Below are 55,721 nucleotides of genomic sequence, written 5' to 3' on the forward strand. Positions count from 1 at the left end.
AATAAAATAACCAGCCCGCACCCAACCCCAAAATAAACCCAAATCAGACCGCCCAACCTGAATACAGGCTACCTGAAAAGTTTCAGGTAGCCTGTTTGGCATCAGTAATATGGACGTACTGCCAGATGATTAAGCTTCGGCTTCAGGCATGGGAAGCAGTGCCTTAATGGACAAACGCACCCGGCCGCGGTCATCCACTTCCAAAGCTTTCACATTCACGGTTTGGCCGACTTTCAAATAGTCGTTTACATCTTTCACCCGTTCGTGGGCGATTTGGCTGATGTGCACCAAGCCGTCTTTACCCGGCATCACAGAAACGATGGCACCGACATTGTTGTCCAAAATTTTCAGCACGGTACCTTCATACACTTTGCCCACTTCCACTTCCGCCGTGATCTGCTCGATGCGTTGGCGGGCCGCTTCGCCGGCTTCGGTGCTGGTGGCGGCAATGGTGATGGTGCCGTCTTCGGCAATATTGATTTCGGTGCCGGTTTCCGAAGTAATGGCACGAATGGTTTCGCCGCCTTTGCCGATCACATCGCGGATTTTGTCTTGGTTAATCTTCATGGTAAACAGACGCGGCGCGTGGGCAGACAGCTCTTGCGGGCCGTCAACGGCCTCTTTCATCTGCGCCAGAATGTGCAGACGCGCTTCTTTGGCCTGCTCCAAAGCAATCTGCATGATTTCTTTGGTGATGCCTTGGATTTTGATGTCCATTTGCAGCGCAGTGACGCCTTCGGTGGTGCCGGCCACTTTGAAGTCCATATCGCCCAAGTGGTCTTCGTCGCCCAAGATGTCGGTCAGTACGGCGAATTTATTGTTTTCCAAAATCAAACCCATGGCGATGCCGGCCACATGGGCTTTCAGCGGCACACCGGCAGACAGCAGGCTCAAACAGCCGCCGCACACGGAAGCCATGGAAGACGAACCGTTCGACTCAGTGATTTCGGAAACCACGCGCATGGTGTAGCTGAACTCCTCAGGAGACGGCAACACGGCAATCAGCGCGCGTTTGGCCAAGCGGCCGTGGCCGATTTCGCGGCGCTTTGGTGCGCCCATGCGGCCTACTTCGCCGGTGGAGTACGGCGGGAAATTGTAGTGCAACATGAAGCGGTCGGTGTACTCGCCGCTCAAGGCATCAATAATCTGTTCGTCGCGCTGGGTGCCCAAAGTGGCCACCGCCAAGGCTTGGGTTTCACCGCGGGTAAACAGGGCGGAACCGTGGGTGCGCGGCAGCACGCCGGTTTGGATGTTGATGGGGCGCACGGTGCGGGTGTCGCGGCCGTCGATACGCGGTTGGCCGTCCAAAATCTGACCGCGCACCACATCGGCTTCCAGCTGTTTGAAAATGCCTTTGATTTGGTTGGCGACCAGAGTGTCGGTTTCTTCGGTAATCAGCGCCTCTTTTACCGCCGCCCAAGCTTCATCCAGCTTAGCAGAACGGGCTTGTTTTTGGCGGATGTTGAATGCTTCACCGATGGTGGCGCCGGCAATCTCGCGGATTTTCTCCACCAAGGCATTGTCGGTTTCGGCAGGCTGCCAATCCCACACTTCGGGGTTGACTTCGTCGGCCAGCTCGTTAATGGCCCGAATCACGGCCTGCATTTGCTCGTGGCCGTACACCACCGCGCCCAACATCACGCTTTCGGGCAGTTCTTGCGCTTCGGACTCCACCATCAACACGGCTTTTTGCGTACCGGCCACCACCAAATCCAACTGCGACTGCTGCAATTGGGTTTTACTCGGATTCAGCACATATTCGCCGTTCAGGTAGCCTACCCGCGCCGCGCCGATGGGGCCGGCAAAGGGCACGCCGCTCAACACCAAAGCGGCAGACGCACCAATCATGGCCGGAATGTCGGAATCGATTTCGGGATCAACCGATACCACAGTCGCCACGATTTGGATGTCGTGGTAAAAGCCGGCGGGGAACAGCGGACGGATCGGGCGGTCGATCAAGCGGCTGGTGAGGATTTCTTTTTCGCTCTGTTTGCCTTCTCGCTTGAAGAAGCCACCGGGGATTTTACCCGCCGCATAAGTGCGCTCCAGATAATCCACGGTCAGCGGGAAGAAATCCTGGCCGGGCTTGACGTCTTTATTGGCAGTGACCGCCACCAACACCACGGTGTCGCCCATAGACACTTTCACCGCGCCGGCGGCTTGGCGGGCAATTTCACCCGTTTCGATGCTGACGGTTTGGTTGCCGTATTGGAATGTTTTCGTGTGTTTCGCAAACATCGTGTTTCCTTTATATGAAAGGCCGCTGCCGCTAAAACACTAACCATACACACGCCCTACCCCGGACAGGCGCATGGTTAGGGTTTCAGACAAGCAGGGCCGGTTAAACAAAATAAAAAAGCCCGTTGCAGGACGGCGCGTATTCTAACATGCGCCCCCGCAGATTGCATCCGCGCCCGACCGGCGAAAAAAAACCGCCGATACCAAAGGGAGGACAATATCGGCGGCCAACTTACGGGAAAACGTCTATGACTTCCGACACCCCACATCGTGAAGCACCGAAAGTGCTGGCTATTATAGGGACAAATCCGAAATTGCAAAGCGGGCAGCCAAAATTTTACCTGGCCGCCCGCACCCGAGAACCATTTACTGATTCAAAAATAAGCAGATACACATAATTCGCCCAAGCAAGCTCCCGATTGACTAACGCTTTTTAACCGCCCTCAACAGGCCGCAATTTTTGCTCCACAGAGAGCGGCGCCGTTCAAGACGCAGCAGCGCAGCGAATGTGAACGCCCAAAACCCGCCGGGACAAACACATGAGACAGATCAGCAGCCCCCAACGCAGCCATGCGACACAGATGGGCTTTGACACAGGTCTCAGGCTACCTGAACAGCCATCCGATCAACCACCACAACACTTGCGGATGAACAAACAACACCGCCTGCATCAGCAAACTAATCAGAAACACGCCCTGCAGCTGTAAAGCGCTAAACAGGAAAACCGGCTGCCGGCCAATGCGCCGGTGCAGCCACATCAACAGCATCAACATTGCCTGACAGGCCATCCAATGCAGCGGCAGCAGCGCGTAATTCAACAATGCCGAGGGCAGCAGAATCGGCGCCTGCCAGTAAAATAAAGTCAGCAACAACGCAAAAGACAGATGCTGCACCCAACCGGATACCGCCAGCAGGGCCAAAAATCCGCCGCAACCGTTCAGCAGATACCCCCTGCCCTGCGGATCGGCTTGCCAATTGGCCGCCAAAGGAAACAGCGCCGCCAGAGTGATGTAGCCATATACAGGATAAGCATTGGCCAAATGGGTGATGCCCAACACGCCCGGCAACAGATGCGAAGACAACACCCCGAAGCCCAGCCACAAAACAATGCTGCCCCACAGCCAATTAAACTGCTGCTTGCGGAAACTCAATACCGCAAACACCGCAATATAAGCAGACAACAGCCAAAGGGTCGGATCCAGCCAAGCCATTATTTCCACCCGCCCGTGCGAGCCAATGCCGCTGCCGTGCAAGCCGCCAGCTCACCCACCAAATCCACCGGCATCCCCGCCACAAAACGGCCTTCGTCGGCATCGCCCGCCACCACCGCGGCAATATTGCGTCCGCCCACCGCCACCGGCAGCAGTAAAAAGCTTTCCAAGCCGCGGCCTTGCTCGGGCAGCAAAGCCATCAGCGGGCGGGCGATGCGCTGACCGCACACCGGCGCGGTTAAAGCCTGCAAAGCCTCCCGCGCGGCACCTTCCGCCAGCAAACCGTCCTCCGGCAACACCGCTTTTTTCTTCGGTTCTTCCAACAGCAGCAAACGGTGGTGGGGCAAAGCAAAATCTTCGCTCAGGCTACCTGAAACCGCACGGCACACCTGCAAAAGCGTAGTGGCGGCCAACAAACGGCGGGCAAAAGCCATCAGGCGGGCGGTGGTTTGGAAATTGGCATCGGCTTCCTGCATCATCTGCACCAACTGTCCGGCCATTTTGGCGGTTTTCTGCTGTTGCGCCTGCCATTGCGCCTGCGCAAACGACTGCACCTTGCCCTCCTGCGGGCGGATGCCGAGCGCCTCCGCATGGTTGAGCAGGAATTCGGGATGTGCCTGCAGATAAGCCAATATCGTTTCTTCTTTCATCAGTAAGTTACCGTTCCTTCAAATACCGTTTCCGCCGGCCCCGTCATCAGCACATGACCGTTGTCCGCCCACTCTATCTGCAAATCGCCGCCCGGCAGGCTCACCCTGACCGCCGCCTCCCGCCGCAACACGCCCAAACGGATGCCGGCCACCGCCGCCGCACAGGCGCCGGTGCCGCAGGCAAGGGTTTCGCCCACACCGCGCTCAAACACACGCAGGCGGATATGGCTCTGGTCCACCACCTGCATAAATCCCACATTCACCCGTTCGGGAAACCGCTCATGCCGCTCCAAACGCGCACCCCAATCGGCCACCGGCGCGGTTTCCACATTCTCCACCATCAATACCGCATGCGGATTGCCCATATTCACACACGAAAAAACCGCTGGTCCGTCAGCCAATGGCAGGCGGTAGCTCAGCGCGTCTTGCGCCTCCCCTGCCGCCGGCAGAAACGGAATCTCCGCCGCGGCAAAACGCGGCCGGCCCATGTCCACCGTTACCCCGCCGTCTGCCGCCAACTTCAGCACAATGCGTCCTTTGGCCGTTTCCACCTGCAAAACCGGTTTATCGCTCAAACCCTTATCGTGCACAAAACGGGCGAAGCAGCGCGCACCGTTGCCGCACTGCTCCACTTCGCTGCCGTCGGCATTAAAAATGCGGTAGCGGAAATCCGCATCCGCTGCCGCCGGCCGCTCCACCAGCAAGAGCTGGTCGAAACCGATGCCCGTATGGCGGTCGGCCCACGCGGCAATCGGCGCCTTGGCCGGATCAAAGACTTGGGCGGTGGCATCCACCACCATAAAGTCGTTGCCCAAACCGTGCATCTTGGTAAAGTTTAGAATCTGCATGCTAATAAAGTTCCGACAAGCGCCAAATAGGGCGTTATGATACCCAAATCAAACCCCGAATCAAAGGAGAAACCATGCGCATTGAAAACCAAATGACCCGCCAGCTGGCCGCCCTGCAAAACCTGCCCGAAGAGCAGCGCATCATTGCTCAAAGCGAAGCCATGGCCAAATACGTGCCCTTTCTCGCTACTTCCGCCATCCGCTTCGACGAACTCACGCAAGAGCGCGTGCGCGTGAGCGTACGCAACCAAACCCCAGTGCAAAACCACATTCAAGGCGTGCATGCCTGCGTGATGGCGCTGCTGGCCGAAACCGCTTCCGGCTTCGTCACCATTATGAACGCGCCCGACGACAAACTGATTCTGCTCAAATCCATGACCGCCCGCTACACCCGACGCAGCGTGGGCGATATGTACGCAGTGGCCGAGTTGTCCGCCGCCCGCGCCGCATTGATCCAAACGGAAGAGCGCGGCAATCTGGTCATCCCCTGCCGCATTTTCGACGAAAGCGGCGAACAACCCTTGGAAGTCGAAATGACTTGGGCTTGGCTGCCGAGAAACTGACCGCCGTGCACACAGCAAACAGGCTACCTGAAACGCTTTCAGGTAGCCTGAGACCTTTGCAAAATATCTCCCAATCCCCTAAATTTCCTCCCAGGACATTTAGGGGATTTTTCATGAGCACCTTCTTTCAGCAAACCGCCCAAGCCATGATTGCCAAACACATCGACCGCTTTCCCCTATTGAAACTCGAGCAGGTGATTGATTGGCAGCCGATCGAGCATTACCTCAATCGTCAAAGAACCCGCTACCTTAGAGACCACCGTGGTCGTCCAGCTTATCCCCTGTTATCCATGTTCAAAGCCGTTCTACTCGGCCAATGGCACAGCCTTTCCGATCCCGAACTTGAACACAGCCTCATCACCCGCATTGATTTCCACCTGTTTTGCCGTTTTGATGAACTGAGCATCCCCGATCACAGCACCTTATGCCGCTACCGCAACTGGCTGGCGCAAGACAACACCCTGGCCGAACTACTGGATCTGATTAACCGCCAACTGACTGATCGGGGCTTAAAAGTAGAGAAAGCATCCGCCGCCATCGTTGACGCCACCATTATTCAGACGGCCGGCGGCAAACAACGTCAGGCCATAGAAGTGGATGACGAAGGGCGGGTCAACAGCCAAACCACACCGAGTAAAGACAAAGATGCCCGTTGGATAAAGAAAGACGGCCGCTTCCATCTGGGCTATAAACAACACACCCGTACTGATGCGGAAGGCTATATCGAGAAACTGCACATCACCCCGGCCAACGCCCATGAGGGCAAACACCTGCTGCCTTTGTTGGCAGGTTTAGCCCAAGAGACGACTGTCTATGCCGATAAAGGCTATGACAGTATGGAAAACCGGCAACATCTGGAAGAACATCAGCTGCGGGACGGCATCATGCAAAAAGCACACCGTGGCCAACCGTTAAGCCGGGAACAAAAAGTCCGCAACGGCCGGCTGGCGAAAGTGCGCTATGTGGTGGAGCAAAGCTTCGGTACGTTGCACCGCAAATTCCGCTATGCCCGTGCAGCCTATTTTGGTTTGAGCAAAGTGAGTGCACAAAGCCACCTGAAGGCGATGTGTGTGAACCTGTTGAAGGCAGCCAACAGGCTCAGTGTGCCTGTTGCTGCCTAAAGGGCAGCGGATTGCCTGAAAAACAGGCAATCCGTAGAGGAGAACAGGGAAGTTTGGCCAAAAAGCGATGAAAATATCCGAAACCATAGGCTACGGTTTCGGATGCTGGGTGAGAACGAATTTTGCAAAGGTCTCAGCCTGTTTGGTCTGGCGGAACATGAAAACAAACTGTCCGTCAATATCGCCACCATTCTCAACCTCGCCACGCCTCATGCAACAGCGCCAACTGGTACAGCACCGTTGCCGTTGCGCCCCAAATCCGGTGTTCGCCATACTGCAAAGCCGGCATCAGCAAGGCGCGGCCGTGGTAGCGGTAGTCTTCCAACACATAGCGCTGCGGATCCAAAGCCCAATCCTGCGGCAGGGTGAACACCGCCGCCACCTCCTGCGGATTCGGCCGGTAGCTCGGCGGCTGCTCGGCCGTGGCCAACACCGGTGTCACCTGATAACCGCTGGGCACATAGCAGTTGGGGAAATGGCCGTGTATCCGCCACATGCCCGCCGCCACGCCCAGCTCCTCCTCGGTTTCGCGCAACGCCGTGGCCGCCGCATCGGCATCGCCTTCGTCGCAGCGGCCGCCGGGGAAGGCAATCTGGCTGCCGTGGCTGCGCAGATGACTGCTGCGCACCGTGAGCACCACGCTGCTGCCCTGCGCCGTTTCCGGCACAAAACCCACCAACACCGCCGCTTCGGCAAACGCCGTGCCGCCGCTTTGCAGCAGCTCGCGCCGTTGGCGGAAAGCCTCCGCTTCAGGTGCGGCGGCGGCATACTCCAAAAATCGGGCCAAATCGCTCATCGAAAATGTGTCTTTCTCGTCTAAAAACCTGTTCAAAGTCTGCTTGTGAAGCGGTCTTGGGCGGCAAAAATCACGCATACCAGCCGCACCTGAAGAGGGCGGTTTGACACGCCACGCCAGTCAAACCCGCCAGCGCAGCAAGATGGAACATCTTGCGAACATGTTTAACGCCGCAGATGCGGGTTTTCACCCAAAATACCGCCGCAAGGCTTTGCGACGACGTACCCTCAGCAAAACAGGCTACCTGAAACACTTTCAGGTAGCCCCATTATTTAAAAGCGCACCTGCGGTGCCTGGCCCAAAGCCGCCGCATCGTCAAACTCCAGCAGCGGCGCGTCTTGGCGGTGGCCGAACGCAGCCGCCAGCAGATTGTTCGGAAACACTTGCCGCAGCGTGTTGTACTCCATCACCGCATCGTTGTACGCCTGCCGCGCAAAGGTGATGCGGTTTTCCGTGCTCGCCATTTCTTCAGCAAACTGCTGCATGGTTTCGGCCGCCTTCAATTCTGGATAAGCCTCTATCTGCACCTGCAAACCGCGCAAAGCCCCGCTCAAGCGGTTTTCCGCCGCCGCCAACTGCTGCAAAGCGGCCGGGCTGGCCGGATCCGCTGCCGGCAGACTGGCGGCGGCCTGATTGCGCGCCTGTGCGACCTGCTCCAGCGTTTCGCTTTCGTGTTTCAGGTAGCCCTTTACCGCCGCCAACAGATTGGGAATCAGATCATGCCGCCGTTTGAGCTGCACGCCGATTTGGGCAAACGCATTCCGATAACGGTTTTGCGCCTGTACCAAGCGGTTGTACACCATCACCGGCAAACCCGCCGCCACCGCCAGCAGCAGCAACCACACCAGCCAAGCCATCAGCTTCTCCTTAATGCTAAAATCGCGCTCTTTATCTTAACAGAGACCCCCAGCAATGACGATACTCGCCGTAGAAAACGCCTGCTTTGCCGTCGGCCACGTGCCGCTGTTGGACCACGCCGCCTTCCAGCTCGATGCCGGCGAAAAAATCGGCCTCATCGGCCGCAACGGCGCCGGCAAATCGTCGTTTCTGAAAATCCTCGCCGGCGTGCAAAAGCTCGACGACGGCCACATCGTCATGCAAAACGGCCTCAAAACCGTGTATGTGCCGCAGGAAAGCTTTTTCGACAACGAAGCCAGCGTGTTCGACACCGTTTCCGAAGGCCTGGGCAGCGTGCGCGAGCTGCTGCGCCGCTACCACCACATCAGCCAAGAGCTGGCCGGCGGCAGCGACGAGGCGCTGATTAAAGAACTCAACGAGTTGCAAAACCGAATCGAAGCCGAAAACGGCTGGCAGTTCGACGCCGCCATCCGCCAAACCATCGGCGAATTGGGCCTGCCCGAACACGCCCGCATCGGCGATTTGAGCGGCGGCCAGAAAAAGCGCGTAGCCCTGGCCCAAGCCTGGGTGCAGAAACCCGACCTGCTGCTGCTCGACGAACCCACCAACCACCTCGACATCGACGCCATCATCTGGCTGGAAAACCTGCTGCAGCAGTTTTCAGGTAGCCTGGTGGTGATCACCCACGACCGCCGTTTTCTCGACAACATCGCCAAGCGCATCGTCGAACTCGACCGCGGCACCCTGCGCTCCTACCCCGGCAGCTTCGCCAAATACAGCGAAAAAAAAGCGCAAGAGCTGGCGGTGGAAGCCGAACACAACCGCCTGTTCGACAAATTCCACGCCCAAGAAGAAGCCTGGATCCGCAAAGGCATCGAAGCGCGGCGCACCCGCAACGAAGGCCGCGTGCGCCGCTTGGAAGAACTGCGCCGCCAGCGCGCCGAACGGCGCGAACGCCAAGGCCAGGTGAATTTCAAACTCAATGCCGGCGAAAAAAGCGGCAAAATCATCGCCGAGCTGGAGCACGCCGGCTTTGCCTACGGCGACCACGTCATCATGCGCGACTTCTCCGCCGTGATTCAGCGCGGCGACAAAATCGGCCTCATCGGCCCCAACGGCATCGGTAAAACCACCTTCCTCAAACTGATTCTGGGCGAACTTTCCCCCACCTCCGGCCGCATCCGCCTCGGCAGCAAACAGGAAGTGGCCTATTTCGACCAATTCCGCAGCGCGCTCAACGAAAACGACACCGTGTTCTACACCCTCGGCCAAGGCAACGACTATGTGGACATCGGCGGCAAACGCAAACACGTGATGAGCTATCTGGAAGACTTCCTCTTCCACCCCGCCCGCGCCCACAGCCCCGTCTCCTCCCTTTCCGGCGGCGAACGCAACCGCCTGCTATTGGCGAAACTGTTTACCCGCCCGGCCAATATTCTGGTGCTCGACGAACCCACCAACGATTTGGACATCGACACCCAAGAGCTGCTGGAAGAACTGCTGCGCGATTACAGCGGCACCGTGTTTCTGGTCAGCCACGACCGCATGTTTCTCGACAACGTCATCACCCAAAGCATTGTTTTCGAGGGCAACGGCTACCTGAAAGAATACATCGGCGGCTACCAAGACTATTTGGACGCCAAACAGCGCGAACAGCACATCGCCACCTCCGCCGCCCCCAAAACCGCCGCCCCGGCGCTTGAAGGCGGAAAAAGCCGCCCCAAAGCCAAGCGCAGCATCAAACTTTCCTACAAAGAACAACGCGAACTCAACTCCCTGCCCGACGAAATCGCCGCCCTCGAAACCGAACAGGCGGCAGTAAACGCCCAACTGACCGAACCCGACATTTTCAAAGACTACACCCGCGCCGCCGAACTGCAACAACGCCACGACACCCTCGAAGCCCTGCTGCTGGAAAAACTGGAACGCTGGGAAATATTGGAAGCCAAGCAAAACGGGCAGATGCTGTAGCCCTGCCCGCCTCATTACATGAGACCTGAATTTCAATCTCATCAGTCGGTTTGAAACCCTTAATTAATAAATCAAATAGAATTGAAGGGGCTGTCCTAGACAAATAGGGCATATTAACTTTAGCTTAGAATATTCCCTATGATGAGAAAAAGCCGTCTGGGCCAGCGCAAGCAAAACAAACTGATGGAACTGTTTGTTGCAGAAGTCACTGCACGCGTTGCAGCAAAGTTGGCTGGTGTTAATAAAATACAGTAGCCACTCCCATCATCTTCGCTTACCCATCTACCTTGGAAATGTTTGACGGCGAAATTGAGGCGCTGAAAGCTATTTTGACGGCCAACGCAAAGGCAAACGTGGTCGCGGTGCAACCGGAAAAGTAGCCGTATTCGGGCTTTTGAAGCATAACGGTAAAGTTTATACTGTTGCCGTACCCAATACCGGAAGTCACTTTGCTGCCGATTATCCGCAAGCAAGTACAGCCGAGACCTTAGACTTTTGCAAAACCCCCAGATGTGGATGCAGTTCAAGGCGTAGCAGCACAGCGAGCGTGAACGCCAGGAATCCCCGTGGGACAGGCATATCACACGATAGGCAAGCGAGCGAGCAGTACCCTTAGGGCATAAACGCACAACGCAGAAATGAGCCGCAGATGGGGGTTTTGCAAAGGTCTCAGCCGGACAGCATTGTCTATACGGATGGTTACCGCAGTGATGACGTTTTGGATGTAAGCGAGTTTGCCCATTTCCCCATTAACCACAATACCCATTTTGCCCGGAAGTAAAATCACATTAATGGAATTGAGAAATTTTGGAACCAGGCCAAACCCCATTTGCGTTAAGTTTAACGACATCCCTAAAAACATTTTGAGTTGTATTTGAAGGAAGGCGTGCGAATGGCGGTTTAACAACAGTGAAATAAAAGCTCAGATTTCCATCTGAAAACAATTAGTAGAATATAATTTGCCCCAGTTATCTGGGACAGCCCCTAAATATATTATCAAAGATAATCTTAATGCTTCTTTTCATCGACAACTACGACAGCTTCACTTACAACATCGTGCAATACTTCGCCGAACTGGGCCAAGAAGTATTGGTACGGCGTAACGACGATATTTCTTTATCAGAAATCGAAGCACTCCACCCCCGATATTTGGTCATCGGCCCCGGGCCCTGTTCGCCCAAGGAAGCCGGTATTTCGGTGGCCGCCATGCAGCATTTTGCCGGCAAGCTGCCGATTATGGGGGTTTGCCTAGGGCATCAAACCATAGGCGAAGCTTTCGGCGGGCAGATTGTGCGGGCCAAAACGCTGATGCACGGCAAAGTGTCTCCGGTGCATCATCACGGCAGCGGCATGTTTGCGGGCTTGCCCAACCCTGTCACCTGCACCCGCTATCACAGCTTGGTCATCGACCGTGCTAGCCTGCCGGAATGCTTGGAAATTACAGCGTGGACGGATGACGGCGAAATCATGGGGGTGCGCCACAAGCAGTTCCCCATTGAAGGCGTTCAATTCCACCCCGAAGCCCTGCTCACCGAACACGGCCACGATATGCTGCGCAACTTCTTGCAACAGCATGTTTGATGGAACCAAATGCTGCCCAAAGCAGCTTGAGACCTTTGCAAACCCCCATCTGCGGCGCATTTCTGCGTTGTGCGTTTATGCCCTAAGGGTACTGCTCACTCACTTGCCTATCTGTATGATATGTCTGCGTTCGCTGCGCTGCTACGCCTTGAACTGCATCCACATCTGGGGGTTTTGCAAAGGTCTCAGCTTGCCCACCCTCTCCCACCGCAGCCATTTGTCTGCCGCAGCGGTTTTCAGGTAAGCTATGCGCCGATTTTTCTGTTTTGGAGCCGCCATGTTTGCCTCACGCTTACTGACTGGTTTCACACTGGCCATCTTGGGCAGCTCAACGCTTAGCGGTTGCGCTTTCGGCACGCACGAGCATGTCAGCCGTGCCAGCCGCGAAGCTGTGCCGCCTGCGCTGGATGCCCAGACTACAAACGTGCCGTTCGACACCCCGCACTATTTTGTGCATCGCGGACGATACTATGTGTTGCAGATACAGTCCGACAGCAGCGGCCGGCAAGCCCTGTTGGCCGAGGTCGGCAGCCGCCTGATTTCCTCGGAGCTGGCCGCCTGGCAGAGCAATCCGGAAACCAAAATCCTGTATCGGGGCGCTTACCGCAATCCGCTGCCGGTTCACCTGCCCGGCGGCGTGGCTTATCTGCAGATTGAAAACGATGAGCGCGTGTGGCTGCTGAACCGCCGGCAACAACCGCTTTCCTGCCACCCCTACCGCTCTTGCCGTCGGAATCTGTTTTCCGTTCCGCGCCGATAAACGCCGCTCCAACCGATATGCCCACTTCCCAACGATACCGCTTGGAACCAGGCGCCGGCATGCTGACCCTGTCTCTGCCGCCGGTGAAGCACTGGCAAAACATACTCTTCTGTGCTGCGGAATTGCTGATCTGCCTGATCTCCTCCGTCAAGGTTCTGCCCTATTATCTGCACACCGTCCAAACATTCAGCGCCAACAACGGGCTGTTCAACCTGATCTGGCTGCTGATATGGTGCTTGATTTGCTTTGCCGCCCTGCGTCGCGCGGCCTGGCTGTTTTTCGGCGCCCAAGTCTTGCAAGTCAGGCCGGGCGAGCTTGGCTTTCAGCGCCAACTGTTCGGTTTGCCGATCAGCCCTTGGCGCCGCTATACCGGTGCCGACATCAAACGTTGGCATCATGACACCGAAACACCGCCAGACGATAGCCGAACGCCGCCGTTTATGGTCGAATGGCTCACGCCCATACACACCTGGCTGCGCTTTGACTACCAAGGCAAGCTGATTACCTTGTGCCAATGCCTCAATGAAGAAGAAGCCATCGACATCAGCCGCACCTTGCAACCCTATCTGCCGCAAGCCCGCGCCGTTGCCGAGGCTACCTGAAACGGTCTGCACACACTTTATTCAAGGAATCCGAAATGTCCTTAAAAACCCGTCTCAACGACGACATGAAAACCGCCCTCAAAGCCAAAGACCAAACCGCTTTGTCCACCATCCGCCTGGCCAATGCCGAAATCAAACGCTTTGAAGTGGACGAACGCAGCGAAGCCGACGATGCCAAAATCGTCGCCATTCTGGGCAAAATGATCAAACAGCGTAAAGACAGCGCCGCCATATACAGCCAGGCAGGGCGTCAGGAAATGGCCGCTCAAGAATTGGCCGAAATCGACATTCTGCAGCGCTATCTGCCCGAGATGCTGTCTGCCGAGGCAATCGAAGCCGCCGTTGCCGCCGCCATCGCCGAAACCGGCGCCGCCGGCATGGCCGATATGGGCAAAGTGATGGGGGTGCTGAAAACCCGTTTGGCCGGCCAAGCCGACATGGCCGAAGTCAGCCGCCTGTTGAAAGCCGCCTTAAGCCGCTGATGTGCCATCCATCAACACACCGCATCCTCCTAATCGGGCTACCTGAGAACCGCCCTAAACAGAAAGACCCTATGATTACCCCGCAACAAGCGCTCAACCGATTAATCGACCAAAACGAACTCTTCCAAGACGAAATGGCCGGCCTGATGCGCCAAATCATGCGCGGCGAAGTCCAACCCGAGCTGATTGCCGCCTTGCTGGTGGGCCTGCGCATCAAAGTGGAAACCGTTTCCGAAATCGCCGCCGCCGCCGCCGTGATGCGCGAGTTCGCCGCCAAAGTGCCCGTGCGCCAAGCCGAGCATCTGGTGGATGTAGTAGGCACCGGCGGCGACAACGCCCACACCTTCAACATCTCCAGCACCGCCATGTTTGTGGCCGCCGCCTCCGGCGCTAAAGTGGCCAAACACGGCGGCCGCAGCGTGTCTTCTTCCAGCGGCTCGGCCGACGTGATGGAGCTGGCCGGCATTTCGCTGGCCCTGTCGCCGGAACAAGTGGGCGCCTGCATCGACCAAGTTGGCGCCGGCTTCATGTTCGCCCCCAACCACCACAGCAGCATGAAATACGTCGCCCCCGTACGCCGCGCCTTGGGCGTACGCACCATGTTCAATATTCTCGGCCCGCTCACCAACCCCGCCGGCGCACCCAACCAAGTGCTCGGCGTGTTCCACATCGACTTGGTGGGCATTCTCTCCCGCGTGCTGCAACAACTCGGCAGCCGCCACGTGCTGGTGGTGCACGGCCACGACGGCTTGGACGAAATCACCCTGACTGGCCCCACCCGCGTGGCCGAACTCAAAGACGGCATCATTGCCGAATACGACATCCATCCCGAACAATTCGGCCTGCCGCTGCAACGCGATTTGTCCGACATTCAGGTAGCCTCCGCCGCCGAATCGCTGGCCATGATGAACAGCGTGCTGCAAGGCGATGCCGGCGCCCACCGCGACATCGTGCTGCTCAACGCCGCCGCCACCCTGTATGCCGGCCAAGTGGCCGCCACCTTGGAAGACGGCGTGGCCTTGGCGCAAGAAGCCATAGACAGCGGCAAAGCTTTGGCCAAACGCGCCGAGCTGGCGGCCTTCACCCACACCTTCCACCACTGAACCGGCCCGATCCAGCCGCAAAACCGCCGCCCCGCCAGAGCAAAGGCTACCTGAAAACCGACAACGCAAATTTCAGCCAAGCCAAACCCCACAACACAGGAACACAGCATGAGCAACACCACCGGCCACGAAGTCAGCCGCGCCGAATATTGGCAGCAGCGCTACGAACAAGGCTACACCGGCTGGGACATGCGCGGCATCTCCCCGCCCCTCAAAGCCTATTTCGACCAGCTTAAGTGCCGCGACCTGCGCATACTGATTCCCGGCGCCGGCAACGCCTATGAAGCCGCCTATCTGCATCAAGCCGGCTTTTCCGAAGTATATGTGCTCGATTTCGCCGAAATACCGCTGCGCCGCTTTGCCGAACAGCAAGCCGACTTCCCGGCCGAGCATCTTGTTTGTGCCGACTTTTTCACCTGGCAGGCCGAACCCTTCGACCTCGTGGTGGAACAAACCTTTTTCTGCGCCATCGATCCCGCCCGGCGCACCGAATATGCCCAAAAAACCCACCGCCTGCTCAAAGCAGGCGGGCGCTTGGTCGGCCTGCTGTTCGACTGCGAATTCAAAAACGGCCCGCCGTTTTCCGGCAGCCGCGCCGAATACGAAACCCTGTTTGCACCTTATTTCGACTTCGCCACCTTCGAAACCTGCCACAACTCCGTCGGCCCGCGGGCCGGGCGCGAGCTGTTCATCAACCTGATTAAAAAATAAGTCTCGGAGACACCATGCCCGACATCGCCCCCGATATTTTCAAAGCCTACGACATCCGCGGCATCGTCGGCCGCAACCTCACCGAAGAGGCCGCCTATCTCATCGGCCGCGCGATAGCCGCCCGCGCCGCGGCGCAAGGCATCTGCGAAATCGCCCTCGGCCGCGACGGCCGCCTCAGCGGCCCCGCCCTGATGGCCGCGCTGGCCCGCGGCCTCACCGACAGCAGCCTCAAGGTGCTCAACGTGGGCATGGTGGCCACCCCCATGCTCTATTTTGCTGCCGTGCAGCATTGCGGCGGCAGCGGCGTGATGATCACCGGCAGCCACAACCCGCCCGACTACAACGGCTTCAAAATGATGCTCGGCGGGCAAACCCTGGCCGGCGACAACATCCAGGCCCTGCGCCACCGCATCGAAACGGAAGATTTTGTTTCAGGTAGCCCGCACGGCCATGTGCGCCAACACGACATCGCCGCCGAATACCAAAACCACATCAGCGGCCACATCCGCCTGGCCCGCCCGCTGAAAATCGTCATCGACGCCGGCAACGGCGTGGCCGGCGCTTTTGCCGGCAAGCTGTACCGAGCCTTGGGCTGCGACGTTACCGAACTCTTCTGCGAGGTGGACGGCCACTTCCCCAACCACCATCCCGATCCGGCCAAACCGGAAAATCTGCAAGACCTGATGCGCGCCCTGCGCGAGAGCGACGCCGAAATCGGCCTGGCCTTCGACGGCGACGGCGACCGCTTGGGCGTGGTCACCAAAGCCGGCCACATCATCTACCCCGACCGCCAGCTGATGCTGTTCGCCCAAGACGTGCTTTCACGCCACCCCGGCGCCAAGATTATTTTCGACGTCAAATCCAGCCGCCTGCTCACGCCATGGATCACCGAACACGGCGGCGAAGCCATCATGGGCAAAACCGGCCACAGCTTTATGAAAGCGGCGATGAAACAGCACGGCGCGCTGCTGGCGGGCGAAATGAGCGGCCATGTGTTTTTCAAAGAACGCTGGTTCGGCTTTGACGACGGCCTCTACGCCGGTGCCCGCCTGCTGGAAATCCTTTCAGCTAGCCCCGACCCCAGCGCCGTGCTCGACGCCCTGCCCGAAGGCGTGTCCACCCCCGAAATCAATATTGACGTGCCCGCCGGCGAAAACGGCCACGCCCTCATCGCCGAATTGGCCGCGCAAGCCCGCTTTGCAGGCGAGCAGCAACGCATCACCCTCGACGGCCTGCGGGTGGAGTTTGCCGACGGCTTCGGCCTGATGCGCGCCTCCAACACCACGCCGGTGCTGGTGCTGCGCTTCGAGGCCGACAACGCAGCAGCGCTGGCGCGCATTCAGGCGCAATTCCGCACCGTCATCGACCGCCGCCCCGGCTTGATTTGGCCGCAAGCCTAAAAACCTGTTCCCAACCGCCACCCACCATGACCGCCGCCCTGATTTGGCACCGCCTGCCCGATGCCGATACCGCAGCCGCCGCCTGCCAAGCCCATCCGCAGGCAGCGTGGGTGGTTTTGTGCGACGAGCCTGCCGCCGCCACAGGCTACCTGAAAACCGATCATCCGGGTTTTCACTTCATCCAAAGCTGTGCCGCCGGCGCCGCCAACTATCTGCCTGCCACCGACAACCCCTACCGCCGCGACTTGTGGCTGCTGCCCGCGCAAGAGGCCGCCCGGCTGTCCGCCTACGGTTTCCATCCCCTGCATTGGCAGGATGGTTCGCAGCAGGAACAGCACATCGAGCCGCGCCCACCCTGGCTGCAAGCCGCCCCGCTGCTGCCGGCGGAGCACATCGTGGTGGTCGGTGCCGGCATCGCCGGCGCCGCCACCGCCTATGCGCTGGCGCGGCGCGGCGTTCAGGTAACCGTGCTCGAACAGGCCGCCCCCGCCCAAGCCGCCTCCGGCAACCATCAGGGCCTGCTCTACGCCAAAATCTCTCCCCACCCCACCGCGCAAACCCGCCTGCTACTCGCCGCTTACGGCTTCAGCCTGCGCCTGTTGGCCGCTACGCTGGATCCCGCACATTGGCAGGCCTGCGGCGTGCTGCACCTCAACCACAACGCTGCCGAAGGCAAACGCAACGCCGCGCTGGCCGCCCAAACCGCCAACCGCCACCTCTATTACCCCGTTTCCGCCGAACAAGCCGCCGCCCTAGCCGGCACCGATCTGAACGGGCTCGACGGCCTGTTGTGGCCGCAAGGCGCTTGGATCCATCCGCCCGCTTGGGTAGCCGCCCTGCTGGCCCACCCCAATATCCGCCTGCTGCCCGCCCACCGCCTCGAAAGCGTGCACCACAACGGCCGCCTCTGGCAGCTGGCCTGCGCCACCGCCAACGGCCGCCACAACTTGGAGGCCGGCCACCTTGTCTTCTGCACCGGCGCCGACGCCCTGCCCCAAGGCATCGCCCCTTTCCCGCTGCACGCCATCCGCGGCCAAACCTCGCTGGCCGCCGTTGGCGAACACAGCCCGCCGCTGCGTTGCGCCCTCAGCGGCGACAGCTACGTCGCTCCCGCCTACCGCGGCCGCCACTGCTTCGGCGCCAGCTTTGTGCCGCACGACCGAAATCAAACCTGGCGGCCGCAAGAAGACCAAACCAACCGGCAGGCTCTGGCCGCCCTCGCCCCCGAGCTGCACCGCAGCCTGGGCGACACCCTGCCCGGCCACACCGCCCTGCGCGCCGACTGCCACGACCACCTGCCCGCCGTCGGCCCGCTCGGCGACTACGCCGCCATGCAGACGTGTTACGCCAAGCTGGCCGCCGACCGCCGCTATCCCTTCCGCACGCCCTGCCCTTATCTGCCCGGCGTGTTCCTCAACACCGCCCACGGCAGCCGTGGGCTGGCCACCGCCCCCTTGTGCGGCGAGCTGATTGCCGCGCAAATCCTCGGCCTTCCCCTGCCGCTGCCGCCCGATTTGGCCGCCGCCCTCGCCCCCAACCGCGTGCTCGCCCGCCGCATCTCCCTGTCCAAAAGCACGTCTTGAAACCTTTGCAAAAGGCTCTGCCCATTAAAAAACCCCCTCAATTCGCTTGCCAGGAATTTAGGGGGTTCGGTTTTTTAAACCGCTTCTCTTACCGCATACCTCAAAATGGTTTTCAGCTTGTCTTCGGCTGTTCTGCCGGCATTGTTCAGATATATCTCCCGGTGGGTATCGCCGTTTCTTGCCAGCCCCATTTCCCGAACGAACCGATCCATTTTTTCAAAAGAGGCAGGCTCGTCGTCATAGCTGCCTATATGCAGAATCTGCACGGATTTTCCGTCTGTCATCCGCTCAAAATCGATTTCGTCGTATAAATCATTCGGTTTTTTCTTACGCACATTTTCCAGCGCCTGTGCAAATATTTCCCGCGTAACGCCATCCGGCTGCTTGATCATCAGCGTATATTGCAAGCAGCTTTTATCCAATGCCTCCCCTTCCGCCGCCGCCCGCTCCCAAATGCCTTCCAAAGGATAGACCGCAAAATCGGTGATCTTGTCCTCAGGCTCTGTTTTCATCATCGCCTTAAACAGCATTTTGATTGCATAGGCCAAGGAGTACAAAGCGGATACCCTGGCCGAAAAATCCGCCTCATTGGGATTGCCCGCGCCTTTGATCATGATGAATGTTTGGGCGGGCACATCCACCAACTCAGGCTTTTGCTTAACGCCATACCCGCTTTTTTCGCTCTTTTTCCATTCGTATTTCATTTTACTTTTCCTTTTGACAATCAATCAGAAACACTATACGCGCACCCATTTCGCTGCCAAGCCTTGGCCGAAACCTTGGCAAAATCCCAGATGCAGATGCCTCTCAAGGCGCAACGGGTGCAGACCTGTTCTGTACAAGGCCAAGCGGGCGGGCAGCACAAGGCAGAAATGCGCCGCCAATGGGAGCACAGGCCTCAGGCTACCTGAAAACCGCCGCTTACGGTAAACTCCGCACCTTTCGGTTTTACGGCAAACAACACGATGAATCTCCTCGGCGCGCTGGCCAAACTCGGCAGTCTGACCATGGTTTCGCGGGTGCTCGGCTTTGTGCGCGACGCCATTTTGGCGCGGGTGTTCGGCGCGGGCGACGCGATGGACGCCTTCGTGGTGGCCTTCCGCCTGCCCAACCTTCTGCGGCGCATTTTTGCCGAAGGCGCGTTTGCCCAGGCCTTTGTGCCGATTCTGGCCGAATACAAGCAGAACCGCTCCCCCGCCGCCACTCAGGCTTTTGTGCAGCATGTGGGCGGCATGCTTCTATTTGCGCTGATGATGGTGACTGCCATCGGCGTGATTGCCGCGCCTTGGGTGGTGTTGGCCACCGCCAGCGGCTGGCGCGACGGCGACGACCGCTTTGCGCTGGCCACCCTGATGATGCCGGTGATTTTTCCCTATATCCTGCTGATTTCGCTGTCGTCTTTTGTCGGCAGCATTCTGAATACCTACGGCAAATTTTCCATTCCGGCTTTTACGCCGGTGCTGCTGAATGTGTCGTTCATCGTGTTTTCGCTGTGGCTTTTGCCGTATTTCGACCCGCCGGTGATGGCGCTGGCGTGGGCGGTGTTTGCCGGCGGCGTGCTGCAATTGGTGTTCCAGCTGCCGTGGCTGTGGCAGATCGGCCTGTTGAAACGGCCGAAGCTGAAATTCCGCGATGCGGCGGTCAACCGCGTGTTGAAACAGATGGTGCCGGCCATCATGGGCACTTCCGTGGCGCAGATTTCGCTCTTGATCAACACCAACTTCGCTTCCTATCTGCAAAGCGGCAGCGTGTCGTGGATGTATTTTGCCGACCGCCTGATGGAGCTGCCCACCGGCGTGCTGGGCGTGGCTTTGGGCACCATTCTGCTGCCCGGCCTCTCCAAACACGCCGCCAACCAAAATCCGCACGAATACTCCGCCCTGCTCGATTGGGGCCTGCGCCTGTGCCTGCTCTTGGCCGCCCCTGCCGCCGTGGGGCTGGCGGTGCTGTCTTTCCCGCTGGTGGCCACCCTGTTTATGTACGGCAGCATCGGCGTGTTCGACGCGCAAATGACCCAACAGGCGCTGATCGCCTACGCCGCCGGCCTGCTCGGCCTGATTTTAATCAAGGTGTTGGCGCCCGGCTTCTACGCCCGCAAAGACATCAAAACGCCGGTAAAAGTGGCGGTGTTCACCCTGATCTGCACCCAGCTGATGAACTTACTGTTCGTCTGGAAACTGCAACACGCCGGCCTGGCGCTGGCCATCGGCTTGGGTGCCTGCCTCAACGCCGCCATGCTCTATGTGCTGCTGCGCCGCAAAGGCTTTTACCAGCCCAAACCGGGCTGGACGGCCTTTCTGCTCAAGCTCGCCGCCGCCCTGTTGGTGATGGGCGTCGGCCTGTGGGGGCTGGAGGGCTGGTGGCAGCCCGAATGGGTGGCCGCCGGCGGCCTGCAGCGCGCCGCCCAACTGGCCGCCCTGATTGCGGCCGGCATGCTGCTGTATTTCGCCAGCCTCGCCCTGCTCGGCTTCCGCCCCCGCCATTTCAAACGCAGCGAAATGGCTTAAATAACGGTTGCCGCCGAACAGGCTACCTGAAACCTTCCTCTTTCCCGCCATGCCGATTGCTTTTCTGCCCGATACCGCGCCCGACGCCCTAATTGCCGACCATTGGCCGGCCGACGCCTTCCGCCGCGCCACCGCCGCCCTGGCCGCCGAGTTGCAGGCGCGGCAAATCGCCGCCGTCGCCTTATGGTTTGACGACGCCGCCCGCTTCACCTCCGCCCTGCTGGCCGCCTGGCAGGCCGGCGCCGACGTGTATCTGCCGCCCAATCTGGCCGCAGACAACCGCCGCTGGGCCGAGCAACACGCCGCGCTCTGGCTTACCGACCAGGCCGATTTCCCCGCCCCCCATCTGCGCCATCACGACGCCCTGGAGCAGGCAGCCGAACCCGCCGGCGGTTCAGGTAGCCTCTCGGTGCCGGCCGGCGCCGCGCTGTATCTGAAAACTTCGGGTTCTTCCGGCGAAGCCAAAGTGATCCGCAAAACCGCCGCCCAAATGCAGCGGGAAGCCCAAGCGCTGGCCGCCTGTCTGCCGCCGGCATGGCGGGGCGTACGCGCCGTCGGCAGCGTCAGCCCGCAGCACCTCTACGGCCTCACCTTCCGCATCTTCACCGCGCTGGCCGCCGGCTGGCGCATCGGCCGCCACGCCTGCCCCTACCCCGAAGACCTGCTCGCCGCCTCGGACGAACCCTGTATCTGGATTACCAGCCCCGCCCTGCTCAACCGCTTGGGCGAAGGCCGCAACTGGCACACACTGCGCGGGCGGGTGCGCGGCATCCTCAGCGCCGGCGGCGCCCTGCCCGAGGCCACCGCCGAACTGCTGCACCGCGAGCTGGGCTTTTACCCCACCGATATTTACGGCAGCACCGAAACCGGCGTCATCGCCCGCCGCCAAGGCAGCGGCGCTTGGACGCTGCTGCCCGCAACCCGTGCCGGCCTCAACGAAGATGGCGCCTTGTGGGCCGAATCCCCGTGGTCGGACGGCCGCCAGCAAACCGCCGATGCCGCCGTGCTGGCCGAAGACGGCCTGCATCTGGCCGGCCGCTGCGACCGCATCATCAAATTCGAAGACAAACGGGTGTCGCTGCTGCACATCGAACACCGCCTGCTGGCGCACGAATGGGTGGCCGACGCCCATTGCGGCCGCCATCCGCAACACCGCCACCTGGCCGCTTGGACGGCGCTCACCCCCGCCGGCATCCAAGCCCTGCGCGAACAGGGGCGGGCCGCCGTGCAGCAGGCATTAAAAAACTGTGTGGCCGCCGAAATCGACACCGTGGCCGTGCCGCGCTACTGGCGTTTCGCCGCCGAACTGCCGCGCAACGCCCAAGCCAAAATCCGCGAGCAGGATTTTCAGGCAGCCTTCGGCACACCGCAAACCGCTCCCGAATGGCGGCTGCTGCACAGCGACGAAGCCGCCTGCGAATACCGCTTCGGCGGCCGCGTGCCGCTGGATTTGGTGTATTTCGGCGGCCACTTCGCCACCTTCCCGCTGGTGCCCGGCGTGGTGGAAGTGCAATGGGCCATGGATTTGGCCGCCCGCTTCGCGTGGGGCCGCGGCGCCGTAACCCAGATCGAAAACCTGAAATACCAGCAGTTTGTGCGCCCGCATGATGAAATCGTGTTGCAGCTGCGCTGGGACGCGGCCAAACGCAAAATCCATTTTTCCCTGCACCAGGGCGAGCGCCCCTGCGCCTCCGGCCGCGTGGCGTTGGCGCCCGAAACCGATGCACAGGCTACCTGAAACCGCTGCTTATCTTTCAGGTAGCCCCAAATCGGCCCAACCCATTTGTTAACCATCCGACCACAGGCTGAGACCTTTTCCCGCCATGAAACCCCTTTCCCTGCTTTACAGCCTGTTCTGTCTGTGCCTGCTGGCCGTGCTCGGCTGGCAGCTGCCGCAGGGCGGGCGCATCCAAACCGACCTTTCCGCCCTGCTGCCGGCCGAGGCGGGGGCCGATGCCGTGTGGCAGGCCGCCGATGCCGCCAACCGCCGCCTGCTCAACGGGCAGATTGTGCTGCTGGTGGGCGCGGAAGAGGCCGACACCGCTTTCCGCGCGGCTGAAGAAACGGCGCAGCGCTGGCGGCGAAGCGGCCTGTTCAGCCGCATCGACGCCGCCGTCACACCCGATTTGGCCGCCCTGCGCCAATCGGCGCAAACCCTGGGTTTGGCCACCCTGCCGCCGGAACAGGTACGGCAGCTGTATCACGCGCCGCAGCAGTATTTCCAACAGCGTGCCGAAGCGGCGGCCAATCCGTTTTCAGGTAGCCTGTTGCCGCTGGAAGACGACTGGCTGGGCTTCGGCCGTTATCTGCACGAAAAACAAGGCGCGGCCAAGCTGCAATGGCAGCCGGAAAACGGCTGGCTCTACACCGAGCACGAGGGCAAAACCTGGGTGTGGCTGCGGGCGAAACTGCCCGAACAGCAGGCCGCCGCCGGCCTGCCCGGCCTGCTGCCGCTGTTGGCCGACAGCCGCCGCGCCGCCGCCGCGCAGCAAGCCGAGCTCATCGCCGCCGGCGGCGCCCTGTTTGCCGCCGAAGCCAAAGCAAAGGCCGAGCGCGAAAGCAGCCTGATGTCGGCCTTCGGCCTCACGCTCACCTTCGCGCTGCTGTGGTGGGTGTTCCGCAGCGGCCGCATCCTGCTGCTGTTTCTGCCCCTGGCCGCCGGCCTGCTCACGGGCTTGGCCGCCGCGCTGGCCGTATTCGGCCAAGTGCACATCCTCACCTTGGTCATCGGCACCAGCCTGGTGGGCGTGTTGGTGGATTTCCCCCTGCATTGGCTGGCACCTTCCCTGTTCCGCCGGCCGTGGCAGCCTGCTGCAGCCATGCGCCATGTGCTGCCCACCTTCCTCATCGGGCTCGCCATCACGGTATCCGGCTATGTGCTGCTGTGGTTTACCCCGCTGCCGGTGTTGCGCCAAACCGCCGTGTTCTCCGCCGCCGCCCTGTTGGGCGCCTTCGCCGCCACCGTGCTGTGGCTGCCCGCGCTGTTCGGCCGCTACACGCCCCGCCCCGGCGCCTTCGCCCGTATCATCCGTGCGCTGGCCGAGCGTCTGCCCAATGTTTCAGGTAGCCTCAAACTGCCCGCCGTGCTGTTGCTGCTTGCCCTGGCCGCCGGCATCGCCCGCAGCAATTGGGCCGACGACATCCGCCATTGGACCGCCACCCCGCCCGAGCTGCTCGCAGACACCCGCCGCGTGGCCGAACTGAGCGGCATAGAAAGCAGCGGCCAGTTTGTGCTGCTTCAGGCCGACTCGCCCGACCGCCTGCTCGAAGCCGACCGCGCCCTGTTGGCCGAATGGGCGCGCCAAGGCGTGTTTGCGCGCGGCGACGTGGCCTCCGTGCAGTCGCTCAGCCAATGGCTGCTGCCCGAAAACGAGCAGCGCGCGCTCAAACAGCGCCTGCGCGAGCTGGCCGGGCTACCTGAAAGCCACGCCCCGTTGCAAGCGCTGGGCGTACCGGAAGCCCTCATCCGCCAGGCTCTGCTGCAAGCCGCCGAGCAGCCAACCGTCAGCCTGGCCGACAGCCTGCAAGACGACAGCGCCGAAGCCTGGCGCACCCTCTATCTGGGGCAGGTCGGCAATCAATACGCCGCCGTCATGCGGCTCAACGGCATCCGCCATCCCGACGCCCTGCGCGCCGCGCTCGACACCGACTGCCGCGGCAAGACCGTCTGCCGCCGTTGGGCCGACCAACGCCAACAGCTCAACCGGCAATTCCACGCCACCCGCAATCAGGCCGCCTGGCTCAAACTGGCCTCTTTTGTGCTGGCCTGGCTCATGCTGTGGCGGCTGTTCGGCCTCAGGCGCGGCAGCCTGATATTGGCCGTGCCCTCGGCCGCCGCCGCCGCCTGCGTGGGCCTGCTCGGCTGGCTCGGCGTCCCTGTCAGCCTGTTTGCCATGTTCGGCTTGCTGCTCACCGCCGCCATCGGTGTGGATTATGCCGTATATGCCCTCACCGCCCGCGAACCGCGCGCCGCCCGCATCGGCGGCATCGTGCTCGCCGCCTTCACCACCGGCCTTTCCTTCACCCTGCTCGCCTTCAGTAGCACCCCCGCCGTGGCCGCCTTCGGCCTCACCGTGGCCGCCGGCTGTGCCTTCAACTGCCTGGCGGCCGTGTGGCTGACACGCCATCCGGCCCAGCATCTCGAACCATAGGTCGGACACCCATATCCGACCTGCTTTGCAATATTTTTCAACCTTCCCAAACCCGGTCCACCGCCAAAGCAATATGGAGGCTGAGACCTGGACAAAATCTTCACATATAGAGGTATGTCCAAGGCGTAGCAGCGCAGCGAGTGGGAACGCAAGGAATCTGCATGGAACAGACACATCCGATCAATAGGCAAGCGAGCAAGCAGCGCTCCACGCAGAAATGCGCTGCAGATGGATGAAGGTCTGGAAAGTCTCCGCCTTGGCCAACAGCAAACAGCCCGCCATGCTTGCCAAGCCTGCCGAATCGTGATTTGATAGGGCTTCTCTGCCGCAGACGGCATCTTCAGGAGCCCGTGATGACGGAACAATTCGATGTGGTTGTAATCGGTGCCGGCCCCGCCGGCTCGGTGGCCGCCGCCCTGCTCAACAAACAGGGCTTTTCTGTTTGCGTGTTGGAAAAACAGCATTTTCCGCGCTTCGTGATCGGCGAAAGCCTGCTGCCGCACTGCATGGAGTTTCTGCAAGAAGCCGGTTTTCTGCCCGCCATCGAGGCCGAACCCGGCTTTCAGTTTAAAAACGGCGCCGCTTTCAGCTGGGGCAGCCGCTACACCCATTTTGACTTCACCGACAAATTCAGCCCCGGCCCCGGCACCACGTTTCAGGTGCGCCGCGCAGTGTTCGACAAAATCCTGATCGACGAAGCCGCCAAGCAGGGCGTGGACGTGCGTTTCGGCGAAGCCCTCACCGCTTTCGACAACCACGGCGACAACGCCCTGCTTTCCGTGCAGCGCGAGAACGGCAGCGCCTATCTTCTGGCGGCACGCTTTGTGCTGGATGCCAGCGGCTACGGCCGCGTGCTGCCGCGCCTGCTGGACTTGGACACCCCCTCCCATCTGCCGGTGCGCGAAGCGCATTTCACCCACATTGACGACCGCATTACCGCGCCCGATTTCGACCGCAACAAAATCCTGATTTCCACCCATCCTGTGCACCGCGATGTGTGGCTGTGGCTGATTCCCTTCGGCGACGGCCGCAGCTCCATCGGCGTGGTCGGCCTGCCCGAACGCTTTGCCGGCCTCGGCGATTCGGAAGCGGTGCTGAAAAAATTTGCGGCGGAAGTGCCCATGCTTTCGCGTATTTTGGCCGATGCCGAGTGGGACAATGAATTTCCCTTCCGCCACATCCAAGGCTATTCGGCCAATGTGAAGGCCCTGCACGGCAGGCATTTCGCTCTCTTGGGCAACGCCGCCGAGTTTCTCGACCCCGTGTTTTCCTCGGGCGTTACCATTGCCATGCATTCGGCCAAATTGGCCGCCGATCTGCTGGGCAGGCAGCTCAAAGGCGGCAAAGTGGATTGGCAGGCGGAGTTTGCCGAGCCGCTGATGGTGGGCGTCAACGCTTTCCGCACTTATGTGGAAGGCTGGTATGACGGCAGTTTCCAAGACGTGATCTACGCCGACAACCGCAGCCCCGAGATCAGCCGCATGATCAGCTCGATTCTGGCGGGCTATGCTTGGGACACCGCCAACCCGTATGTGGAAAAATCGCGCCGCCGCCTGGCCGCGCTGGCCGAAACGGTAGGCCCGGCCGCCATTCGGCAATAGACATAGGAACGCGCATTCGCCGCTTGTCGGCCTGCTGCGGTTTTAAAAAAGCGGCCGGCATCGAACAAGGTTTTGCCTTAACGCAAAACCGGGATATCTGAAAAGGATTATCCTCATTCCCCCACAACCCATTTCCCTATTCCTGACCTCAGGAGCCTTTATGCACCACAGCTACGATGTCGCCGTGATCGGTGCCGGCCCCTCCGGGGCGGTGGCTGCCGCCCTACTCAATAAACAGGGTTTCAGCGTTTGCGTGTTGGAGAAACAGCATTTTCCGCGTTTCGTGATCGGCGAGAGCTTGCTGCCGCACTGCCTGGAAATCATCGAAGAAGCCGGTTTCCTGCCCGCCGTGCAGGCCGGCCTCGGCTTCCAATACAAAAACGGTGCCGTCTTTACCTTCGGCGAACAGTGCAGCCGTTTCGAATTTACCGACAAATCCAGCCCCGGCCCCAATACCGCCTTCAATGTGCAGCGCGAACGCTTCGACCAGATTCTGATTGAAGAAGCGGCCAAGCAGGGCGTAACCGTGTGCTTCGGCGAAGAAGTGACCGCTTTCGACAACAGCGGCAGCCACGCGCAACTGAGCGTACGGCGTGAAGACGGCAGCAGCTACACGCTGGAAGCGGCATTTGTGCTGGACGCCAGCGGCTACCACCGCGTGCTGCCCCGCCTCTTGGGCTGGGACATCCCCTCCGACCTACCCACCCGCCAGGTGCATTTCACCCACATCGACGACCACATCACCGACCCTGCTTTCGACCGCAACAAAACCTGGGTGGCGGTCCACCCCGAGCACCGCGACGTGTGGTTGTGGCTGATTCCCTTCAGCAACGGCCGCAGCTCCATCGGCGTGGTCGGCCTGCCCGAGCATTTTGCCCGATTCGGCAGCTCGGCCTCGATTCTGAAAGCCTTTGCCGGCGAAGTACCGATGTTCGCGCGCTTTCTGGCCGACGCCCGCTGGGACAACGGCTTCCCCTTCCTTTATCTGCCGGGCTATTCCGCCAGCGTGAAAGCGCTGTACGGCAAACATTTCGCCCTCTTGGGCAATGCCGCCGAATTCCTCGACCCCGTGTTTTCCTCCGGCGTCACCACCGCCGTCCATTCCGCCAAGCTGGCGGCCGACCTTTTGGGCAAACAGCTGCTCGGCGGCAATGCAAACTGGCAGACCGAATTTGCCGAACCGCTGGCGGTGGGCGTGAACGCTTTCCGCACTTTGGTGGAAGGCTGGTACGACGGCCGCTTCCAAGACGTGGTGTTTTCCGGCCGCAGCCAGCCCAAAGTGCGCCGCCTGATCAACTCGATTCTGGCCGGTTACGCCTGGGACGGCGACAATCCTTTTGTGGCCCAACCCGAACGCGGCTTGGCCGCCCTGCACAAAGTCGCCGGCAAAAAAGCGGCAGCCGCAACCGAAGCGGCCGAACCGCCGCCGGCAGCGGAAACCGAAACCAATCAATTCCCCGGCACCGCACCGTTTTCCTTTCCTTGCTTTTAGGGCGTATCGTCAGACAAACCGCAAAGAGACACGGCATTAGACGGCCGCGCCGTTTTCAGGTAGCCTTTCGCCCCATTCCCCCAAAGGCTACCTGAAATGCAGTTTTCCCGTTTCTCCGTTCTATCTGCCCTGCTGCTGGCCGCCTGCGCCGCGCCTTTCCCTGCGCAATCGCTGCCGCAGTTGGCCGCGGGCGACAGCCGCTGGTTCAAATTGGAGCGGCTCAACCCGCAGGGCGAAGTGGAACAAACCTCGCTCTTGGCGGTGCAGGGCGAAGGCGGCGGCCGCAGCCGCTGGATCCAAACCGATGCCTTCGGCGCCCCGCAGGCCCGCCTGCTCGCCACACCCGAAGGCTGGCAGCGCGACGGCTTTATCTGGCCCAACCGCGAAGCCGGTGAATTATTCCAAAACCTGTTCCCCTACATCAACGAACCGCACAGGCTACCTGAAACCCTGCCGGCCCGCCCCGACGGCCGCTGGCGCATCACCCCGATTACCCCACCATGAATACAGCCGTCTATCTGGGCGAACCGGCGCTGGTTTCCGCGCTAGGCAGCGGTTTGCCCCAACACCTGCAACAATTATTCCGCAACGACGCCCGCCCGCCGCTCACTTTCAGCAGCGAATGGATTGCCGGCAAAAGCCGCGCCTTCGGCGCAGTGAACGAGGCGCTGCGCGATTTTCCCGCCTCGCTGCCCGAAGCGCACCGCAGCCGCAACAACCAGCTGCTGTGGCATGCGCTGGCGCAAATCGAGCCGCAAATCGAAGCGGCACGCGCACGCTACGGCGCCGAACGCATCGGCGTGGTGATGGGCACCTCCACCAGCGGCGTGGATGAAAACCTGCCCCTGTTCCGACATGTGGCCGCAGGCGGCGCCTGGCACGAAGTGCCCTTCAAACAGCAGCAGCAAATCCATTCCGCCCCCGCCGACTTCACCGCCGCCGTTTACGGCCTCGCCGGCTCCTGCTACGGCGTTTCCACCGCCTGCACTTCCGGCGCCCGCGCCCTGATCAGCGCCGCCCGCCTGCTGCGGCTGGGCGTGTGCGACGCCGTGGTGTGCGGCGGCGTGGACACCCTCTCCCCGCTCACCATCAACGGTTTCGACGCTCTAGACGTCCTCTCCGACGGCATCGCCAACCCCTTTTCCCGCCACCGCAACGGCATCAACATCGGCGAAGCGGCCACCGCCTTCGTGATGACCTGCGAAGCCGGCAGCGGCCTGCCGCTCATGGGCTACGGCGCCAGCAGCGATGCCTACCATATGTCTTCCCCCCGCCCCGACGGCTTGGGCGCGGTACAGGCCTTCCACGCCGCCCTGCGCCACGCCGGCCTCACGCCCGACGCCGTGGGCTGGATCAATCTGCACGGCACCGCCACCCGCCACAACGACAGCATGGAAAGCCGCGCCGTGGCCGAAGTATTCGGCCCGCACACCGCCGCCACCTCCACCAAGCCCTTTACCGGCCACACCTTAGGCGCGGCCGGCGCGCTGGAAGCCGCCCTGCTGTGGGGCATAGTCAGCCCCGTTCATAATCCCGAAGGCCGCCTGCCCGCCCAATATTGGGACGGCGAGGCCGACCCCGAGCTGCCCGCCATCGCCCTCACCACGGCCAACAGCCGCTGGCCGGCCGGCCGCCGCATCGGCGCCAGCTCCTCCTTCGCCTTCGGCGGCAACAACAGCGTGTTGATCATCGGAGCCGAGCATGCCTGAGTGCCCCATCACCCGCCCCGCCGACCTGCTGCCGCACAGCGGCCGCATGGTGCTGCTCGACCAAGTATTGTCTTACGACGACCACAACCTGCACGCCACCGCCACCCTGCGCCCCGACTGCCTGCTGCTCCCGCCCGGCAGCAAAAGCCTGCCCGCCTGGATGGGCATGGAAATCATGGCGCAGGGCATCGGCGCCTGGGCCGGCGCCCGCGCCTTAGACCAAGGCCAGCCCGTGCGTCTGGGCTTTCTGCTCGGCACCCGCAAACTGCAGTTCGGCGTGCCCGACATTCCGGTCGGCACCGTGCTCGACGTGCGCACCGCCCTCTCCTGGCAAGACAGCGGCGGCATGGGCGTGTTCGACTGCAGCCTCAGCTGCCGCCAAGCCGCCCCCGGCAGCACGCTCGCCGCGGACACCCTGCTGCTGGCCGCCGCTCTCAATGTGTTCAGCCCCGCCAGCGACGAAATCCTGCAGCAAACCCTGGCCGGTTGATGCAGCCCAAGCGCGTGCTTGGCGGCTTCAAATAATCATCAGGCTACCTGAACGCTCTTTTCAGGTAGCCCATATCGTTGCCCAGCTATTTTTATGCCGGTTCCGACTCAAGCAAACGGTTTCCAAACCGGCCTACTCCTTCATTGATTTTAGACAAACATGATGCGCGACCCTGAATTCTTCCTGTATCGCTATGCTCCCACCACCAATATCATGGCTTTTTTGGAAGTTCGCTATGACAAGCTGGTTGACTCTATCGCTCAGTGGGAGCGTAAGCGGGATAAATATTGCGAAGTGCCCACGCAAAAAATCGATATTGACGGTACATGGGAGCAGAGATTGAACAGCCTGCTGCCGCTTGATCGTTCGAAAGTGATGATTTCCGAAACACAATCCCAATGGTGTGTTTATGTTGATAACAGTAGACAAGGTACCGATCTCAACTCCGATCCATATTTTTTGTATAAGGAATTAGGTGTCCGTGAAATATCAGTCGTTATGGTACGGGATATCCCTAAGGTCAAGCCTGGTTCAACTCAATTTATGTATGGCGATGGTACTCAAGCTACAAAAATAGTTTCTGAAACAGGCTGGCACTATGAGGCTCCAGGTCGCTATATTGCAGCCCATCGCGAAAGCCGTTGGGAATTCGAAGAATGGGGCGAACCGTTTCCGTTCGAAGAAGTAGAGCAATACCAGGCCCGGCGCATCAAAGACCGCCTGACGCCTGAAATGGTGGAGCGCTATTGCAGCCATTTCGGCATCGATTTGTTCAACCCGGATTTCTACAGCGGCCGCGCCTGTATTTTTAAAACCCAAATGCACCCGGACAGCCCGAAGTTACTGCAATTTCCCAATCAGCAAACATAGTCCGAAACCTTTGCAAAACCTCCAGATGTGGGTGCAGTTCAAGGCGTAGCAGCGCAGCGAGCGTGAACGTCAGAAATCCCTGTGGGACAGACATATCATATAAATAAATAGGCTAAATAAATAGGCTAAATAAATAGGCTAAATAAATAGGCTAAATAAATAGGCAAGCGAGCGAGCAGCGCACAACGCGGAAATGCTCCGCAGATGAGAGTTCTGCAAAGGTCTCACGCTGTCAAACAGTCATTTCCAACACACTCAAACCGGGCAGGTCGGCAAAGCCGCGGTCGCGCACGATTTGGCAGAAATTGTCGAGGTAGATTTTGTCGGCATCGTCGCTGCGCATGGCCGCGTACAGCTCGCTGGTGAGCGGCGTACTGCCGATGGGGCGGGCCACGATATAGCCTTTTTCCAGATAGGGCATCACCGTCCAATACGGCAGCGCCGCAATGCCTCGCCGGCTGGCCACCAACTGCACGATGGCAATCGTCAGTTCGCTGTGGCGGCGCGGCGGGTTGATGCCGGCGGGCAGCAGCACTTTGCGCAAAAGGTCGAGCATATCGTCGGGCACGGGGTAGGTGATCAGGGTTTCGTCGGCAAAGTCTTCCGCCTGCCACACCGTTTTATCGGCCAACGGATGGTCTTTGGCGCAAATGCCTACCATTTCGTAGGCAAACAGCGCCTGATAGCTGATGCCGGCCTGCGGCAGCGCTTCGGACACAATTGCCAAGTCGGCGCGGTGCTGCAGCAGCAGGCCCACGGGGTCGGCCTGAAAACCCGACACAATGTCCAGCTCCACCTGCGGCCACAGCGGACGGAAATCGCTCATCGCCGGCATCAGCCAGTCGAAACAAGTGTGGCACTCCACCGCCAAACGCAGCTCGCCCGCGCCGCCTTCCACAATCTGCACCAGCTCGCGCTCGGCGGCGGCCACCTGCGGCAGAATCTCGCGCGCCAGCTGCAGCAGCCGCTCGCCGGCCGGCGTGAAGCGCACCGGGTTCGATTTGCGCTCGAACAGCGGGGTGGCGTAATAGTTTTCCAGCGCACGGATCTGGTGCGACAAGGCCGACTGGGTGAGAAACACCCGCTTGGCCGCCAGCGACACGCTGCCGGTTTCTTCCAAAGCCAGCAGGGTTTTCAGATGGCGCAGTTCGATGATGGATTCCATAAGCAGAAAAAAGCGGTGGCACGGAATGCCCATTATCCCTTAAATCCGGCGTGTCTCGCACACGGTTTTTTACATCGCTGACGAGGGGTTTTAGGTAGCCGCTGCGCCGCGCCCTCCGCTATACTGCCGCCTTTTTCGCACACACCACATCCGCATCAATCAAACATGTTGAAAAAAGCCGTCTATTTTTTTACCGCACTGGCGACCGCAGCCTTAGCGGCCTTTGCCTTGCTGCTGTTTCTGCCCAAAGACACCCAATCGCAACGGATTAAAATCGAGCGCGGCAGCGGCATCGCCGGCGTTTCGCGCAGCTTGGCCGCACAAGACGCCGTTTACAGCCGCTACGTCTTCCTGCTCGGCGCCTACCTCAACGGCGCCCACAAACACCTCACTCCGGGCAACTACCGCCTACAGCCGCGCGCTTCCAGCTGGCAGATTCTGCAACACCTGAAAAACGGCAAACCCGACACCGTAACCGTACGCATCATCGAAGGCATGACCTTCGCCCACATGCGCCGCATCATCAACCGAACCGCCGACATCCGCCACGACACCGCCGGCTGGAGCGACCAGAAACTGCTGGCCGAAATCGCCCCCGACGCCGCATCCAAGTTGCCCGAAGGCCTGTTTTTCCCCGACACCTACGAAATCGACAGCGACAGCAGCGACCTGCAAATCTACCGCAGCGCCTACGCCAAAATGCAGAGCGAGCTCGACCGCGCCTGGAACCGCCGTGCTGAGAAACTGCCCTACGAAACCCCCTACGAGCTGCTGACCATGGCCAGCATCATCGAAAAAGAAACCGCCCACCCCGAAGACCGCGCCGACGTGTCCGCCGTATTCGTCAACCGCCTCAACATCGGCATGCGCCTGCAAACCGACCCCACCGTGATTTACGGCATGGGCAACGCCTATCAGGGCCGCATCCGCCGGGCCGACCTGCGGCGCGACACCCCCTACAACACCTACACCCGCCACGGTCTGCCGCCCACCCCCATCGCCCTGCCCGGCCGCGCCGCGCTCGAAGCCGCCGCCCAACCCAGCCAGGCGCGCTACCTGTATTTCGTTTCCCGCATGGACAACACCGGCAAAAGCCAATTCAGCCACACCCTGGCCGAACACAATGCCGCCGTGCGCCGCTACATCCTGAAGAAAGAATAAGATGACCGCCCTGCTCGACCTTTTGCCCCTGATTGCCTTTTTCTTCGCCTCGAAAAAATTCGGCCTGATTGCCGGCGCCGCCGCCGTTCTCGTCAGCACGCTGGCCGTGTACGGCGTCCACCTAGCTCGCCAGAAAGGCAAACTCACCAAACAGCAATGGACGGTGCTGCTGCTCACCATCGTGTTTTGCGGCGCCAGCATCCTCTTGCAGGACGACCTCTACCTGCGCTGGAAAACCCCCGTCATCAACCTGCTGTTCGCCTTGGCGCTCGGCATCAGCGCCCTCATCGGCAAACCGCTGATTCAGGCCGTGGCCAAAGACATCTTCCGCCTCAGCCCGCGCGGCTGGCTGCGCCTCACCTGGGTATGGGCCGCCTTCTTCCTGCTCCTGGCCGCCCTGCACTACTGGATCGGCCTTTACGCTTACGACGAAACTTCGGAAAGCTCGAAAAACCTGTTTATCAATTTCAAAAGCTACGGCCAGCTGATTTTGATGATTGTCTTTATGCTCGCCCAAGGCATCGTACTCAGAGGCTACCTGAACACCGACGCCGAAGCAGCCAACGCCCCCGAGCAGGAAAAACAGCCTTAAACTCAGCCGGTAAAAGCTTTTCAGGTAGCCCGAAGCCGCCCTGAACAGGCTACCTGAAACTCACTTGATCCATCACCAATAGGAGCCACACCATGTCTGCCAATCCCAGCATTCTCTCCCACGTTTCCCTCGGCACCAACCGCTTTGCTGAAGCCGTCGCGTTTTACGACCGCGTACTGGCCACCCTCGGCATCGGTAAGGTGATGGACATCAGCGACGAATTCCCCGCCGTGGCCTACGGCCGCGCCTACCCCGAATTTTGGATTCAGGCGCCCCACAACGGCGAGGCCGCCGAAACCGCCAACGGCGTGCACATCGCCTTTTATGCCGAAACCCGCGAAGAAGTGGACGCCTTCTACCGAGCCGCATTGGCGGCCGGCGCACAAGACGACGGCGCCCCCGGCCCGCGCCCGCATTACGGCGCCGAATACTACGGCTGCTTCGTACGCGATTTGGACGGCCACAAAATCGAAGCCATGGCTTGGCTTGCGCCGGCCACCGCGTCAGAAAGGTAAACGCCATGCCCATCGACTACCGCATCAATGCTCCCGTCAGCGCCGAACAATTTTCCGGCCTACTCTCACGTTGCAGCCTCGGCGGGCGCCGCCCTACTGATTTGGCGGTGCTGCGCACCATGCTCGAACAGGCTGATCTGACCGTAAGCGCCTGGGACGCAACGGAATTGGTCGGCATCGCCCGCTCGCTTACCGACTTTGCCTACTGCTGCTACCTCTCCGATCTTGCCGTGGCCGACAGCCACCAACGCGCCGGCATCGGCCGCGCCTTGCTGGACCACACCGCCGGCCGCTTGCCCTCTGGCTGCAAGATCGTGCTGCTGTCCGCTCCGCAGGCCGTCGATTATTATCCGCACATCGGCTTTCAGCCCCATCCTTCGGCTTGGGTGAAGCCGGTATAGATATCGGTGTCAATGTCCATGTAAAGGCTACCTGAAAACCTCGCCATGAACGCCAAATTCATTACCCTAGACGGCATCGACGGTGCCGGCAAAACCACCCAACTCAAGGTCATCCGCGACTGGTTCGCCCGCCAGGGTCTGCCCGTCCGCTTCACCCGCGAGCCCGGCGGCACGCCCGTGGGCGAAGCCCTGCGCCAACTGCTGCTCAGCCCCGACACCCGCATCGGTCTGCGCGCCGAAACCCTGCTGATGTTCGCCGCCCGCGCCCAGCATCTGGAAGACGTGATCCTGCCCGCCCTGCACGACGGCATTTCCGTGGTGTCCGACCGCTTCACCGACGCCACCTTCGCCTATCAAGGCGCCGGCCGCGGCCTGCCCGCCGACGATGTGGCCGCCCTGGAAAACTGGGTGCAGGGCAGCCTGCGCCCCGACCTCACTTTCCTGCTCGATGTGCCCTTGGCCGTTTCCATGCAACGCATCGAAGAAAACCGCGAAAAAGACCGTTTCGAGCAGGAACAGGCCGCCTTCTTCACCCGCGTGCGCGAAGGCTACCTGAAACGCGCCGCCGCCGCGCCGGAACGCTATGCCGTGATCGACAGCAACCGCGACAAAGCCGCCGTACGCAGCGAAATCGAAGCCGTTTTGCAGCGTTTGTTCGCCTAAGGCGGGTTTCCGACCCCAAGCGCTGACGGCTCATTCACAACGCGCACCAGCGGCTTTCAGGTAACCTGAGACCTTTGCAAAACCCCCATCTGCGGCGCATTTCTGCGTTGTGCGCTGCTCACTCACTTGCCTATCTAGATGATATGTCTGCGTTCGCTGCGCTGCTACGCCTTGAACTGCATCCACATCTGGGGGTTTTGCAAAGGTCTCAGCCTGCCCGCCGGCACAAGTGTTGGAAAAACCCCGAATGCCGTTTACAATAGCGCGTTTTTCCCTCACGCTTTACGGAGTTTTTCCCATGATTTCCTTCGCCTTTGCCGACGGCGCCGCTGCCGCCCAGCAACCCAGCCTGCTGCTGAGCTCCCTGCCTTGGATCTTCCTGCTGGCGCTGTTTTATTTCATGATTCTGCGCCCGAGACAGGAAGAAAAACGCCGCCAGCAAATGCTGGCCGAACTGAAAAAAGGCGATAAAGTGATGACCACTTCCGGCATGACCGGCAAAGTAAGCAAAGTGGGCGAACAGTATGTGACCCTCGAAATCGCCCCCGGCGTGCCGGTAGAGTTCCACCGCCAAGCCATCACCGTCAAAATCGAAGGCTGATTGGGGTCTCTCCGCAGCCCCTGCGGCAGCGCATGCTTTGCGCTGCCCGTTTCCGTTTCCGAACGCTTCCGAAAGCACGCATATGAACCGTTATCCGATTTGGAAATACCTCCTGATCGCACTCACCATCGTGGTGGCCGGCCTCTACGCCCTGCCCAACCTCTACGGCGAAACGCCTGCCGTGCAGGTATCGAGCAGCCGCCAGTCGCAGCCGGTCAATGAAACCACCGAGCAGGCCGTGGCCCAAGCGTTGGAAGAAGCCGGCATCCGCCATCAAGGCATGTTTATCGCCGACGGCAGCCTGCGGGTGCGTCTGGCCAACGAAGAAGAGCAGAGCAAAGCCCGCGACGCCATCGAGCGCAAACTGGGCAACGGCCACATCATCGCGCTCAACCTGATTGCCAACACGCCCGAATGGATGAGCCGTTTGGGCGCTAACCCCATGTTCCTCGGCCTCGACCTGCGCGGCGGCGTGCACTTCACCATGCAGGTGGACATGAAAGCCGCCATCGAGAAAACGCTCGACCGCATCGCCGGCGATTTCCGCCGCCAGCTGCGCCAAGACAAAATCCGCAGCGGCAGCATCCGCAAACAAGGTCAGACACTGGTGGTGCCCTTCCAAGACGAAGCCACCCTGCAGGCCGCTCTGCCCAAACTGCGCCAGCAGGCGCCTGATGCCGAACTGACCACGGAAGGCAACAACATCGTGGTGCGCCTGCCCGAGCAGACGCTGGCCGACATCCAAAGCGCCGCCGTCAAGCAAAACATCAATACCCTGCACAACCGCGTCAATGAATTGGGCGTGGCCGAGCCGGTGATCCAACAAGCCGGACCCGACCGCATCGTGGTGCAGCTGCCCGGCGTGCAGGATACCGCCAAAGCGAAAGACATCATCGGCCGCACCGCCACCTTGGAAGTGCGCATGGTGTCCGACGACCCCGCACTCAACCAGCAGGCCGCTGCCGGCAATGTACCGGCCGGCTACGAACTGCTGCCGGTGCAGGGCGGCGGCCAGTTGCTGGTGAGCAAACAGGTAGAGCTGACCGGCGACAACATCAACGACGCCCAACCGGGCTTTACCGAGCAAAACCTGCCTTCGGTCAACCTGAATCTGGACAGCGCCGGCGCCGCCATTTTCGCCGACATCACCCGCAACAACATCGGCCGCAGCACCGCCATGATTCTGATCGACCAAGGCCGTGCCGAAATCATCACCGCCCCGCGCATCAACGAGCCGATTCCGGGCGGCCGCGTGCAGATTTCAGGCAGCATGAGTTCGGACGAAGCGCGCGATGTGGCCCTGCTGCTGCGCGCCGGCTCGTTGGCCGCTCCAATGGAAATCATCGAAGAGCGCACCATCGGCCCGTCTATGGGTAAGGAAAACATCGAAAAAGGCTTCCAATCCACCTTGTGGGGCTTTTTGGCGGTGGCGCTGTTTATGGTGTTCTACTACCGCCTGTTCGGCGTGTTCTCCGTGCTGGCGCTGAGTGCCAACCTGCTGTTTCTGATTGCGATTCTTTCTATGCTGCAGGCCACCCTCACCCTGCCCGGCATCGCCGCCATCGCGCTCACCCTGGGCATGGCCATCGACTCCAACGTGTTGATTAACGAGCGTATCCGCGAAGAATGGCGCGCTGGTGCCACGCCGCAGAAAGCCATCAACGAGGGCTACCGCCATGCCTGGGCCACCATTGTGGATTCCAACATCACTTCGCTGATTGCCGGCATCGCCCTCTTGATTTTCGGCTCCGGCCCGGTACGCGGCTTCGCCGTGGTGCACTGTATCGGCATCCTCACCTCCATGTACTCCTCCGTGGTGGTGTCGCGCGCCTTTGCCAATCTGTGGTACGGCCGCCGCCGCAAACTGGAAAGCCTCTCCATCGGCATCCGCCCCCAACCCCGCGCCGCCAAGGAGTAAACCCTTATGGATCTGTTCCGTTTCAAACGCGATATTCCCTTTATGAGCTACGGGAAAGTCACCACCCTGATTTCCCTCATCACCTTTATTGCCGCCGTTTTCTTTCTGTTTACCAAAGGCTTGAATTTCTCTGTGGAATTTACCGGCGGTACCGTGATCGAAGTGCAATATGAAAACGAAGGCGCCGATCCCAACCGGGTGCGCAGCCGCTTGGCCGAATTGAAAATGGGCGAGGCCCAAGTGCAAACGCTGGGCACCAACAAACAGCTGATGATCCGCCTGCCCAACAAAGAAGGCGTCAGCTCCGCCCAGCTCTCCAACCAAGTATTGGAGCTGCTGAAACAGGATCACCCCGATGTGAGCCTGCGCAAAGTGGAATTCATCGGCCCGCAAGTCGGCGAAGAGCTGGTCAACCACGGCCTGCTGGCGCTGCTGATGGTGGTGGTGGGCATCATCATCTATCTGTCGGTGCGTTTCGAATGGCGTTTCGCGCTGTCGGCCATCATCGCCAATATGCACGACGTGGTGGTGATTCTGGGCTGTTTCGCCCTGTTCCAATGGGAATTTTCGCTCACCGTGCTGGCCGGCATTTTGGCCGTGCTCGGCTACTCGGTAAACGAATCGGTGGTGGTGTTCGACCGCATCCGCGAAAACATCCGCAAACCGGCCATGCGCGGCAAACCGATTCCCTACATCATCGACAATGCCATCACCGCCACCATGAGCCGCACCATCATTACCCACGGCTCCACCGAAGCCATGGTGATCGCCATGCTGTTGTTCGGCGGCCCCGCGCTGGAAGGCTTTGCCATCGCACTCACCATCGGCATTGTGTTCGGCATTTATTCGTCGGTGCTGGTGGCCAGCCCGCTGCTGCTGTTCTTCGGTCTCACCCGCGAAAACATCATCAAGCCGCCCAAGCAAAAAGAAGAAGCGGTGGTGTGATCCGCCCCTTTGCCCCCACAGGCTACCTGAAACGCCATTCGCGCTTTCAGGTAGCCTGTTGGCTTTGGATAATCAATACATCTGAGGGTTTTGCAAAGGTCTCAGGCTACCTGAAAGCCGTCAGCCGCCCACCCGTCTTTACTTTTCCCAATCACGCCCGGTTCACACTTTCCGCTATAATCCGCTTTCGTTTTTCGCTCGGTTTCCTACTCCCTTCACTGTTTTGAATACCGCCAAGCTTCGCCGGCGCTGGATCCGCAGCCGCTACCGACCGCTGCCCCGGGCCACCATGCGCGCGCACCCGCTCAACTGCCACTCCTGCGGCCTGCGTTTGGATATTCCGCCGCTCACGCAGGGCAAAGCCGCGTTTTGCCCGCGCTGCGGCCATCCCTTGGCGCGCGTGGAAGCCAACCCCTTTATGCTGCCGCCGGCGCTGGCGCTCGCTTCGCTCACCGTGCTGTATTTGGTGTTTAGCCAGCTGTTTATGCACCTGACCATGCCGCGCAGCAGCATTTATCTCACCCTGCCCGAAATGATGCGGGTGTTGGTGGTGCAGGAATTCGGCTTTCTGGCCGAAGTGATGTTTGTCCTCACCTTCGGTTCCCCGTTGGTTTTCTGCCTGCTGTGTCTTTATGTTTACGGCGCGCTGCTGCTCAACCGCCCGCTACCCTTTCTGCTCGCCGCCACCCGTGCGCTGGTGCGCCTGCGCGGCTGGATGATGGTGGACGTGTTTTTTATTTCCGCCCTGGTGGCCTACATCAAATTGAGCAGCATCGCCACCGTGCATTTCGGCCCCGCTTTTTGGCTGATGTTCGTGCTCTCCGTGCTGCTGATCCGCACCGCCCAATCGGTGCCCGAACATTGGGTGTACTACCAGATCCGCCGCCTCAACGGCCAGCGGATGCCGCCGCAGATCGAAGGCGAATCGCTCAATTGCAGCAAATGCCTGTACGACCGGCCGGCAAATGAAGAGCATTGCGGCATCTGCGGCTCTGCGCTCTACCGCCGCCGCCCTTACAGCCTCGGTTTGAGCACCGCCTTCCTGCTGGCCGCCGTGATTCTCTACTTCCCGGCCAATCTGATGGTGATGATGGTATCCTCCAACCCCACCGCGGTGGAGATCAGCACCATCTTGAGCGGCATCATTTATATGTGGGACAAAGGCGACCGCGTGATTGCCGCCATCATTTTCAGCGCCAGCATCATGGTGCCGGTATTGAAAATCCTGGCCATGGCGGTGTTGATCGTGTCGGCCCGCTACCGGCTGCTGATGCCGCCGCAGAAGCTGGCCGCGCTCTACCGCATCACCGAAGCCGTCGGCCGCTGGTCGATGATCGATATTTTCGTCATCGTGATGCTGATGTCCACTTTCCGCACCCATCTGGCCCGCGTCGTGCCCGGCGAAGCCGCGGTCTTTTTCTGCCTGGTGGTGCTGCTGACCATGCTGTCGGCTCACTTTTTCGACCCCCGCCTGTTGTGGGACAAAGCCCGTCACGCACACAAGCCCGCCAAAGCGGCCTCCCAGCCGCCGTCCGAGACCGCTGAACAGGCTACCTGAAACCGCGCCCGCCTCACGAGTTTCCGAACATGAACCACACACCTCCCCAAGCCCGCATCCGCCGCAACAGCACCTTTTCCTTTATGGTGTGGCTGATCCCCCTCATCGCCCTGCTCACTGGCGCCTGGCTGTATATGCAGCACCTGCGCCAAACCGGCCCCGAGATCACGCTGCATCTGGCCGATGCCGACGGCATCGAGGTGGACAACACCGTCATCAAAGTACTCAACGTCAACGTCGGCCGCATCACCGACGTCCGCCTGCGCCCCGACGGCCAAGGCGTGGCGCTTACTGCCCGTCTCAATGCCGACGCCAAAGACATGATGCGCAAAGACACCCAGTTTTGGATTGTCAAACCGCGTGTCGACTCCGGCGGCATCACCGGCTTGGGCACCTTGGTGTCCGGCTCCTACATCGCCTTCGTGCCCGGCAAAAGCGAAGAAACCGCAGACACTTTTCAGGTAGCCGATTTCCCGCCGGTAGCGGCCTTCGGCAAAAGCGGCCTGCGCCTGCGCCTCAAAGGCAGCAGCGACAAAATCCTCAGCAGCGGCAGCCCCGTTACCTACCGCAACATCAGCGTGGGCAGCGTAGAAAGCGCCGATTTCGACCCGGTAAGCAAAACCGTTGCCTACCAAATCTACATCCACAGCCCCAACGAAGCGCTGATCGGCAACAACGTCCGCTTCTGGCTGCAAAGCGGCATCAATGTCGAACTCGGCGGCAGCGGCGTCAAAATCGACACCCCCTCCCTGCCCGCCCTGATTTCCGGCGCCATCGCCTTTGAAGAGCCCGCCGGCGGCGGCAAAGGCAGTCCGGTCGGCAACAACACCCTGTTCACCCTCTACCCCAGCCGCGCCGAAGTGGACAACCTGCCCGAAGCGCGCTCGCTGTATTACGTGGTCTTCTTCAAAGACAGCATCCGCGGCCTCAGCGTCGACGCCCCCGTCGAATACAAAGGCATCCCCGTCGGCACCGTCAGCGAAGTGCCCTATTTCGAGCGCAACGACAGCCTCGGCCTGTTCGACAACGGCTGGATTCCCGTACGCATCCGCATCGACCCCGCCCGTCTCGAACTCAATGCCGACAGCCAAAGCCAAGAAGCCTGGCGCGACCAGATCGACCGCGCCCTGCAACGAGGACTCACCGCCACCCTCGCCAGCAACAATCTGCTCACCGGCAGCCTGTATGTGGAACTCGCCGACGCTCCCCCCGCCACCAACACCCTCAAACCCGCCGCCAGCTACCGCGGCGACACCGTCATCGCCAGCCGCAGCGGCGGCGGCCTCGGCGAGCTGCAACAGCAGCTCGCCGCCCTGCTCGACAAATTCAACCGTCTGCCGCTCGACAAAACCGTGGGCGAACTCAACGGCAGCCTGGCCGAGTTGAAAGCCACCCTGCGCCAAGCCAACCAACTGCTCGGCAAACCGCAAACCCAGCAGATTCCCGCCGAGCTCAACCGCACCTTGGCCGAACTGCGCACCACCCTGCAGGGCATCTCCCCGCAATCGCCCGTTTACGGCGATGTGCAAAACACCCTGCGCCAGATCGACCGCACCCTGCGCGACGCCTCGCCGATACTCAACACCCTGAAAGAACAACCCAACGCCCTGATTTTCAATTCAGACACCGTTGATCCCACCCCGAAAGGAAGCCGCTGATGCCGCGCCCTCCCCTACTCGCCGCCTGCCTGACCGCCGCCCTACTGGCCGCCCTACTGGCCGCCTGCGCCGCCACCCCGCCGGCGCACTACTACACCCTGCCCGACAGCGCCTATCTCCCGCCTGCCGGCCGCAACGGCCCCGCCACCGCCGTACAGATCATCTTAGCCGCCCCCCTCGACCAAGGCGGATTGGTCTATCAAACCGACGCCCTGCAGCTCAATTTCGCCCGTCAAAACCTGTGGGCCGCCCCGCTGGAGCACAGCCTCGCCGCCGCCTTCAGCAACCGCCTCAACCGCAGCGGCAGCGGCCTCTATGCCCCCCACAACCGCCATCACGGCGCACAAGTGCTGAAAATCTACATCGAACAATTCCAAGGCACCTACCACGGCCACACCGTCGTCAGCGGCTACGCCCAATGGCCGGACGGCCGCACCCGCCCCTTCGACATCCGCACCCCGCAGCAGGGCGACGGCTACCCCGCCATGGTCGAATCACTCTCGCAAGGCATCGAACGGGCGGCCGACGCCATCCTGCCTTAAGCCGGCACCCCCATTACGCAAACCAAAGGCTACCTGAAACCCTTTTCAGGTAGCCCTAACTCACGGACACCCCATGACCACCATCCAACACACCTTCCAACAACTCAACGGCCGCCCAGCACTGATTACCTACATCACCGCCGGCGACCCCGATCTGAACACCACCCTGCAGCTGATGCACAGCCTGGCCGACAACGGTGCCGACATCATCGAATTGGGCGTTCCCTTCTCCGACCCGATGGCCGACGGCCCCACCATCCAGCGCGCCGCCGAGCGGGCCTTGGCACAAGGCGTGTCCCTACGCGACGTGCTTGCTCTCACCGCCCGCTTCCGCGAACGCAACCGCCACACCCCCGTGGTGCTGATGGGCTACCTGAACCCCATCCACAAAATGGGTTATGCCGATTTCGCCCGAGCCGCCGCCGAAGCCGGCGTTAACGGCGTGCTCACCGTAGACAGCCCCATCGAAACCATCGCCCCGCTTCACCGCGAACTGCGCGCCCAAGGCCTCGACACCATCTTCCTCGTCGCGCCCACCACCGGCGAGGCGCGCATGGCCGAAATCGGCCGGCTGGCCGGCGGCTTCGTGTATTACGTTTCCCTCAAAGGCGTTACCGGCTCCGCCGCACTGGATACCGCAGACGTGGCCGCCAAATTGGCCGTGCTGCGCCGCCACATCCATATCCCCATCGGCGTGGGCTTCGGCATCAACGACGCCGACAGCGCCCGCCCAATCGCCGCCGTGGCCGATGCCGTCATCATCGGCAGCCGCATCGTCAAAGAAATCGAAACCCATCCCGGCCGAGAAGCCGCAGCCGTCGGTGCTTTGGTGCACGGTTTGAAGGCCGCCATAGCCGGCGCTCTGCCTCTCAAGGCCGATTCCCGCGCATCCGCAAGAGATGCCGAATGACACATCGAATCACCTTGCCCTCGCTGATGACATTGCTGTTCGCCGCCTACGGACAGAGCAGCGCTGCTACGCCGAGCGCCTAGCCGGCCGCAGAACAAGCGCGCTTACGCCCGTCTTTCGTGCAAGAGTGTGCCGCACAATTCTCCGCCCGACACCAAGCGCCATACCCAGGAAGTGGAAGCCATGGGCCGTGACATTTTGGAAAACGGCCTCCAAACCTGCCCGCCGCCGGATGACTGACAGCAGCGCAGCGGTGGGGCGGCAGCAGGCAGCAAGCTCCCCCGATACCGCCATCATGGCCAGCCTCCACCCCCCATCTTTACCGAAGCAATCTGTACGCAAAGATTGAGTAAAGTGCCCAAGCAGACTATCATAACGCTTTTGCGTCCGCTTTCAGGTAGCCCGTATGGCGTTTCTTGCTGCCTGTGGCTGCCAACATCAGCGACGGCCGAAGCGCTCGGCAACACGCCCAAACCATCACAACAGGCAGCCCGGCCAGACACTGTGCAACGGCCGTGCCCTACCCATCCGCATCCTTAAGGAGCAAGCCATGAGTTGGCTAGATAAAATCCTCCCCCCGAAAATCAAACGCGACGACAACGGCAAATCCGGCATTCCCGAAGGCCTGTGGCGTAAATGCCCCGCCTGCGGCGAAGTGCTCTACGCCACCGACCTGCAGCAAAACCACCAAGTGTGCCCCAAATGCAGCCACCATACCCCGCTGAGCGCACGCGAACGCCTCAACCTGCTGCTCGACGAACACGGCCGTGAAGAAATCGGCGCCGGCGTCAAACCCAGCGACATCCTGAAATTTAAAGACAGCAAAAAATACCCCGACCGCCTGAGCGCCGCCCGCAAAGACACCGGCGAAGACGATGCCTTGGTGGTCATGAAAGGCGAAATCCACGGTCAAGCCGCCGTGGTGGCCGCCTTCGAATTCCGCTTTATCGGCGGCTCGATGGGCTCGGTAGTGGGCGAGCGCTTCGTGCGAGGCGTGCGCGCAGCGGCAGATAACAACGCCGCCTTCATCTGCGTGGCCGCATCCGGCGGCGCCCGCATGCAAGAAGGCCTCAACTCACTGATGCAGATGAGCAAAACCAGCGCCGCCTTACACCTTTTGGCCGACAAGCAGCTGCCCTTTATCTCCGTGCTCACCGATCCCACCATGGGCGGCGTCTCCGCCAGCTTTGCCTTCCTTGGCGACGTGGTGCTGGCCGAACCCAATGCTCTGATCGGTTTTGCCGGCCCGCGCGTGATCGAGCAGACCGTGCGCGAAACATTACCCGAAGGCTTCCAGCGCGCCGAGTTTCTGCTGGAAAAAGGCGCCATCGACCAAATCGTAGACCGCCGAGAAATGAAGGCCCGCATCGCCAAACTCATCTGCCTGCTGCGTAATCAAAACATTGCCGCCTAATCGGCGTTACACAAATAACAGGCTACCTGAAAATTTTCAGGTAGCCTGTCTTGCGCTTCAAACACCGGCCTAAAAGCTTACAATCCCCGCAGCCATTCCGGCCGCAAACCGGCCTGTTCGGGTGCGGCGATGGCGGCGTGTACTTGGGCCAGCAGGGCTTCTTTGTCGCGGTTGAGCCGGCCTTTGAGCACCAAATAATTGGAAGCGTGGTCGCTGCGGAACACGGTATTGTGCAGTTGTAGTTGCGACAAAAACAGCGCCATTTCTTTCATCAGCCCCACGGTATCCGGCAGTTCGAAATCGGGGTAGCCGCTGCGCAAGCGCGCTTCGCCCATGGGAAAGGACACCACCAAGGTGGAGAGGTACTCGGGCTGGGTATCATTCATCAAACGGGCCGAGTTCAGCGCATGCTGCTCGCTCAAACGGGTGCCGCCCAGGCCGTTGAGGATCATCACCGAGCGGGTGATGCCGGCGGCGCCGAGTTTCAGCAAAGCTTCGCGCGACGAGGCATAAGTCTCGCCCTTGTTCACCAAGCGCAATACTTCGTCGTCGCCCGATTCGCAGCCCACATACACCATTTTCAGGCCCGCCGCCGCCAGCGCCGCCAAATCGTCGGCGCTTTTGTTTTGCGTGTTGCGCGGCAGGCAGTAGGCGGAAATGCGCTCGACCTGCGGCAGATGGCGCTTAACCGCTTCGAGTATCGCCAGCAGGCGGCGCGGCGACAGCGCCATGGCGTCGCCGTCGGCCAGAAACACGCGCCGCACCGACAGCCTGGCCTCGGCCACGCGCACCAAATCGGCTTCGATTTCGTCTTGGCTGCGCACGCGGAATTTTTTCTGCGGCGCGGTGTACATCTCGCAAAAGGTGCACCGGTTCCACGAGCAGCCGTTGGTCACCGGCAAAATCAGCGAACGCGCCTCGCTGGGCGGACGGAACACCGGTTCGATATAGTGGATGGGGTACATAGACAAATTATTGTTTTGAATAATGGAAAATCGGCATGGATTGCCGGCCAAAGGCTACCTGAAACCAAGTTTCAGGTAGCCTTTGTGATGCAGGGCCGGTGCGGCTGTCAGGCCTGAAACAGCCAAGGCTGGCTTTGGCGGCGGTTTGCCTCGAAGGCCCGGATCTCGTCTGCATGCTGCAGGGTGAGGCCGATTTCGTCCAAGCCGTTGAGCAGGCAGTGTTTGCGGTGCTCGGTGATGTCGAAGGGGAAGGATTCGCCGCTAGGCGTGGTCACGGTTTGCTGCGCCAAATCCACTTGTAGGCGGTAGCCTTCTTGGGCTTCGGTTTCACGGAAGAGCTGTTCGACGGTTTCTTCGCTCAAAACAATGGGCAGCAGGCCGTTTTTATAGCAGTTGTTGAAGAAAATATCGGCGAAAGAAGGCGCAATCACGGCGCGGAAACCGTAATCGTCCAAGGCCCACGGCGCGTGTTCGCGCGAGGAGCCGCAGCCGAAATTTTTGCGGGTGAGCAGGATTTGCGCACCTTGGTAGCGCGGCTGGTTAAGCGAAAAATCGGGATTCAGCGGGCGTTTGCTATTGTCCATGCCCGGCTCGCCGTGATCTAGATAGCGCCATTCGTCAAAAGCGTTCGGGCCGAAGCCGGCGCGTTTGATCGATTTCAGAAACTGCTTGGGAATGATGGCGTCGGTGTCCACATTGGCGCGGTCGAGCGGCGCCACCAGGCCGTTGAGAGTAGTGAAAGCTTTCATAGTGGTTGTATGGTTGCGGGAAAAATGGAAAAAAGGCTGCCTGAAATAAGACAGCCGCTGAATCGAGGAAGCCGTTCGGGGCGCTCCGCGCACCAGACCGAACGGCCTCATACAAAGTTTATTGGCTGACTTCCTGCAGTTTGTCGCCGGTATTGCTCAGGCCTTGGCCCACGGCACGGCCGCCGGCTTTAACCGCATCGCCGGTTTTCTCCACATTGCGCGAAGTGTCTTCTTTCACGCCGTGCCAAGTGCTGGAACAGGCGGCCAAAGCGAAAGCGGCGGCAACAAACATCAGATATTTTTTCATCTTGACTCCTTTCGGTCGTATCAACTTAAACAACACATGACAACCATCATGCGCCGCCCATTATCGTTGAAAACGGCAGGGAGTCGGACCCATTTAGCGGAACTTTACGGTCTGCCCGCCACATCGGGCTAACTGAAAACCGCTCCGGTCATTCCGACCGGCGGCCAATCACATCAAGGTGCGCACGTCGGTAAAGTGGCCGGCCACGGCGGCGGCGGCGGCCATGGCCGGGCTCACCAAATGGGTGCGGCCGCCATTGCCTTGCCGGCCCTCGAAGTTGCGGTTGGACGTGGAGGCACAGCGCTCCTGCGGGGCGAGGCGGTCGGCGTTCATGGCCAAGCACATGGAGCAGCCCGGCTCGCGCCATTCGAAACCGGCTTCGGTAAAGATTTTGTCCAGGCCTTCTTGTTCCGCTTGCGCTTTCACCAGACCGGAGCCGGGCACCACCAGCACGCGGTTGACATTGGCGGCTTTTTTGCGGCCTTTCGCCACGGCGGCGGCTTCGCGCAAATCTTCGATGCGGCTGTTGGTGCAGGAGCCGATAAACACCACGTCCACGGCAATGTCCTGCACCGGCGTGTCGGCGCTCAAGCCCATGTATTTCAGGGCGCGCTCCATGCCTTCGCGTTTCACCGGATCGCTTTCCAAGGCCGGATTCGGCACCTTGCCGTTGACGTCCAGCACCATCTCCGGCGATGTGCCCCAGGTCACCTGCGGTTCGATGTCTTCGCCTTTGAGGCGCACCACTTTATCGAATTCGGCGCCGGGATCGGACACCAAGGTACGCCAGTAGGCCACGGCGGCCTCCCATTGTTCGCCTTTGGGGGCGAAGGGTTTGTCTTTCACATAATCAATGGTTTTGTCGTCCACCGCCACCATGCCGGAGCGGGCACCGGCTTCGATGGCCATATTGCACAGCGTCATGCGCCCTTCCATCGACAGGCTCCGAATGGCCTCGCCGCCAAACTCGATGGCGTAGCCGGTGCCGCCGGCAGTGCCGATTTGGCCGATGATGTATAACGCCACGTCTTTGGCGGTGATGCCGGGCTTGAGGCTACCTGAAACCTCGATCAGCATGGATTGGGACTTTTTGGCGGTGATACACTGGGTGGCCATCACATGTTCCACTTCGGAAGTACCGATGCCGTGCGCCAAGGCGCCGAACGCGCCGTGGGTGGAGGTGTGCGAGTCGCCGCACACCACGGTCATGCCCGGCAGGGTGGCACCTTGCTCCGGCCCCATCACATGCACAATGCCTTGCCCCTTGTCTTTAAACGGGAAGTACGCTAGGGCGCCGAATTCTTTGATGTTGGCGTCTAAGGTGTCCACCTGCAGCTTGGAAATCGGGTCTTTGATGCCTTCGTCCCAATGGTCGGTGGGGGTGTTGTGGTCGGCGGTGGACACCACGCTGTCCACCCGCCACAGCTTGCGCCCGGCCATTTTCAGGCCCTCAAAGGCCTGCGGGCTGGTGACTTCGTGCACCAGATGGCGGTCGATATACAGCAATACGGTGCCGTCTTCTTCTTCGCGGACCACATGGCTGTTCCAGAGTTTGTCGTAAAGGGTTTGTGCGCTCATGGTTGTGTTTCTTCTAAACAATCGTCGTGTGAAACGGGAAAACGGCGGCTATTATGCTTGCGCTTTAGACAAAGGGCAAGCTGTTTTGTCTAAAAATCGCTAAGCAGCTCGCCCCATATCAGAAAAAGAGTAAATTTATAGACAATATGTCTAATTTACAAAATGGTTAGGCTACCTGAAAGATAGACGGCTACACCCATTAAACCGCACCGTTCAACGGCGCCGTTTGTCGCCCGGCAAACGCATATCGGCCCAACGCATCACGCCGGCCACTTCCGCCGGATTGAGCTCGTAAAACTGGCCGCGCTTCAGGCGGTTGGGCAGGCCGATCGGGCCGAAACCCACGCGCACCAAGCGGCTCACGGTAAGACCCTGGCTCTCGAAGATGCGGCGCACTTCGCGGTTGCGGCCCTCTTTGATGACCACGTTGTACCACTTGTTCGCACCTTCGCCGCCCTGCTCCTGAATGCGCTCAAGCACCGCCAAACCGTCGTCCAACATCACGCCCTCGCCGGTCAGCATGCGCATCTGCTCCACGCTCAATTCGCCGAGCACGCGCACCGCATATTCGCGCTCCACCTCGAAGCTGGGGTGGGCGAAGCGGTTTACCAACTCGCCGGAAGTGGTGAGAATCAAGAGGCCGCTGGTATTGATGTCCAAACGGCCGATGGCCACCCAGCGGCTGCTCGCGGCCTGTGGCAGACGGTCGAACACGCTCACGCGCCCCTGCGGGTCGTCGCGCGACACAATCTCGCCTTCCTGCTTGTAATAGAGAATGATGCGCGGCAGGCGGTCGGGCCATTTCAGTTTGATCACATTGCCTTTCACCACCACTTGGTCTTCGGGCGATACTTTGTCGCCCAATTGGGCGGTTTTGCCGTTTACCGTCACCAAACCCTGCTCGATCCAAGCCTCCATCTCGCGGCGCGAGCCGACGCCGGAAGCCGCCAGCGCTTTTTGCAGACGCACCGGCTCGATGCTGTCCAAATTGCTGCGCTGCTCTTTCAAATCGCGGGCGCGCTCCATGATTTTTTGGTTCGGATTGCGCACCACCAGCTTTTTCGCCTTGGCCACCCGGGTTTTCGGCGCCGGCGCGGCTTCTTGCTGTGCGGCTTGGCGCGCAGGTTTGCCTTTCGGGCTACCTGAAAGGTTTTTCTTGGCCGCCGGCCGGCCGGCCGGCTTGCTGCGGCCGCCGTCGCGCCATTCGCGCTTGCTGGTGGGGGACGTTTTTTTCATGGTGGAACTCCTAACTCGTGATCAACGGTTCTTCTGCGGCTTTATGCGGCAGGATAAAAAGCGGCTGCGGGCGGGTTTTTGATGCAACGCCCGCCCGCAGCCGACATCAAACTGATTTTTCGGCCCAAACGGTTTTCAGGTAGCCTCTGGGCCGGCATCGGATACGCTCTCTTCCGTCTCTTTTTCTGCTTCTCCCGCAGGCAGTTCGGCCAGTTCAGGCAACACCAATTCGCCCAATTCGGTTAAGGGCGGCAGCTCGTTGAGGCTTTCCAAACGCAAATCGCTGAGAAACACCGCAGTGGTGGCCCACAAAGCCGGCCGGCCGATGGAATCGCGGTGGCCGATGACTTCGATCCAACCGCGCTCTTGCAGGGTCTGCATCACGTTTTGCGACACCGCCACCCCGCGGATGGCTTCGATGTCGCCGCGGGTAACCGGCTGCTGATAAGCAATAATGGCCAAGGTTTCCATTACCGCCCGCGAATAGCGCGGCGTGCGCTGCTCCTGCAGACTGCCCAAACGCTCAAATGCGGCAGGGGCTACCTGAAAACGCCAACCTTCATGGGTATGCACCAATTCTAAGGCGCGGCTTTGCCAGCGGGTTTTCAACACGGCCAATACGTCGATCAATTTGTCAGCCGACAGCGGCGGCTCGCACAATTCGCGCATAGCTTTTTCGCCGAGCGGCTCGGCCTGAGTCAGCAGCGCGGCTTCGATCAGGGCGTCGGGCGGGAGTTTGTCTGTCATCGTGCGGCGGGGAAGATTTTAAAGGGACGAAAAGGGCGGAATTATAAAGCTTTTTGCCTTGAAGCGTGTCATCAGCAAGCTTGCCTCGCCCGATTTTGCCGATTCTTGCGCATGGCACCCGCTCAGGCGCCGATGTTTTTCAGCCATTGCGGCGGGCCACAGCCGTCTAACAGCACCGCGTCCAAGCGGCAATCGGCATGCGGCGCGTGCTGTTGCAGCCAGGCTTCTGCGCTGCGCGACAGTTTGGCCAGCTTGGCCGGCGTGATGCTGGCCGCTGCCCCGCCAAAGGCTTGGCCGCTGCGCTGCCGCACTTCGACAAACAGCACCGTCTGCCCTTCCTGCGCGATGATGTCGATCTCGCCGTAGCGGCAATGCCAGTTGCGCGCCAGAATGCGGCAGCCGCAGCGTTTCAGGTAGCCGCAAGCCGCTTCTTCCGCTGCTTGCGCACGGGGATGGTTGAGCCGCATCAGCCCTCCTTTCGTGATATAGTCCGCACCGTTTTCACCATTCTGCAAAACCATGTGGCAAAAAATTCTGGATAAGGCGGCCGGCCAAATCGCGCCCGGCACCCTGTATGTGACCGCCACCCCCATCGGCAATCTGGCCGACATCAGCCTGCGCGCACTGGCGGTGTTGCGGCGGGCAGACCTCATCTGTGCAGAAGACACGCGCGTCAGCCAACAGCTCTTGGGCGCCTACGGCATTCAGGCCAAGCTGCTGAGCGTGCGCGAACACAACGAGCGGCAGATGACGGAACGGGTGATCGCCGCGCTGGCTGAAGGGCTGGTGGTGGCGCAGATTTCCGATGCCGGCACGCCGGCGGTGTGCGATCCGGGCGCAAAGCTGGTGCAGGGGGTACGCGCAGCAGGTTTTCCCGCCGTGCCGGTGGCCGGTGCCAGCGCAGTGATGGCCGCCCTCAGCGTGGCCGGCGTGACCCGGCCGGATTTCTATTTTGCCGGTTTTCTGCCGCCCAAAAGCAGCGAGCGCCAGCGGCGCTTGGCCGAATGGCGGGAAGTACCCTATGCCGTGGTCATGTTTGAAACGCCGCACCGCATCGAAGCCACTTTGGCCGAGATGGCCGCCGCTTTTCCGGAGCGCCAACTGGTGCTCGGCCGCGAAATCAGCAAAACTTTCGAAACCTTCCTCAGCGGCAGCGTGGCCGATGTGCAGGCGCAAGTAGCCGCCGATGCCAACCAAAGCCGCGGCGAAATGGTGTTGGTGCTACACCCGCCGCTTGAGCGCACCGAACAGGCGCTCACGCCGCAGGCCAAGCACGTCATGCAGCTGCTGGCCGCCGAACTGCCACCCAAAAAGGCCGCCGCCCTGGCCGCCGAAATCAGCGGCACGCACAAAAGAGATTTGTACGATTGGTTATTGCAACAAAAAGCGGATTAATTGTGTATCGACGGTATCGGCAATATCCATCCGCAAAGCAAATCTTGCCTGCAAACTTTGGCAGAATACCGAGATCAGCATATCCACCCTGTTTTCTACTTTTCTACCGCAACCACAGACTGAGACCTTTGCAACCCCCATCTGCGACGCATTTCTGCGTTGTGCGTTTATGCCCTATGGGTACTGCTCGCTCGCTTGCCTATCTAGATGATACGTCTGTGTTCGCTGTGCTGCTACGCCTTGAATTGCATCTACATCTGAGGGTTTTGCAAAGGTCTCTTCCTGGCTTTCCTTTACCTCGCATCAATTACCTTGTGGGTGGGTTGAATGTCGATTCGGCCTAGAGCGTGCCGTCAGAGGGTGCAACGGCGGCGTGACATCCGCCGCCGAGCCAGCAAGCTTGTGAATGCCTCAACTGCGGTAATCCGCATTGATGGCCACATACTCTTTCGACAAATCGCAGGTATAGATTTTGCTGTTTACCTGGCCGCGCTGTAGGTCGATGGTGATGGTGATGTCGCTTTCGTTCATCACCGCCTGCCCGTCTTCCTCGCGATAGCTGGCCGCGCGGCCGCCGTGTTCGGCCACCAATACCTCGCCTAGATACACGCGGATGCGGTCGGTATCCAAATCGGCTATGCCGGCGTAGCCGATGGCGGCCAGGATGCGGCCGAGGTTGGGGTCGGAGGCGTAAAAGGCGGTTTTTACCAGCGGCGACTTGGCCACCGCATAGCCGACGGCACGCGCTTCTTCGCGGCTGCCGGCATTTTGCACATCCACGGTGATGAACTTAGTAGCCCCCTCGCCATCGCGCACAATCGCCTGCGCCAACTCCAAAGCCACTTCGTTGAGCGCGGTTTGTAGGGCTTGGGCGGCCGGGCTGGCGGCATCGGTGATTTCGGGCAGGCTGCTGCGGCCGGTGGCGGCCACAATAAAGCTGTCGTTGGTACTGGTGTCGCCGTCCACCGTGATGGCGTTGAAGCTGTCGTCGCAGGCGCGTGCGGTCATCGCTTGCAGCAGGCCGGCCTCCACCGCGGCATCGGTAAACACAAAGCCGAGCATGGTGGCCATATTGGGATGAATCATGCCCGAGCCTTTGGCAATGCCAGTGACGCTTACTGTGTGGCCGTCCACGCTGAATTGGCGGCTGGCGGCCTTGGGCACGGTGTCGGTAGTCATGATGGCGCCGGCGGCACGCGACCAAGCCGCGGGGGCGAGCTCGGGCAGGGCCGCCAAAATTTTATCGGTGGGCAGCGGCTCCAAAATCACGCCGGTGGAAAACGGCAGCACCTGTTCGGTTTGGCAGCCGTTTTGCGCCGCCACGGCACGGCACACCGCCTGCGCGGCATCGCGGCCGCCTTGGCCGGTGCCCGCGTTGGCATTGCCGGTGTTCACCACCAAGGCGCGGATTTCGCTGCCCGAAGCCAGATGGCTGCGGGCTACCTGAACCGGCGCGGCACAAAAGCGGTTGCGGGTGAACACGGCGCCGATGCGGCAGCCGGGCGCCAGCAGCATCAGGGTCAGATCGTCGCGGCCCGGCTTTTTGATGCCGGCCTGGGCAACAGACAGCTGCACGCCGTCAATCGGGTGCAGATTGCCCTCATCAGGCGGGGTAAGGTTGACAGCCATCGGAAAACTCCTGAATCAAAAAAGTAAAATCAAACAGCAAGCTTTCAGGTAGCCTGAGGCTACCTGAAACCGGATTCGGCTTTGCCGGCCTGCACTTCTTCGCGCACTCGCTGGCGGAAACGGGCGGCGGCAAAATGATAAAACGGTTGCGGGCAAAACTGGCGCGAAATCACCGAAGCGGCAATCGAGGCAATCAGCATCCAAAACAATAAAGACTGGCTGCCGGTCATCTCCATCACCACCACGCTGGCGGTGAGCGGCGACTGGGTGGCCGCCGCCAAAAAAGCCGCCATGCACAGCAAAGCCAACACCCCGGCCGGCGCAGCCAAACCGCTCAGCTGCGATACATGCACGCCGATCAGCGCGCCGATGGTGAGCGAGGGCGTGAAAATGCCGCCGGGAATGCCGGCCCAATAAGAAATCACCGTGGCCGCCCATTTGCTGCCGGCCGCGCCCAAAGCGGCATCGGTATTGCCGCGCAACGCCGCCGCCGCGGCTTCGTAGCCCGTGCCGTAGGTTTCGCCCTGCGTCAGCAAACCCAAGGCCGCCAGCAGCAAACCGAACACCCCGGCCAGCCACACCGGATGCCGGCGCATCCAGCTGCGCCAGCCGCGCGGCGCCAGCCAATCCGCTCCTTTGCTCAAAAAGCGGGCAAACAAACCGCCGGCCACTCCGCACACCGCCGCACACACCAACACCCATTCCAGCATATTGCTGGCCAGCTCGCGGCCGTGGAAACCTTTGAAATAAGTGTTGTTGCCCTCAATCGCCACCAAAATAAAACCGGCCGCCAGCACGCCGATAAAAATCTGCCGCTCCCAGCGCAAAGCCACCGCACGGCCCAGCTCCTCAATGGCAAACACCACCCCGGCCAGCGGCGCATTAAAGGCCGCCGCCAAACCGCCGGCCGCGCCGGCGGCCAGCAAATCGTTTTCGCGCAGGTTTTTAAACGCCAAATCGTGTTTGCGGCACCAGCCGCCCCACGCGGCCATCACCGCCGCACCCACCTGTACCGACGGCCCTTCCCGGCCGATGGACGCGCCGGCCAGCATGCCGAGAAAGGTGAGCGGAATTTTCAATAGCGTCTGCCCAAGTGCCACCAAGCGGTTTTTCTCCGCGCCGTGCGGCAGCGATAGCGCCGCCAACACCTGCGGAATGCCGCTGCCCGCGGTATAGGGCGCATAGCGGCGGGTAAACCACACCAACAGCATCATCGCCGCCGGCAGCACCACCACGGCCGCCCAAGGGTAGGCCCGTGTCCACTCTTGGTTCAACTCCAGCGCATAATCGGCCAAACGGGCAAAACCCAGCGACACCAAAGCCACCAGCGCCGCTCCCGCCAGCAACAGGGCGAAAGCCGCCGTTTTGCGCGACAGGCGTTTGGTTTGTTTGATTTTTCGGGACAGGGTTTTGCCGATGCGGCTGCTGATCCTGCCGGCCTGCCGGTACATGGCATTCCTTTCTAAGCGTGAGCGGACGGGGCGGAAACCGATGAAGAAGGGCGTGATTGTAAATAAGAAAACGACCGCTGGGTAGGGCAAGCCGGCACAGAAACGGCAAAGCAGCGTGTCAGGCTGAGACCTTTGCAAAACCCCCAGATGTGGATGCAGTTCAAGGCGTAGCAGCGCAGCGAACGCAGATATATCATATAGATAGGCAAGTGAGCGAGCAGCGCTCAACGCAGAAATGCGCCGCAGATGGGGGTTTTGCAAAGGTCTCAGGCTACCTGAAACGCTGCTTTGCCGTTAGCCAAGCTCGGCAACGGCCTCAGCCG

General features: G+C 60.7%; 53 protein-coding genes and 3 pseudogenes. 39 read left to right on the forward strand and 17 right to left on the reverse strand.

Annotated features, from left to right (window positions below):
* Positions 1–129: 129 nt before the first annotated feature.
* Positions 130–2,238 carry a polyribonucleotide nucleotidyltransferase gene (gene pnp / locus HMPREF9371_RS03130; RefSeq protein ID WP_009118437.1) on the reverse strand — a complete coding sequence of 703 codons (2,109 nt, stop codon included), beginning with the start codon at positions 2,236–2,238 and terminating at the stop codon, positions 130–132.
* Positions 2,239–2,486: 248 nt separating this feature from the next.
* On the opposite strand from pnp, the gene HMPREF9371_RS12485 reads away from it, so the two are divergent.
* Positions 2,487–2,636, forward strand: a complete 150-nt coding sequence (locus HMPREF9371_RS12485) for a hypothetical protein (RefSeq protein WP_156786981.1) — start codon at positions 2,487–2,489, stop codon at positions 2,634–2,636.
* Between the two features lie 207 nt (positions 2,637–2,843).
* On the opposite strand, the gene HMPREF9371_RS03135 is transcribed toward HMPREF9371_RS12485, so the two are convergent.
* The 3 genes from HMPREF9371_RS03135 to dapF are packed head-to-tail and all read right to left on the reverse strand — an operon-like array spanning position 2,844 to position 4,947.
* On the reverse strand, positions 2,844–3,449 hold the full coding sequence (locus tag HMPREF9371_RS03135) for a hypothetical protein (protein WP_009118438.1): 606 nt from the start codon (positions 3,447–3,449) through the stop codon (positions 2,844–2,846).
* Complete coding sequence (locus tag HMPREF9371_RS03140) at positions 3,449–4,099, reverse strand: DUF484 family protein (protein ID WP_009118439.1); 651 nt, start codon at positions 4,097–4,099, stop codon at positions 3,449–3,451. Before HMPREF9371_RS03140 ends, HMPREF9371_RS03135 begins: the two co-directional genes overlap by 1 nt.
* Positions 4,099–4,947 (reverse strand): diaminopimelate epimerase, encoded by an 849-nt coding sequence (gene dapF / locus HMPREF9371_RS03145; protein WP_009118440.1) that lies wholly within the window; start codon positions 4,945–4,947, stop codon positions 4,099–4,101. The genes HMPREF9371_RS03140 and dapF overlap by 1 nt, the downstream gene beginning before the upstream one ends.
* Before the next feature lie 74 nt (positions 4,948–5,021).
* Here dapF and HMPREF9371_RS03150 point away from each other — a divergent pair, with 74 nt between their 5' ends.
* A complete protein-coding gene (locus HMPREF9371_RS03150; RefSeq protein WP_009118441.1) occupies positions 5,022–5,510 on the forward strand; it encodes a DUF4442 domain-containing protein in 489 nt (162 codons plus the stop codon).
* 113 nt (positions 5,511–5,623) lie between these two features.
* Positions 5,624–6,631 carry an IS5 family transposase gene (locus HMPREF9371_RS03155; protein ID WP_009118442.1) on the forward strand — a complete coding sequence of 336 codons (1,008 nt, stop codon included), beginning with the start codon at positions 5,624–5,626 and terminating at the stop codon, positions 6,629–6,631.
* 193 nt (positions 6,632–6,824) lie between these two features.
* Here HMPREF9371_RS03155 and HMPREF9371_RS03160 read toward each other — a convergent pair whose 3' ends face one another.
* Together HMPREF9371_RS03160 and HMPREF9371_RS03165 are read right to left on the reverse strand one after the other, a co-directional pair.
* A complete protein-coding gene (locus HMPREF9371_RS03160) occupies positions 6,825–7,427 on the reverse strand; it encodes an NUDIX hydrolase (RefSeq protein WP_040660082.1) in 603 nt (200 codons plus the stop codon).
* Between the two features lie 272 nt (positions 7,428–7,699).
* Positions 7,700–8,284 (reverse strand): LemA family protein, encoded by a 585-nt coding sequence (locus HMPREF9371_RS03165; protein ID WP_009118445.1) that lies wholly within the window; start codon positions 8,282–8,284, stop codon positions 7,700–7,702.
* A gap of 55 nt (positions 8,285–8,339) precedes the next feature.
* Here HMPREF9371_RS03165 and HMPREF9371_RS03170 point away from each other — a divergent pair, with 55 nt between their 5' ends.
* The 12 genes and pseudogenes from HMPREF9371_RS03170 (at position 8,340) to mnmC1 (ending at position 18,478) form a co-directional block, all read left to right on the forward strand.
* On the forward strand, positions 8,340–10,256 hold the full coding sequence (locus tag HMPREF9371_RS03170; RefSeq protein WP_009118446.1) for an ATP-binding cassette domain-containing protein: 1,917 nt from the start codon (positions 8,340–8,342) through the stop codon (positions 10,254–10,256).
* A 141-nt stretch (positions 10,257–10,397) separates the two neighbouring features.
* Positions 10,398–10,738 (forward strand): annotated as a pseudogene (locus HMPREF9371_RS11440) (transposase); the annotation flags it as partial.
* A gap of 188 nt (positions 10,739–10,926) precedes the next feature.
* A pseudogene (locus tag HMPREF9371_RS11445) lies at positions 10,927–11,194 on the forward strand (transposase); the annotation flags it as partial.
* A 73-nt stretch (positions 11,195–11,267) separates the two neighbouring features.
* Positions 11,268–11,837: an aminodeoxychorismate/anthranilate synthase component II gene (locus tag HMPREF9371_RS03180; protein WP_009118448.1), complete on the forward strand. Its 570-nt coding sequence runs from the start codon at positions 11,268–11,270 to the stop codon at positions 11,835–11,837.
* Positions 11,830–12,026: pseudogene (locus HMPREF9371_RS13855) on the forward strand (hypothetical protein); the annotation flags it as partial. The gene HMPREF9371_RS03180 and the pseudogene HMPREF9371_RS13855, both read left to right, overlap by 8 nt.
* Before the next feature lie 88 nt (positions 12,027–12,114).
* Positions 12,115–12,597, forward strand: coding sequence for a hypothetical protein (locus tag HMPREF9371_RS12490; RefSeq protein WP_040660086.1), 483 nt, complete (start codon positions 12,115–12,117; stop codon positions 12,595–12,597).
* Positions 12,598–12,656: 59 nt separating this feature from the next.
* The gene (locus HMPREF9371_RS03190; protein WP_009118451.1) at positions 12,657–13,199 is read left to right on the forward strand and encodes a hypothetical protein; all 543 of its coding nucleotides are present in this window, start codon (positions 12,657–12,659) and stop codon (positions 13,197–13,199) included.
* A gap of 35 nt (positions 13,200–13,234) precedes the next feature.
* A complete protein-coding gene (locus HMPREF9371_RS03195) occupies positions 13,235–13,681 on the forward strand; it encodes a GatB/YqeY domain-containing protein (RefSeq protein ID WP_009118452.1) in 447 nt (148 codons plus the stop codon).
* Between the two features lie 71 nt (positions 13,682–13,752).
* Positions 13,753–14,784: an anthranilate phosphoribosyltransferase gene (gene trpD / locus HMPREF9371_RS03200; protein WP_009118453.1), complete on the forward strand. Its 1,032-nt coding sequence runs from the start codon at positions 13,753–13,755 to the stop codon at positions 14,782–14,784.
* 108 nt (positions 14,785–14,892) lie between these two features.
* Positions 14,893–15,495, forward strand: a complete 603-nt coding sequence (locus HMPREF9371_RS03205) for a methyltransferase (RefSeq protein ID WP_009118454.1) — start codon at positions 14,893–14,895, stop codon at positions 15,493–15,495.
* A gap of 14 nt (positions 15,496–15,509) precedes the next feature.
* Entirely contained in the window at positions 15,510–16,895 is a 1,386-nt protein-coding gene (locus HMPREF9371_RS03210; RefSeq protein WP_009118455.1) for a phosphomannomutase/phosphoglucomutase, read from the forward strand.
* A 26-nt stretch (positions 16,896–16,921) separates the two neighbouring features.
* Entirely contained in the window at positions 16,922–18,478 is a 1,557-nt protein-coding gene (gene mnmC1, locus HMPREF9371_RS03215; RefSeq protein WP_009118456.1) for an FAD-dependent 5-carboxymethylaminomethyl-2-thiouridine(34) oxidoreductase MnmC1, read from the forward strand.
* A 74-nt stretch (positions 18,479–18,552) separates the two neighbouring features.
* On the opposite strand, the gene HMPREF9371_RS03220 is transcribed toward mnmC1, so the two are convergent.
* Complete coding sequence (locus HMPREF9371_RS03220) at positions 18,553–19,182, reverse strand: GyrI-like domain-containing protein (protein ID WP_009118457.1); 630 nt, start codon at positions 19,180–19,182, stop codon at positions 18,553–18,555.
* Positions 19,183–19,443: 261 nt separating this feature from the next.
* Here HMPREF9371_RS03220 and murJ point away from each other — a divergent pair, with 261 nt between their 5' ends.
* The 9 genes from murJ (at position 19,444) to HMPREF9371_RS03265 (ending at position 31,298) form a co-directional block, all read left to right on the forward strand.
* The gene (gene murJ, locus HMPREF9371_RS03225; RefSeq protein ID WP_009118459.1) at positions 19,444–20,985 is read left to right on the forward strand and encodes a murein biosynthesis integral membrane protein MurJ; all 1,542 of its coding nucleotides are present in this window, start codon (positions 19,444–19,446) and stop codon (positions 20,983–20,985) included.
* Positions 20,986–21,034: 49 nt separating this feature from the next.
* The gene (locus HMPREF9371_RS03230) at positions 21,035–22,723 is read left to right on the forward strand and encodes an AMP-binding protein (RefSeq protein ID WP_009118460.1); all 1,689 of its coding nucleotides are present in this window, start codon (positions 21,035–21,037) and stop codon (positions 22,721–22,723) included.
* 85 nt (positions 22,724–22,808) lie between these two features.
* Positions 22,809–25,136, forward strand: coding sequence for an MMPL family transporter (locus HMPREF9371_RS03235; protein ID WP_009118461.1), 2,328 nt, complete (start codon positions 22,809–22,811; stop codon positions 25,134–25,136).
* 353 nt (positions 25,137–25,489) lie between these two features.
* Positions 25,490–26,737, forward strand: a complete 1,248-nt coding sequence (locus tag HMPREF9371_RS03240) for an NAD(P)/FAD-dependent oxidoreductase (RefSeq protein ID WP_009118462.1) — start codon at positions 25,490–25,492, stop codon at positions 26,735–26,737.
* Positions 26,738–26,897: 160 nt separating this feature from the next.
* Positions 26,898–28,229, forward strand: coding sequence for an NAD(P)/FAD-dependent oxidoreductase (locus HMPREF9371_RS03245; RefSeq protein ID WP_009118463.1), 1,332 nt, complete (start codon positions 26,898–26,900; stop codon positions 28,227–28,229).
* 96 nt (positions 28,230–28,325) lie between these two features.
* On the forward strand, positions 28,326–28,733 hold the full coding sequence (locus HMPREF9371_RS03250) for a hypothetical protein (protein ID WP_009118464.1): 408 nt from the start codon (positions 28,326–28,328) through the stop codon (positions 28,731–28,733).
* A complete protein-coding gene (locus HMPREF9371_RS03255) occupies positions 28,730–29,938 on the forward strand; it encodes a beta-ketoacyl-ACP synthase (RefSeq protein WP_009118465.1) in 1,209 nt (402 codons plus the stop codon). The genes HMPREF9371_RS03250 and HMPREF9371_RS03255 overlap by 4 nt, the downstream gene beginning before the upstream one ends.
* On the forward strand, positions 29,931–30,428 hold the full coding sequence (locus tag HMPREF9371_RS03260) for an ApeP family dehydratase (protein WP_009118466.1): 498 nt from the start codon (positions 29,931–29,933) through the stop codon (positions 30,426–30,428). The genes HMPREF9371_RS03255 and HMPREF9371_RS03260 overlap by 8 nt, the downstream gene beginning before the upstream one ends.
* 159 nt (positions 30,429–30,587) lie before the next feature.
* On the forward strand, positions 30,588–31,298 hold the full coding sequence (locus HMPREF9371_RS03265; protein WP_009118467.1) for a hypothetical protein: 711 nt from the start codon (positions 30,588–30,590) through the stop codon (positions 31,296–31,298).
* A 232-nt stretch (positions 31,299–31,530) separates the two neighbouring features.
* On the opposite strand, the gene HMPREF9371_RS03270 is transcribed toward HMPREF9371_RS03265, so the two are convergent.
* Positions 31,531–32,463 (reverse strand): LysR family transcriptional regulator, encoded by a 933-nt coding sequence (locus HMPREF9371_RS03270; protein WP_040660728.1) that lies wholly within the window; start codon positions 32,461–32,463, stop codon positions 31,531–31,533.
* Positions 32,464–32,628: 165 nt separating this feature from the next.
* Here HMPREF9371_RS03270 and mltG point away from each other — a divergent pair, with 165 nt between their 5' ends.
* From mltG to accD, 14 genes are all read left to right on the forward strand, one after another.
* Positions 32,629–33,624, forward strand: a complete 996-nt coding sequence (mltG, locus tag HMPREF9371_RS03275; RefSeq protein ID WP_009118469.1) for an endolytic transglycosylase MltG — start codon at positions 32,629–32,631, stop codon at positions 33,622–33,624.
* Position 33,625: 1 nt separating this feature from the next.
* Positions 33,626–34,216, forward strand: a complete 591-nt coding sequence (locus HMPREF9371_RS03280) for an inner membrane-spanning protein YciB (RefSeq protein ID WP_009118470.1) — start codon at positions 33,626–33,628, stop codon at positions 34,214–34,216.
* 92 nt (positions 34,217–34,308) lie between these two features.
* A complete protein-coding gene (locus HMPREF9371_RS03285; protein ID WP_009118471.1) occupies positions 34,309–34,731 on the forward strand; it encodes a VOC family protein in 423 nt (140 codons plus the stop codon).
* Between the two features lie 5 nt (positions 34,732–34,736).
* Entirely contained in the window at positions 34,737–35,132 is a 396-nt protein-coding gene (locus HMPREF9371_RS03290) for a GNAT family N-acetyltransferase (RefSeq protein WP_009118472.1), read from the forward strand.
* Positions 35,133–35,177: 45 nt separating this feature from the next.
* Positions 35,178–35,795 carry a dTMP kinase gene (gene tmk / locus HMPREF9371_RS03295; protein ID WP_009118473.1) on the forward strand — a complete coding sequence of 206 codons (618 nt, stop codon included), beginning with the start codon at positions 35,178–35,180 and terminating at the stop codon, positions 35,793–35,795.
* Positions 35,796–35,827: 32 nt separating this feature from the next.
* Positions 35,828–36,058, forward strand: coding sequence for a lipoprotein signal peptidase (locus HMPREF9371_RS13120; protein WP_232203116.1), 231 nt, complete (start codon positions 35,828–35,830; stop codon positions 36,056–36,058).
* Between the two features lie 35 nt (positions 36,059–36,093).
* Positions 36,094–36,396, forward strand: coding sequence for a preprotein translocase subunit YajC (gene yajC, locus HMPREF9371_RS03300; RefSeq protein ID WP_040660088.1), 303 nt, complete (start codon positions 36,094–36,096; stop codon positions 36,394–36,396).
* An 82-nt stretch (positions 36,397–36,478) separates the two neighbouring features.
* Entirely contained in the window at positions 36,479–38,314 is a 1,836-nt protein-coding gene (gene secD, locus HMPREF9371_RS03305) for a protein translocase subunit SecD (protein WP_040660090.1), read from the forward strand.
* 6 nt (positions 38,315–38,320) lie between these two features.
* A complete protein-coding gene (gene secF, locus HMPREF9371_RS03310) occupies positions 38,321–39,259 on the forward strand; it encodes a protein translocase subunit SecF (protein ID WP_009118477.1) in 939 nt (312 codons plus the stop codon).
* A 289-nt stretch (positions 39,260–39,548) separates the two neighbouring features.
* On the forward strand, positions 39,549–40,817 hold the full coding sequence (locus HMPREF9371_RS03315; protein WP_009118479.1) for a paraquat-inducible protein A: 1,269 nt from the start codon (positions 39,549–39,551) through the stop codon (positions 40,815–40,817).
* A 29-nt stretch (positions 40,818–40,846) separates the two neighbouring features.
* Complete coding sequence (gene pqiB / locus HMPREF9371_RS03320) at positions 40,847–42,475, forward strand: intermembrane transport protein PqiB (RefSeq protein ID WP_009118480.1); 1,629 nt, start codon at positions 40,847–40,849, stop codon at positions 42,473–42,475.
* Positions 42,475–43,017, forward strand: a complete 543-nt coding sequence (locus HMPREF9371_RS03325; RefSeq protein WP_009118481.1) for a PqiC family protein — start codon at positions 42,475–42,477, stop codon at positions 43,015–43,017. The genes pqiB and HMPREF9371_RS03325 overlap by 1 nt, the downstream gene beginning before the upstream one ends.
* Before the next feature lie 73 nt (positions 43,018–43,090).
* The gene (gene trpA, locus HMPREF9371_RS03330) at positions 43,091–43,927 is read left to right on the forward strand and encodes a tryptophan synthase subunit alpha (protein ID WP_009118482.1); all 837 of its coding nucleotides are present in this window, start codon (positions 43,091–43,093) and stop codon (positions 43,925–43,927) included.
* Positions 43,928–44,477: 550 nt separating this feature from the next.
* Positions 44,478–45,341, forward strand: coding sequence for an acetyl-CoA carboxylase, carboxyltransferase subunit beta (gene accD, locus HMPREF9371_RS03335; RefSeq protein ID WP_009118484.1), 864 nt, complete (start codon positions 44,478–44,480; stop codon positions 45,339–45,341).
* 77 nt (positions 45,342–45,418) lie between these two features.
* Here the strand turns inward: accD and HMPREF9371_RS03340 are convergent, their stop codons facing one another.
* The 7 genes from HMPREF9371_RS03340 to HMPREF9371_RS03370 form a co-directional block, all read right to left on the reverse strand.
* A complete protein-coding gene (locus HMPREF9371_RS03340; protein ID WP_009118485.1) occupies positions 45,419–46,306 on the reverse strand; it encodes a radical SAM protein in 888 nt (295 codons plus the stop codon).
* A gap of 107 nt (positions 46,307–46,413) precedes the next feature.
* Positions 46,414–47,055: a 3-isopropylmalate dehydratase small subunit gene (leuD, locus tag HMPREF9371_RS03345; RefSeq protein WP_040660092.1), complete on the reverse strand. Its 642-nt coding sequence runs from the start codon at positions 47,053–47,055 to the stop codon at positions 46,414–46,416.
* Between the two features lie 118 nt (positions 47,056–47,173).
* Complete coding sequence (locus HMPREF9371_RS03350; RefSeq protein ID WP_009118487.1) at positions 47,174–47,362, reverse strand: hypothetical protein; 189 nt, start codon at positions 47,360–47,362, stop codon at positions 47,174–47,176.
* Positions 47,363–47,530: 168 nt separating this feature from the next.
* Positions 47,531–48,940: a 3-isopropylmalate dehydratase large subunit gene (leuC, locus tag HMPREF9371_RS03355; protein ID WP_009118488.1), complete on the reverse strand. Its 1,410-nt coding sequence runs from the start codon at positions 48,938–48,940 to the stop codon at positions 47,531–47,533.
* A gap of 213 nt (positions 48,941–49,153) precedes the next feature.
* On the reverse strand, positions 49,154–50,176 hold the full coding sequence (locus HMPREF9371_RS03360) for a pseudouridine synthase (protein WP_009118489.1): 1,023 nt from the start codon (positions 50,174–50,176) through the stop codon (positions 49,154–49,156).
* A gap of 135 nt (positions 50,177–50,311) precedes the next feature.
* Positions 50,312–50,923, reverse strand: a complete 612-nt coding sequence (gene scpB, locus HMPREF9371_RS03365; RefSeq protein ID WP_009118490.1) for an SMC-Scp complex subunit ScpB — start codon at positions 50,921–50,923, stop codon at positions 50,312–50,314.
* 122 nt (positions 50,924–51,045) lie between these two features.
* Entirely contained in the window at positions 51,046–51,390 is a 345-nt protein-coding gene (locus HMPREF9371_RS03370; protein WP_040660094.1) for a YraN family protein, read from the reverse strand.
* A 52-nt stretch (positions 51,391–51,442) separates the two neighbouring features.
* On the opposite strand from HMPREF9371_RS03370, the gene rsmI reads away from it, so the two are divergent.
* Entirely contained in the window at positions 51,443–52,318 is an 876-nt protein-coding gene (rsmI, locus tag HMPREF9371_RS03375) for a 16S rRNA (cytidine(1402)-2'-O)-methyltransferase (RefSeq protein ID WP_009118492.1), read from the forward strand.
* 411 nt (positions 52,319–52,729) lie between these two features.
* Here rsmI and argJ read toward each other — a convergent pair whose 3' ends face one another.
* Both argJ and HMPREF9371_RS03385 read right to left on the reverse strand, forming a co-directional pair.
* The gene (argJ, locus tag HMPREF9371_RS03380; RefSeq protein ID WP_009118493.1) at positions 52,730–53,947 is read right to left on the reverse strand and encodes a bifunctional glutamate N-acetyltransferase/amino-acid acetyltransferase ArgJ; all 1,218 of its coding nucleotides are present in this window, start codon (positions 53,945–53,947) and stop codon (positions 52,730–52,732) included.
* A gap of 59 nt (positions 53,948–54,006) precedes the next feature.
* Positions 54,007–55,398, reverse strand: coding sequence for a chloride channel protein (locus HMPREF9371_RS03385; protein WP_040660096.1), 1,392 nt, complete (start codon positions 55,396–55,398; stop codon positions 54,007–54,009).
* Positions 55,399–55,721: the final 323 nt, after the last annotated feature.

The sequence above is a fragment of the Neisseria shayeganii 871 genome (assembly GCF_000226875.1).
GTDB classification, from domain to species: Bacteria; Pseudomonadota; Gammaproteobacteria; order Burkholderiales; family Neisseriaceae; genus Eikenella; species Eikenella shayeganii.

Excerpts from the sequence above, each read along its gene's own strand:
- HMPREF9371_RS03350 (WP_009118487.1), bottom strand. The coding sequence starts at position 47,362 with ATGAAAAAATATCTGATGTTTGTTGCCGCCGCTTTCGCTTTGGCCGCC.
- mltG (WP_009118469.1), top strand. The coding sequence starts at position 32,629 with ATGTTGAAAAAAGCCGTCTATTTTTTTACCGCACTGGCGACCGCAGCC.
- HMPREF9371_RS03190 (WP_009118451.1), top strand. The coding sequence starts at position 12,657 with ATGCTGACCCTGTCTCTGCCGCCGGTGAAGCACTGGCAAAACATACTC.
- leuC (WP_009118488.1), bottom strand. The coding sequence starts at position 48,940 with ATGAGCGCACAAACCCTTTACGACAAACTCTGGAACAGCCATGTGGTC.
- trpA (WP_009118482.1), top strand. The coding sequence starts at position 43,091 with ATGACCACCATCCAACACACCTTCCAACAACTCAACGGCCGCCCAGCA.
- HMPREF9371_RS03135 (WP_009118438.1), bottom strand. The coding sequence starts at position 3,449 with ATGGCTTGGCTGGATCCGACCCTTTGGCTGTTGTCTGCTTATATTGCG.
- HMPREF9371_RS03255 (WP_009118465.1), top strand. The coding sequence starts at position 28,730 with ATGAATACAGCCGTCTATCTGGGCGAACCGGCGCTGGTTTCCGCGCTA.
- HMPREF9371_RS03205 (WP_009118454.1), top strand. The coding sequence starts at position 14,893 with ATGAGCAACACCACCGGCCACGAAGTCAGCCGCGCCGAATATTGGCAG.
- tmk (WP_009118473.1), top strand. The coding sequence starts at position 35,178 with ATGAACGCCAAATTCATTACCCTAGACGGCATCGACGGTGCCGGCAAA.
- HMPREF9371_RS03290 (WP_009118472.1), top strand. The coding sequence starts at position 34,737 with ATGCCCATCGACTACCGCATCAATGCTCCCGTCAGCGCCGAACAATTT.
- HMPREF9371_RS03165 (WP_009118445.1), bottom strand. The coding sequence starts at position 8,284 with ATGGCTTGGCTGGTGTGGTTGCTGCTGCTGGCGGTGGCGGCGGGTTTG.
- secD (WP_040660090.1), top strand. The coding sequence starts at position 36,479 with ATGAACCGTTATCCGATTTGGAAATACCTCCTGATCGCACTCACCATC.
- HMPREF9371_RS03245 (WP_009118463.1), top strand. The coding sequence starts at position 26,898 with ATGCACCACAGCTACGATGTCGCCGTGATCGGTGCCGGCCCCTCCGGG.
- secF (WP_009118477.1), top strand. The coding sequence starts at position 38,321 with ATGGATCTGTTCCGTTTCAAACGCGATATTCCCTTTATGAGCTACGGG.
- pqiB (WP_009118480.1), top strand. The coding sequence starts at position 40,847 with ATGAACCACACACCTCCCCAAGCCCGCATCCGCCGCAACAGCACCTTT.
- HMPREF9371_RS03180 (WP_009118448.1), top strand. The coding sequence starts at position 11,268 with ATGCTTCTTTTCATCGACAACTACGACAGCTTCACTTACAACATCGTG.
- HMPREF9371_RS03360 (WP_009118489.1), bottom strand. The coding sequence starts at position 50,176 with ATGAAAAAAACGTCCCCCACCAGCAAGCGCGAATGGCGCGACGGCGGC.
- HMPREF9371_RS03270 (WP_040660728.1), bottom strand. The coding sequence starts at position 32,463 with ATGGAATCCATCATCGAACTGCGCCATCTGAAAACCCTGCTGGCTTTG.
- HMPREF9371_RS03210 (WP_009118455.1), top strand. The coding sequence starts at position 15,510 with ATGCCCGACATCGCCCCCGATATTTTCAAAGCCTACGACATCCGCGGC.
- HMPREF9371_RS03265 (WP_009118467.1), top strand. The coding sequence starts at position 30,588 with ATGATGCGCGACCCTGAATTCTTCCTGTATCGCTATGCTCCCACCACC.
- pnp (WP_009118437.1), bottom strand. The coding sequence starts at position 2,238 with ATGTTTGCGAAACACACGAAAACATTCCAATACGGCAACCAAACCGTC.
- HMPREF9371_RS03325 (WP_009118481.1), top strand. The coding sequence starts at position 42,475 with ATGCCGCGCCCTCCCCTACTCGCCGCCTGCCTGACCGCCGCCCTACTG.
- HMPREF9371_RS03240 (WP_009118462.1), top strand. The coding sequence starts at position 25,490 with ATGACGGAACAATTCGATGTGGTTGTAATCGGTGCCGGCCCCGCCGGC.
- rsmI (WP_009118492.1), top strand. The coding sequence starts at position 51,443 with ATGTGGCAAAAAATTCTGGATAAGGCGGCCGGCCAAATCGCGCCCGGC.
- HMPREF9371_RS12490 (WP_040660086.1), top strand. The coding sequence starts at position 12,115 with ATGTTTGCCTCACGCTTACTGACTGGTTTCACACTGGCCATCTTGGGC.
- HMPREF9371_RS03160 (WP_040660082.1), bottom strand. The coding sequence starts at position 7,427 with ATGAGCGATTTGGCCCGATTTTTGGAGTATGCCGCCGCCGCACCTGAA.
- HMPREF9371_RS03155 (WP_009118442.1), top strand. The coding sequence starts at position 5,624 with ATGAGCACCTTCTTTCAGCAAACCGCCCAAGCCATGATTGCCAAACAC.
- yajC (WP_040660088.1), top strand. The coding sequence starts at position 36,094 with ATGATTTCCTTCGCCTTTGCCGACGGCGCCGCTGCCGCCCAGCAACCC.
- HMPREF9371_RS03370 (WP_040660094.1), bottom strand. The coding sequence starts at position 51,390 with ATGCGGCTCAACCATCCCCGTGCGCAAGCAGCGGAAGAAGCGGCTTGC.
- argJ (WP_009118493.1), bottom strand. The coding sequence starts at position 53,947 with ATGGCTGTCAACCTTACCCCGCCTGATGAGGGCAATCTGCACCCGATT.
- HMPREF9371_RS12485 (WP_156786981.1), top strand. The coding sequence starts at position 2,487 with ATGACTTCCGACACCCCACATCGTGAAGCACCGAAAGTGCTGGCTATT.
- HMPREF9371_RS03340 (WP_009118485.1), bottom strand. The coding sequence starts at position 46,306 with ATGTACCCCATCCACTATATCGAACCGGTGTTCCGTCCGCCCAGCGAG.
- murJ (WP_009118459.1), top strand. The coding sequence starts at position 19,444 with ATGAATCTCCTCGGCGCGCTGGCCAAACTCGGCAGTCTGACCATGGTT.
- accD (WP_009118484.1), top strand. The coding sequence starts at position 44,478 with ATGAGTTGGCTAGATAAAATCCTCCCCCCGAAAATCAAACGCGACGAC.
- HMPREF9371_RS03260 (WP_009118466.1), top strand. The coding sequence starts at position 29,931 with ATGCCTGAGTGCCCCATCACCCGCCCCGCCGACCTGCTGCCGCACAGC.
- HMPREF9371_RS03220 (WP_009118457.1), bottom strand. The coding sequence starts at position 19,182 with ATGAAATACGAATGGAAAAAGAGCGAAAAAAGCGGGTATGGCGTTAAG.
- HMPREF9371_RS03385 (WP_040660096.1), bottom strand. The coding sequence starts at position 55,398 with ATGTACCGGCAGGCCGGCAGGATCAGCAGCCGCATCGGCAAAACCCTG.
- HMPREF9371_RS03285 (WP_009118471.1), top strand. The coding sequence starts at position 34,309 with ATGTCTGCCAATCCCAGCATTCTCTCCCACGTTTCCCTCGGCACCAAC.
- HMPREF9371_RS03230 (WP_009118460.1), top strand. The coding sequence starts at position 21,035 with ATGCCGATTGCTTTTCTGCCCGATACCGCGCCCGACGCCCTAATTGCC.
- mnmC1 (WP_009118456.1), top strand. The coding sequence starts at position 16,922 with ATGACCGCCGCCCTGATTTGGCACCGCCTGCCCGATGCCGATACCGCA.
- trpD (WP_009118453.1), top strand. The coding sequence starts at position 13,753 with ATGATTACCCCGCAACAAGCGCTCAACCGATTAATCGACCAAAACGAA.
- HMPREF9371_RS03280 (WP_009118470.1), top strand. The coding sequence starts at position 33,626 with ATGACCGCCCTGCTCGACCTTTTGCCCCTGATTGCCTTTTTCTTCGCC.
- HMPREF9371_RS03170 (WP_009118446.1), top strand. The coding sequence starts at position 8,340 with ATGACGATACTCGCCGTAGAAAACGCCTGCTTTGCCGTCGGCCACGTG.
- HMPREF9371_RS03235 (WP_009118461.1), top strand. The coding sequence starts at position 22,809 with ATGAAACCCCTTTCCCTGCTTTACAGCCTGTTCTGTCTGTGCCTGCTG.
- HMPREF9371_RS03150 (WP_009118441.1), top strand. The coding sequence starts at position 5,022 with ATGCGCATTGAAAACCAAATGACCCGCCAGCTGGCCGCCCTGCAAAAC.
- HMPREF9371_RS03315 (WP_009118479.1), top strand. The coding sequence starts at position 39,549 with ATGCGCGCGCACCCGCTCAACTGCCACTCCTGCGGCCTGCGTTTGGAT.
- HMPREF9371_RS03250 (WP_009118464.1), top strand. The coding sequence starts at position 28,326 with ATGCAGTTTTCCCGTTTCTCCGTTCTATCTGCCCTGCTGCTGGCCGCC.
- dapF (WP_009118440.1), bottom strand. The coding sequence starts at position 4,947 with ATGCAGATTCTAAACTTTACCAAGATGCACGGTTTGGGCAACGACTTT.
- scpB (WP_009118490.1), bottom strand. The coding sequence starts at position 50,923 with ATGACAGACAAACTCCCGCCCGACGCCCTGATCGAAGCCGCGCTGCTG.
- HMPREF9371_RS03195 (WP_009118452.1), top strand. The coding sequence starts at position 13,235 with ATGTCCTTAAAAACCCGTCTCAACGACGACATGAAAACCGCCCTCAAA.
- HMPREF9371_RS03140 (WP_009118439.1), bottom strand. The coding sequence starts at position 4,099 with ATGAAAGAAGAAACGATATTGGCTTATCTGCAGGCACATCCCGAATTC.
- leuD (WP_040660092.1), bottom strand. The coding sequence starts at position 47,055 with ATGAAAGCTTTCACTACTCTCAACGGCCTGGTGGCGCCGCTCGACCGC.